General features: G+C 41.1%; 42 protein-coding genes, 1 tRNA gene, 1 other RNA gene, 2 pseudogenes and 1 riboswitch (1 of these 47 running past the window's edge). Of the genes and pseudogenes, 44 read left to right on the top strand and 2 right to left on the bottom strand.

Translation table 11 applies throughout. The features are described from left to right. The 10 genes from dapA to BM294_RS07585 form a co-directional block, all read left to right on the top strand. Positions 1–15 carry the 3' end of a 4-hydroxy-tetrahydrodipicolinate synthase gene (dapA, locus tag BM294_RS07635; protein ID WP_091206466.1) on the top strand. The gene continues 870 nt to the left of window position 1, outside the view, so only the last 15 of its 885 coding nucleotides appear in the window; the start codon falls outside the window, past its left edge; its stop codon occupies positions 13–15. A 142-nt stretch (positions 16–157) separates the two neighbouring features. Continuing rightward, positions 158–922: a 4-hydroxy-tetrahydrodipicolinate reductase gene (gene dapB, locus BM294_RS07630; protein ID WP_091206464.1), complete on the top strand. Its 765-nt coding sequence runs from the start codon at positions 158–160 to the stop codon at positions 920–922. Positions 923–1,485: 563 nt separating this feature from the next. Further along, a complete protein-coding gene (purB, locus tag BM294_RS07625; protein ID WP_091206461.1) occupies positions 1,486–2,922 on the top strand; it encodes an adenylosuccinate lyase in 1,437 nt (478 codons plus the stop codon). Between the two features lie 244 nt (positions 2,923–3,166). Then, positions 3,167–3,397 carry a type 2 periplasmic-binding domain-containing protein gene (locus BM294_RS16820; RefSeq protein ID WP_242944478.1) on the top strand — a complete coding sequence of 77 codons (231 nt, stop codon included), beginning with the start codon at positions 3,167–3,169 and terminating at the stop codon, positions 3,395–3,397. A 182-nt stretch (positions 3,398–3,579) separates the two neighbouring features. Continuing rightward, a complete protein-coding gene (gene yjeM, locus BM294_RS07615) occupies positions 3,580–5,106 on the top strand; it encodes a glutamate/gamma-aminobutyrate family transporter YjeM (RefSeq protein ID WP_091206455.1) in 1,527 nt (508 codons plus the stop codon). A gap of 838 nt (positions 5,107–5,944) precedes the next feature. Continuing rightward, on the top strand, positions 5,945–7,231 hold the full coding sequence (locus tag BM294_RS07605) for an adenylosuccinate synthase (protein ID WP_091206453.1): 1,287 nt from the start codon (positions 5,945–5,947) through the stop codon (positions 7,229–7,231). A 345-nt stretch (positions 7,232–7,576) separates the two neighbouring features. Further along, on the top strand, positions 7,577–8,212 hold the full coding sequence (locus BM294_RS07600) for a redox-sensing transcriptional repressor Rex (protein ID WP_091206451.1): 636 nt from the start codon (positions 7,577–7,579) through the stop codon (positions 8,210–8,212). A 13-nt stretch (positions 8,213–8,225) separates the two neighbouring features. Next, positions 8,226–8,585 (top strand): holo-ACP synthase, encoded by a 360-nt coding sequence (acpS, locus tag BM294_RS07595; RefSeq protein ID WP_091206449.1) that lies wholly within the window; start codon positions 8,226–8,228, stop codon positions 8,583–8,585. 157 nt (positions 8,586–8,742) lie between these two features. Then, on the top strand, positions 8,743–9,891 hold the full coding sequence (locus BM294_RS07590; protein ID WP_091206447.1) for an ADP-dependent NAD(P)H-hydrate dehydratase: 1,149 nt from the start codon (positions 8,743–8,745) through the stop codon (positions 9,889–9,891). 207 nt (positions 9,892–10,098) lie between these two features. After that, a complete protein-coding gene (locus BM294_RS07585; RefSeq protein WP_091206445.1) occupies positions 10,099–10,848 on the top strand; it encodes a YebC/PmpR family DNA-binding transcriptional regulator in 750 nt (249 codons plus the stop codon). Between the two features lie 137 nt (positions 10,849–10,985). Here the strand turns inward: BM294_RS07585 and BM294_RS07580 are convergent, their stop codons facing one another. Then, positions 10,986–12,761: an Rqc2 family fibronectin-binding protein gene (locus tag BM294_RS07580; protein WP_091206444.1), complete on the bottom strand. Its 1,776-nt coding sequence runs from the start codon at positions 12,759–12,761 to the stop codon at positions 10,986–10,988. Positions 12,762–12,929: 168 nt separating this feature from the next. Between BM294_RS07580 and BM294_RS07575 the strand changes: the two genes are divergently transcribed. From BM294_RS07575 to BM294_RS07405, 34 genes and pseudogenes are all read left to right on the top strand, one after another. After that, positions 12,930–13,811 carry a YicC/YloC family endoribonuclease gene (locus BM294_RS07575; protein ID WP_242944477.1) on the top strand — a complete coding sequence of 294 codons (882 nt, stop codon included), beginning with the start codon at positions 12,930–12,932 and terminating at the stop codon, positions 13,809–13,811. A gap of 129 nt (positions 13,812–13,940) precedes the next feature. Further along, positions 13,941–14,579, top strand: a complete 639-nt coding sequence (gmk, locus tag BM294_RS07570) for a guanylate kinase (RefSeq protein WP_091206442.1) — start codon at positions 13,941–13,943, stop codon at positions 14,577–14,579. Next, positions 14,560–14,952 carry a DNA-directed RNA polymerase subunit omega gene (gene rpoZ, locus BM294_RS07565; protein WP_091206440.1) on the top strand — a complete coding sequence of 131 codons (393 nt, stop codon included), beginning with the start codon at positions 14,560–14,562 and terminating at the stop codon, positions 14,950–14,952. Before gmk ends, rpoZ begins: the two co-directional genes overlap by 20 nt. A 2-nt stretch (positions 14,953–14,954) precedes the next feature. Then, positions 14,955–16,223, top strand: coding sequence for a 30S ribosomal protein S12 methylthiotransferase RimO (gene rimO, locus BM294_RS07560; RefSeq protein WP_091206438.1), 1,269 nt, complete (start codon positions 14,955–14,957; stop codon positions 16,221–16,223). After that, on the top strand, positions 16,223–16,765 hold the full coding sequence (gene pgsA / locus BM294_RS07555) for a CDP-diacylglycerol--glycerol-3-phosphate 3-phosphatidyltransferase (RefSeq protein ID WP_091206436.1): 543 nt from the start codon (positions 16,223–16,225) through the stop codon (positions 16,763–16,765). Before rimO ends, pgsA begins: the two co-directional genes overlap by 1 nt. A gap of 11 nt (positions 16,766–16,776) precedes the next feature. Next, positions 16,777–17,052 carry a hypothetical protein gene (locus tag BM294_RS07550; protein WP_091206435.1) on the top strand — a complete coding sequence of 92 codons (276 nt, stop codon included), beginning with the start codon at positions 16,777–16,779 and terminating at the stop codon, positions 17,050–17,052. A 426-nt stretch (positions 17,053–17,478) separates the two neighbouring features. Next, on the top strand, positions 17,479–18,768 hold the full coding sequence (locus BM294_RS07545; protein ID WP_091206433.1) for a DUF2953 domain-containing protein: 1,290 nt from the start codon (positions 17,479–17,481) through the stop codon (positions 18,766–18,768). After that, positions 18,761–19,168, top strand: coding sequence for a GerW family sporulation protein (locus BM294_RS07540; RefSeq protein WP_091206431.1), 408 nt, complete (start codon positions 18,761–18,763; stop codon positions 19,166–19,168). Before BM294_RS07545 ends, BM294_RS07540 begins: the two co-directional genes overlap by 8 nt. A gap of 120 nt (positions 19,169–19,288) precedes the next feature. Next, complete coding sequence (gene rpmB / locus BM294_RS07535) at positions 19,289–19,507, top strand: 50S ribosomal protein L28 (RefSeq protein WP_091206429.1); 219 nt, start codon at positions 19,289–19,291, stop codon at positions 19,505–19,507. 165 nt (positions 19,508–19,672) lie between these two features. After that, complete coding sequence (locus BM294_RS07530) at positions 19,673–20,032, top strand: Asp23/Gls24 family envelope stress response protein (protein ID WP_091206427.1); 360 nt, start codon at positions 19,673–19,675, stop codon at positions 20,030–20,032. Positions 20,033–20,057: 25 nt separating this feature from the next. After that, on the top strand, positions 20,058–21,761 hold the full coding sequence (locus BM294_RS07525; protein WP_091206424.1) for a DAK2 domain-containing protein: 1,704 nt from the start codon (positions 20,058–20,060) through the stop codon (positions 21,759–21,761). Positions 21,762–21,920: 159 nt separating this feature from the next. After that, complete coding sequence (gene recG / locus BM294_RS07520; protein WP_091206636.1) at positions 21,921–23,957, top strand: ATP-dependent DNA helicase RecG; 2,037 nt, start codon at positions 21,921–21,923, stop codon at positions 23,955–23,957. 113 nt (positions 23,958–24,070) lie between these two features. Beyond that, a pseudogene (rsmD, locus tag BM294_RS07515) lies at positions 24,071–24,643 on the top strand (16S rRNA (guanine(966)-N(2))-methyltransferase RsmD); the annotation flags it as partial. 58 nt (positions 24,644–24,701) lie between these two features. Continuing rightward, positions 24,702–25,187, top strand: coding sequence for a pantetheine-phosphate adenylyltransferase (gene coaD / locus BM294_RS07510; protein WP_091206419.1), 486 nt, complete (start codon positions 24,702–24,704; stop codon positions 25,185–25,187). Between the two features lie 20 nt (positions 25,188–25,207). Beyond that, entirely contained in the window at positions 25,208–25,816 is a 609-nt protein-coding gene (locus BM294_RS07505; RefSeq protein ID WP_091206416.1) for a vacuolar family H+-ATPase subunit H, read from the top strand. A 264-nt stretch (positions 25,817–26,080) separates the two neighbouring features. Continuing rightward, positions 26,081–26,154 (top strand) — tRNA-Pro (locus tag BM294_RS07500). Between the two features lie 343 nt (positions 26,155–26,497). Further along, positions 26,498–27,781, top strand: coding sequence for an O-acetylhomoserine aminocarboxypropyltransferase/cysteine synthase family protein (locus tag BM294_RS07495; RefSeq protein WP_091206413.1), 1,284 nt, complete (start codon positions 26,498–26,500; stop codon positions 27,779–27,781). 79 nt (positions 27,782–27,860) lie between these two features. After that, a riboswitch (purine riboswitch) is annotated at positions 27,861–27,959 on the top strand. Positions 27,960–27,998: 39 nt separating this feature from the next. Beyond that, entirely contained in the window at positions 27,999–29,378 is a 1,380-nt protein-coding gene (locus BM294_RS07490) for an NAD(P)/FAD-dependent oxidoreductase (RefSeq protein ID WP_091206410.1), read from the top strand. 198 nt (positions 29,379–29,576) lie between these two features. Then, positions 29,577–30,596: a ketol-acid reductoisomerase gene (ilvC, locus tag BM294_RS07485; RefSeq protein WP_091206407.1), complete on the top strand. Its 1,020-nt coding sequence runs from the start codon at positions 29,577–29,579 to the stop codon at positions 30,594–30,596. 419 nt (positions 30,597–31,015) lie between these two features. Beyond that, positions 31,016–32,323, top strand: coding sequence for an ATP-binding protein (locus BM294_RS07480; protein WP_091206405.1), 1,308 nt, complete (start codon positions 31,016–31,018; stop codon positions 32,321–32,323). Between the two features lie 920 nt (positions 32,324–33,243). After that, positions 33,244–34,902: a biosynthetic-type acetolactate synthase large subunit gene (ilvB, locus tag BM294_RS07470; RefSeq protein WP_091206398.1), complete on the top strand. Its 1,659-nt coding sequence runs from the start codon at positions 33,244–33,246 to the stop codon at positions 34,900–34,902. Positions 34,903–35,057: 155 nt separating this feature from the next. Further along, a complete protein-coding gene (ilvN, locus tag BM294_RS07465) occupies positions 35,058–35,312 on the top strand; it encodes an acetolactate synthase small subunit (RefSeq protein WP_091206395.1) in 255 nt (84 codons plus the stop codon). A 179-nt stretch (positions 35,313–35,491) separates the two neighbouring features. Then, positions 35,492–36,691: a threonine ammonia-lyase gene (gene ilvA / locus BM294_RS07460; RefSeq protein WP_091206392.1), complete on the top strand. Its 1,200-nt coding sequence runs from the start codon at positions 35,492–35,494 to the stop codon at positions 36,689–36,691. A 44-nt stretch (positions 36,692–36,735) separates the two neighbouring features. Beyond that, on the top strand, positions 36,736–38,370 hold the full coding sequence (gene ilvB / locus BM294_RS07455; RefSeq protein ID WP_091206389.1) for a biosynthetic-type acetolactate synthase large subunit: 1,635 nt from the start codon (positions 36,736–36,738) through the stop codon (positions 38,368–38,370). 10 nt (positions 38,371–38,380) lie between these two features. Continuing rightward, the gene (gene ilvN, locus BM294_RS07450; RefSeq protein ID WP_091206387.1) at positions 38,381–38,875 is read left to right on the top strand and encodes an acetolactate synthase small subunit; all 495 of its coding nucleotides are present in this window, start codon (positions 38,381–38,383) and stop codon (positions 38,873–38,875) included. Positions 38,876–38,889: 14 nt separating this feature from the next. Continuing rightward, positions 38,890–39,258, top strand: a complete 369-nt coding sequence (locus tag BM294_RS07445; RefSeq protein ID WP_091206384.1) for a RidA family protein — start codon at positions 38,890–38,892, stop codon at positions 39,256–39,258. Between the two features lie 489 nt (positions 39,259–39,747). Beyond that, positions 39,748–40,806 (top strand): deoxyguanosinetriphosphate triphosphohydrolase, encoded by a 1,059-nt coding sequence (locus BM294_RS07440; protein ID WP_091206382.1) that lies wholly within the window; start codon positions 39,748–39,750, stop codon positions 40,804–40,806. A 179-nt stretch (positions 40,807–40,985) separates the two neighbouring features. Next, entirely contained in the window at positions 40,986–42,749 is a 1,764-nt protein-coding gene (gene dnaG, locus BM294_RS07435) for a DNA primase (RefSeq protein WP_091206378.1), read from the top strand. Between the two features lie 2 nt (positions 42,750–42,751). Next, entirely contained in the window at positions 42,752–43,432 is a 681-nt protein-coding gene (locus BM294_RS07430) for a tRNA (adenine(22)-N(1))-methyltransferase (protein WP_091206375.1), read from the top strand. Positions 43,433–43,517: 85 nt separating this feature from the next. Next, positions 43,518–44,387: a Nif3-like dinuclear metal center hexameric protein gene (locus BM294_RS07425; protein WP_091206373.1), complete on the top strand. Its 870-nt coding sequence runs from the start codon at positions 43,518–43,520 to the stop codon at positions 44,385–44,387. Positions 44,388–44,505: 118 nt separating this feature from the next. Continuing rightward, entirely contained in the window at positions 44,506–46,170 is a 1,665-nt protein-coding gene (locus tag BM294_RS07420) for a nucleoside kinase (RefSeq protein ID WP_242944476.1), read from the top strand. A gap of 653 nt (positions 46,171–46,823) precedes the next feature. Beyond that, positions 46,824–53,225: an ICP22 family protein gene (locus tag BM294_RS07415; protein WP_091206370.1), complete on the top strand. Its 6,402-nt coding sequence runs from the start codon at positions 46,824–46,826 to the stop codon at positions 53,223–53,225. A 436-nt stretch (positions 53,226–53,661) separates the two neighbouring features. Continuing rightward, an RNA gene (rnpB, locus tag BM294_RS07410) (RNase P RNA component class A) lies at positions 53,662–54,009 on the top strand. 376 nt (positions 54,010–54,385) lie between these two features. Further along, positions 54,386–57,103, top strand: coding sequence for a hypothetical protein (locus BM294_RS07405; RefSeq protein WP_091206367.1), 2,718 nt, complete (start codon positions 54,386–54,388; stop codon positions 57,101–57,103). A 386-nt stretch (positions 57,104–57,489) separates the two neighbouring features. Here BM294_RS07405 and BM294_RS16120 read toward each other — a convergent pair. Further along, positions 57,490–57,671, bottom strand: a pseudogene (locus BM294_RS16120) (transposase); the annotation flags it as partial.

The following is a 57,671-nucleotide window of genomic DNA, read 5'->3' as shown; positions in this document are numbered from 1 at the left end:
TACGGTATTCTTTGATTGATTATTTAAATCAGATGTAACAGTTCAGCAGTGGCACATGTAGTCTGGAGCCTGTGGATTACATTTTCCCCTGCTGAATTGTTTTAATTAGATGCATTTATTGTGATGTAAATTCAATCATTTTTAAATAGGAGAGAAAATGACTAGAGTATTGGTTTTCGGCGCCATGGGCGTTATGTGCAGAAATGTTGCAAATTGTGCTAAGGTTATGGAGGACATCGAAGTAGTCGCCGGAGTTGATCGTGAGGATCATTTTGATGATCCGGCAGTGGGTTTTCCTGTATACAGCAGCTTTGATAAGGTGACAGAGGATTTTGATGTCATCATAGATTTTTCAGTAGCTCCTGCTATAGACGGACTCCTTGACTATGTAGAGAAGACTGGCAAGGCATGTGTTCAGTGTACTACCGGACTTTCAGAAGCCCAGCTTGCAAGAGTAGAAGAGATTTCAAAGAAGTCACCTATATTGAGAAGTGCCAACATGTCCATAGGTGTAAACCTTATTCTTTCACTTGTTAAGGAAGCAGCAAAAAAACTCTATGCGAAAGGCTTCGACATTGACATCGTTGAGCAGCACCACAGAAGAAAGCAGGATGCTCCGTCAGGAACTGCCGTTGCCATAGCTGACGCTGTCAATGAGGCTCTCGACAATAAGATGAATTATGTTTACGATCGCTCCGATCGTCGTCAGGCACGCCCTCACGATGAAATCGGTATCAGTGCTGTCCGTGGTGGCACTATTGCAGGTGTTCACGATATCATTTTTGCAGGCGAAGATGAGGTTATCACATTCAACCATACAGCTTACTCCAGAAATATTTTTGCAAACGGTGCTCTTAATGCCGCAAAGTTCCTCAATGGTAAGGCAGCCGGACTTTATTCAATGCAGGATGTACTGGCGTAAATGAGTGAATTAATACATTCGCAGATATTCAATTCTGTGATGGCTTAACATATGGATATATTGTGCAGAACCGGCAGGCATCGCTATCAAAAAACGGGACGCTTCGTAGGAAAAATATAAAAACAGCCCTATATGAACCACTATGGCCCTCACCAATGTCAGATTTTTCCTGATATAAACTCTGACTTGGTGATGGATAACAAGGAAAACATATCAAAGTGGTTCTAATGGGGCTATTTTAATTTTAAAAATAATATGACGTCAATGTCAAAAGAATTTGCCACTCACTGACTAGCGCCAACGCACACATTAGTGTGCAATATGCTGCTGAACCTTCGAACCCGGGTCCTTTTGCTGTGCAAAACGACTACATTATTCGTGTTCGGGCGGGTCATAAAGTCTCAAATCAACGCGCAAGCATGTGATATGGTACTTTTGACCTTTACATCATAATATAATAAGCATTCGACAGCGGAGAAAAAATGTTATATAGTTCTAAATGTTGCGAGTAAATAAACAACTCGAATCATCACTCATTTATGTTTTAGTAAAAGGAGATCAAGATGGCAGAACATAATCGTTATACCAGCCCACTGACAGGTCGTTACGCTTCTGAGGAGATGCAGTACATTTTCTCTCAGGACAACAAGTTCCGTACATGGAGAAAGCTTTGGATAGCTCTCGCTGAGACAGAGCATGAGCTGGGTCTTAACATTACCAGAGAACAGATTGATGAACTGAAAGCACATCAGGATGATATAAACTACGAGGTTGCCGAAGCACGTGAGAAAGAGGTTCGTCATGATGTAATGAGCCACGTTTATGCATACGGCGTTCAGTGTCCTAATGCCAAGGGCATAATTCATTTGGGAGCTACATCCTGTTATGTAGGAGATAACACAGATATCATCATCATGCGTCAGGGTCTTGAACTTGTACGTAAGAAGCTCATCAACTGTATCAATGAACTCAGCAAGTTCGCCATGAAGCATAAAGATCTCCCGACTCTTGCATATACACATTTCCAGCCGGCACAGCCAACTACAGTCGGCAAACGTTCTACTCTCTGGATCAATGATCTCGTTATGGATCTTCAGGATCTGGATTATGTTCTTGATTCTCTCAAATTACTCGGTTCCAAGGGAACTACCGGAACTCAGGCATCTTTCCTTGAGCTCTTTGACGGCGATCACAATAAGTGCCGTGAGCTTGATCAGAAGATAGCTGAGAAGATGGGCTTCAAGTCCTGCTATCCGGTTTCAGGTCAGACTTACAGTCGCAAGGTCGATTTCCGCGTATTAAGCATTCTTGCAGGTATCGCACAGTCAGCACACAAGTTCACAAATGATATTCGTATGCTTCAGCACATGAAGGAGATTGAAGAGCCTTTCGAGAAGCATCAGATCGGTTCCAGTGCTATGGCTTACAAGCGTAATCCTATGCGTTCCGAGCGTATCGCTTCTCTTGCGGATTATGTAATGTCAGACGTTATGAATCCTATGCTTGTATCCAGCACACAATGGTTCGAGCGTACCCTTGATGATTCTGCAAACAAGCGTCTTTCAGTACCTGAAGGCTTCCTCGCCATTGACGGTATCCTTGATCTTTACCTTAACGTTGTTGACGGTCTTGTTGTATATCCTAAGGTAATTCGCAAGCACCTTATGGCAGAGCTTCCTTTCATGGCAACCGAAAATATCATGATGGATGCTGTCAAGGCCGGCGGAGACCGTCAGGAGCTTCATGAGAAGATCAGACAGCTTAGCATGGAAGCCGGTAAGACAGTAAAGGAAGAAGGTAAGGACAACAATCTCCTCGAGCTTATCGCCGCTGATCCAAGCTTCCACCTTACACTTGAAGATCTCGAAGCAAGCATGCAGCCTGAGCGTTATGTTGGCCGTTCTCCAAAGCAGACAGAAGACTACATAAACGAAGTTGTTAAGCCGATCCTTGAGGAAAACAAAGAGATTCTCGGACTTACAGCAGATATCAAGGTATAAATATAAAACAAGTAACCGTACAGTCGTGGATGAGATTTGGCGTTAGCCCTCTTGCCCACGGCTGTATTTTTATGCAGAAAAAATATTAAAAATAACATTTATATTTGCTCTTTTAACTGTCTATTTTTCCTGCAATGTTTATGCCAAAACTCCTGTTACATCAAATGAACAGATAGAAAATGATGGAGAAAAATCATCATCGGATTTCAATGGTAAACGTATCGGAATTCAGACCGGAACCGTTTTGGACGAAATAGTAAAGGAAAGAATTCCTGATGCAAAGCTTGTATATCTAAACACAAGGGCAGATCTGATAAATACACTGGAAACTCATAAAATAGATGCCTATGCCACGGATGAGCCTGTTCTGAAGATTCTGATGACTCAGCATGAAAAGATAACCATGTTTCCGGAATATCTGGAAACTGATGATTCATGGTATCCTAATACATTAAAACTGAAGATAAGAGGATGAGGCATCGCTTCATCCTCTTTTTTTTGTGGAGTATATTTTTGTACAAATTGTGCAAAAGTGATATTTACATATAACTTGTAATTATGTATTATATAACCTCGCGTGTATTTTTTTGAATCCATGCGAAGCACAAAAGAAAGGAGCTGTGATGCATCTGAAGGAACGAACATCACAGAAGTAAGATGAAAGAAAAGAAACTCGGTTTAATGTCACTTATACTGATGATCTTCACATCAGTATACGGATTCAATAACATCCCAAGATCCTACTATCTTATGGGATATGCGGCGATTCCATGGTTTGTCATCGCAGGAATCCTGTTTTTTATTCCATTTGCATTTATGATTGCGGAGTTTGGTTCCGCCTTCCGTAACGAGACCGGAGGAATGTACTCATGGATGGAGAAGTCCGTAGGTCCTAAATATGCATTTATCGGAACCTTTATGTGGTATACCTCATACGTTCTCTGGATGGTCAATGTTTCTTCCGGAATCTGGGTACCTATATCAAACATTATTTTCGGAAGTGATACAACTTCCACATGGTCTCTGTTTGGCTCTGAGCTTATATCCGGTTCTAAGCTTCTGGGAATCATGGCTGTAGCATTTTTTATCGTGATAACCTACTTTGATTCCAAAGGTATTGACAAGATAAGCAAAGTAACCTCTATCGGAGGCTCGGCGGTACTTACCATCAATGTACTTGTACTTGTGGGCTCTATAGTCATGATCATCGCACGCCACGGTCAGCTGGAGCAGCCATTCCTCGGCCTTGAGTCATTAAAGACTCCTCTTAATGCTGCATATCAGGGCAATTTCATCATGATACTGTCCTTCATCGTATACGCGCTTTTTGCTTACGGCGGAATAGAAGCCGTGGGCGGTCTTGTGGATAAGACTGAAAATCCCAGGAAGAATTTCCCTAAAGGTATCGTTACAGCGGCTGTGGTCATCCTTGTGGGCTATGCACTTCTTATCATGCTGGTTGGTTCATTCACAAATTATGATGAGATACTCGGGGCTGAAAACATTACCCTTGGAAATGTATCCTATGTAATAATGTCTAACTTTGCATCAACCTTCGGCAGAGCCTTTGGCGCATCTGAAGCGCTGCAGGTAACTCTCGCCCACGGTTTCGCACGAATTTACGCACTTATTATGTTCCTTGCCCTTATGGGTGCAATGTTTACACTCGTTTACTCACCTCTTAAGCAGATGATAGAGGGAACACCTGAGGATCTCTGGCCGGGAAAGATGGGTGTTATTGAGAAGGATGGCATGCCTAAGAATGCTATGTGGATTCAGTGCGCCATCGTCTGCACCATGGTACTTCTTGTTTCCTTCGGCGGAGATACCATGCAGCAGTTCTTCCTTATCCTTACAGCCATGGTAAACGTAGGTATGACCATTCCTTACATGTTCATTTCCTACGCTTTCCCTAAGTTTAAGAAGCTTCAGGGTATAGACAGAAGCTTTGAGGTATACAAATCTCAGAAGTCAGCTTCTTTCTGGGGATATATCGTTACACTTACTTTGTTCCTTGCAAACCTTTTCGCTATTATACAGCCTGCACTTGACGGAGACTTCAAGACCACATTCTGGTCAATCATAGGTCCTGTACTTTTCGGATTTGCAGCTTATGTTATCTATACAAGATATGAGAAGCGAAAAGCTGAAGGTCCTGAAGAAAAGGCAAAAAAGATTGCCTGAGGCTGATTATTTATTCCGACATATTAAGATCAATATTGTTTAACATTATGATCAGATGCGAACCGGAATATATTCCACGTCTGGTTTTGGACCAAACGGACAGTTTTTACAGTTAAAGATTGAACTTTTACTCCGATATATGGCATCTCTCATAGATACTATATGTCGGAGTTTTCTTGTATTCAAAACTGTTATCATCTTTTTAGATTCGATACTTTATGCCCCGCATATTCAGGGAGTGGCCAATACTTCTGATACTTACATCATGTGATTATGCAATAATGAACTGATCACAAGATAATTTTTAACCAGTTGATAAAACAAGCAGGTTGATAAATGTGCACTGTGCTTTGAACACTTATGATAGAACTTGAAATATTGGTTTTTTATTTATATAATTTTTCTTGTCTGTGCAACGCAAATTATCATGGAGGTGCTGTTTTGACTATAAAGCGTATACTTGCGATATTAGCATTGATATGTATAGCCATATTGCTTATATTGCTTTTGTTTTTCGCTTTTACCGGTGCAAAAACAGAGTATCTTCTGGCTGTTTTGTTTTGCCTGATAGTGGTCCCGACGGTACTATATGTATTCATCTGGTTCACGAAACTAACAAAAAAATAATTTTTTGATGCTTCGGTCACGAATCTCTCACAGCAGTAAATCTGCGTGATCCTGATCAGAAAGATTCTATTCAAGTATTGTCGTCTATCAGATCGATAAGAAAGACATTACAACATTTAGATGTTCTTATATTACCTGGATCATTACGTGTCAAAAAGGTGAGGGGCATCAGTAGTATCCGGCCGGATACTATCTCTTTAGGAGGATTTATATGGTTCGAGCTATCGTAGGAGCAAACTGGGGAGACGAAGGAAAAGGCAAGATCACAGACATGCTTGCCGAATCTTCAGATATCGTAGTTCGTTTTCAGGGTGGTGCCAATGCAGGACATACCATCATCAACAACTACGGACGTTTTTCACTTCACCTTCTTCCAAGCGGTGTATTTTACGATCACACAACTTCAGTACTTGGCAACGGCGTTGCTCTTGATATAGAAAAGTTCTGTACTGAGTTAAAGTCTATCGTTGATGCCGGAGTTCCAAAGCCTAAGATACTTGTTTCCAATCGCGCACAGGTCATGATGCCATATCATGTACTTTTCGATTCACTTGAGGAGGCCAGACTTGCAGGAAAGAGCTATGGCTCAACCAAGTCAGGTATCGCTCCTTTCTTCTCTGACAAGTTCGCAAAGATCGGTCTTCAGGTTAATGAGCTTTTTGATGAGGAAATACTCACAGACAGACTTCACAAAGTGGTTGAGATCAAGAATGCTATGCTTCGCGAACTTTATCATGCACCTGAAATCAGCTATGATGAGCTCCTTGAAGAGATGCATAAGCAGAGAGATCTGATTGCTCCTTACGTTACAGATACTTCAAAGTTCTTAAGAGAAGCACTTAAGGCTGGAAAGACTGTTCTTCTCGAGGGTCAGCTTGGCACAATGAAGGATCCGGATCACGGAATCTACCCTATGGTTACATCAAGCTCAACTCTTGCAGCTTACGGTGCAGTAGGTGCAGGAATTCCCCCTTATGAGATAAAGGATATCATCGCTGTAACAAAGGCTTATTCTTCAGCAGTAGGTGCAGGTGATTTTGTTTCAGAACTTTTCGGTGATGAAGCAGAAGAACTCAGAAGAAGAGGCGGAGACAAGGGAGAGTACGGTGCAACTACAGGCCGCCCGAGAAGAGTCGGCTGGTATGATGCAGTTGCTTCCAAGTATGGCTGTCAGCTTCAGGGAGCTACAGAAGCTGTTCTTACAGTACTCGATGTTCTCGGATATCTTAAGGAACTAAAAGTATGTACAGGTTACGAAATCGATGGCAAAGTAACCACAGATTTCCCTGTTACACCACTTCTTAACAAGGCAAAGCCTGTTTATGAGACACTTCCGGGCTGGAACTGTGATATCCGCGGCATCAATAATTATGACGAGCTTCCTAAGGAGTGCAAGGACTATATCGACTTCATTGAGAAGCAGATTGAGACTCCAATCACCATGGTTTCAAACGGTCCTGAGAGACACGAGATACTTAAGCGTACACCGAAGATTTGACATTATATAAAGTGAATGCAAAGTGTTTATCACACACTTGACAGATCCGGGTACACTTTGTACCAAAAGTTCTACATAACGTAAACCAAAAAAGAACTTTCAAACTCATGTTTGAAAGTTCTTTTTTACTTCAGGCATTTAATTTCCTATAAGCACTGGTTACTGAAAACAGTAATCATCATTTTCACAAAATCTTCTTATATATTTGTTAAATATTTTTCGAACTTTGTTAAGAATTCTACCATTTCTTTTTGACATATAATTAACAGAAATGTATACTATTAACGTGATAAATAATATGAATAAAATTTACCAAAAATCTTTAATAATAGAGGAATTGTAATCATGGCAAAAAAAGAGATTTCACAGGCTGTCATTCAGAGACTTCCAAGATACTATCGTTATCTTGAGGATCTTATGGATCAGGGAATCGAGCGTATTTCCTCAAGCGAACTCAGTAAACGTATGAAACTTACCGCATCTCAGATCAGACAGGATCTGAACAACTTCGGAGGTTTCGGTCAGCAGGGATATGGCTACAATATTAAGAATCTTCATGATGAGATAGCAAAGATTCTGAACATTGACAACGAACATGAGATGATTATCGTTGGAGCAGGACATCTGGGACAGGCTCTTGCAAATTACACCAATTTCCGTAAGAGAGGCTTCATAGTTAAAGCTATATTTGATAAAGATCCAAGCCTTGTGGGTGTAAAGGTAGGAGATATTGAGATTCAGTCCATGGATACACTCGATGAGACAATCAAGGGCTCTACCATCAAAATGGCTGCGGTTTGTATCCCAAAAGAGGCTGCCGTAAAGGTTGTCGAGCAGCTTATCGAAGACGGAATCGTAGGCATTTGGAATTTCGCTCACGTTGACCTTGAAGTTCCTGAAAATATCGTGATTGAAAATGTTCATCTTTCTGAGTCACTTATGAGACTTAGCTACAGAATGGGCGAAGCTCTCGAAGATTGATAGTGAGGCAGCTATGATAATCGGTATCGGAACTGACCTTCTTGAAATTAAGCGTATTGCTAATACCCGTAAAAATCATACTGCAGAACGTATTTTCTCTGAAAAAGAACTCCGGCAGGCATCTGACAAAGACTCGATGCTTGCCGGTGATTTTGCATGTAAAGAATGTGTGGTCAAATGCTTTGGAACAGGATTCGCAGAAGGAATCCGTCCTATTGAAATCGAGATTCTGAGAGAGGATTCTGGCAAGCCCTACGTGGTTCTTCATGGGAATGCTCTAAAAAAGTTCGAAGAGCTCGGAGGAAAAATGATTCACGTTTCCATCACCGATACCGGGGAACTGGTTTCGGCATTTGCAGTGATAGAAGGGTAAAAAACCTGTTTATTCAGTCAGTAATTGAACAACATATAAAATAAACTCACTTTTTAAACCACACTAAAAAAAACGGAGTCGTTTATATATAATGACGTGAGTGTTGATATTTTAGACCCTCATATTTTTTTATTTTACAAAATATACGGAGTTCAAAATGCAAATAGAAACAGATGCCTCAACCTATCTTGAATCAATTCCCAAACGCCTTGAAAACAGCAATAAAGGCACCTATGGAAAAATTCTTATAGTTGCAGGCTGCAAAGGAATGAGCGGTGCAGCTTATCTTTCTGCTCTGGCAGCCTATCGCAGTGGCGCAGGACTTGTCAAAATCCTGACTCACGAAGAGAACAGGATCATCCTTCAGACTCTGCTTCCGGAAGCCATCTTTCAAGGATACGACAGTACTTCGGATATAGAAAACATTATAAGAATAAACATAAGCTGGAGTGATATCGTAATTGCCGGTCCGGGACTTGGAATATCAGAACAAAGTGCAAAAATACTGGATTCAGTGCTATCTGAGATAAACCATTTGTGGTGTACTAATGTTGATTCCCGTGCAGCATCTTCACAAAACTCATTTGACACCACTGAAGCTTCTCAAACATCCATACCAAAGTCATCGGACTCAGGAATTTCAAGATCATTGAGTACTTCTTCATTAAACAGGAATCATATAAAGAAGATGCCAATGCTTCTTATAGATGCAGACGGTATTAATCTTCTCAGTAAAAGCACGTCAATGTTGACTGGACTAAAAAGCATCGCACTTCAAATTCCTGTTGTCATCACACCACATCCGATGGAAATGAGCAGATTGACCGGACTTGATATATCTGAAATTCTGAAGGAACCTGAACACATTGCATCTTCATTTGCCAAAGAACACCATATAGTAACGCTTCTCAAAGGAAGTAAATCAGTAATCTCTGATACACAGGGAGAACATCTTTTCAGGAATCCGGTTCCGAGTCCGGCACTCAGTAAAGGCGGATCAGGTGATGTGCTGAGCGGTGCTGTTGCAGGTATATATGCATTAATGAGAGCTGCTGGCAAACATGATAATGCTGTCAAAACAAGGCCCCATGACTGTGAATGTGATACCCAGACTGAAAGCAAGCCATCATACAGTTCTTCAGATTCTTTCGAACTCCTGTACAAGGCACTGGTGATTGCCGTACTTATACATGCGGAATCAGGTAGAAAAGCAGCAAATATTCATGGAATCAACGGAGTTCTTGCGAGAGAAACTGCCGATACATTAGGACTGATTCTCGATAGTATCAAGGAAAGCAATTCATAATAAAGTGATTATGAAAAAATTCTATGCAATGACCTGTTCTGAAAGACATCAGATTCCGGTGGGCGTATATCATCTGATGAAGGAATCTGAATCATTAACAGTTTTAGACTAAATATTGGGCGTCAGATCAGGAAACTCTTGATTTGACGCTTTTTTTACGTTATAGTACTAGAGTTTGATTTTTATTTATGATATGAGGAGTAAGATATGTCAGGACATTCAAAGTTTTCTAATATTCGAGCAAAGAAAGAAAAGAATGATGCTGCTAAGGGCAAAATATTCACAATGATCGGCCATGAGATTGCGCTTGCTGTTAAAGCCGGCGGTCCTGACCCTTCCAACAACTCTAAGCTTGCTGCCGTTATCGCAAAGGCTAAGGCAAACAACATGCCTAACGACACTATCAACAATGGCATCAAGAAGGCTGCCGGATCAATGGAGGCGGACAACTTCGAAGAGCTTCAGTATGAGGGCTATGGTCCTAACGGTGTTGCTCTTATCGTAAAGGTACTTACAGATAACAAGAACCGTGCTGCAGCTGATATTCGTTCAGCTTTCACAAAGGGTAAGGGCTCACTTGCAACACAGGGTGCAGTTTCTTTCATGTTTGATGAGAAGGGACAGATCATTCTTGATAAGGAAGCTATGGATGATCTCGATAAGGATTTCGATACTCTTATGGATATGGCTATCGAGGCAGGTGCCGAGGATATTCAGGACGAGGAAGATTCATATGTAATCTATACAGCTCCTTCGGATTTTGACGAGGTTCGTGCAAATATCGAGAAGCAGGGCATTCCTATGGCTGAGGCTGATGTTGTCATGGTTCCGCAGAATTATGTTTCTGTCACAGATCCTGAGGCAGTTAAGAGCCTTCGCAGAACTCTTGATCTTCTTGATGCATCAGAAGATGTTCAGAATGTTTACACAAACTGGGCAGAAGAGAACGATGATTGATTCTCTGTATGAATATTTATCAATACATGATTATATATTAGTGTATTGATTCTGTTTAAGTAGAGTTCAGATACTTACAGACAAAACGAGGTGGTTCCGTATTATGATGGAACCACCTTTTTTATAATTAATCAGTCTTATACCTCAGTCATATTCTTTGGCTCCACAGTTACAGACCAGTTCTGATGATAGATGACAAATCCGGGCGCAGCATTAGGAACCTTTTTCAGATTCTTACGTGGAGTATAATCAACATCCACCTTCTTATCATTTCTGTGAGAAGAGTAGTAGGCGGCAAGACCGGCAGCTTCTATAAACAGACTGTCAGGAATCTCATCCATAGGCTGACCACCGGTCTTCACTATAACATGCGATCCGGCAACATTCTTGGCATGGAACCACATATCTCCGCCATCACCGATCTTAAAGGTAACCTCTTCGTTCTGGTAGTTATTCTTTCCGACGAAAATCTCATAACCATCCTTTGAGACAAAATGATATGGCTTTGATTTTCTCTGAAGCTTACCCTTGTCCTTGCCCTGAATCTTATGAATAAATCCGAAATCTCCCATCTCTCTTCTGATATCCTGAAGATCTTCTTCACTCTCTGCTATATCAAGTGCAGTCTGAATCGACTCAAGGTGTTCCAGCTCCTGTCTGGTATCACGAAGTTGTATAATAACATTTTCCTTGGTTCGCTTTAATTTATCATACTTTTCAAGATAATGTTTCGCATTCTCTGATGCTGTCAGATCTTTCTTGAGAGGAATGCTGATTTCTTCATTGGTATAAAAATTCTCACATATGAGATGATCCTCGCCACCTTGAAGCGAATAACCATAGGTATGAAGAAGTTCTCCGTAAACTCTGAACTTGTCCATACCCTCTGTGTCCTTCAACTGCTTTTCCTGAATGTTCAGTTTCTTGGAAGCTCGTTCCATAAGTGTATTAAGCACTTTTCTAAGATCTGTTGATCTCTGTCTGATTCTGGAACTTTTATCCTTTTCACTGTAGAATCGCTCGATGACATCACTCATGGAATCGAAATGTCTGATTTCATACTGCGAATCATTCTCATAGATAGATAGTGAAAATGCCGAGAAATCCGTCGGGATTCCATCCTTATATATGATGACAGGATCAGGTTTCGATTCTACAGTGACCATGGAAACTATTCCTCTGAATCCCTGATAGAGCTTTGCAAATGCTTCAACCGGAAGACAATTGGCTGATATATCAGGATCCACATCACTTCTGTGACACATCTCAGATGCTGTCAAGGGACTAATCCCTGTTATGCTATGGAATAATGCCTTAAATACAGGTTCGGGTTTCACCCTGAGTAGTTCCGTAAAACCGGCTTCATCAAGTTCCAGCGGATTCTTTTTGTCACCACTGTCCGGAATGAAATAGGGTCTGTTGGGAAGAACTTCTCTGACAGAAGACTGTGAAACTGAAATTCTCTTTACGGCATCAATGATACTTAAATCTTCTCTATATAATATAATATTCGAATACTTACCCATGAGTTCTATGGAAAGATATCTCTTGCCAAGGTCACCCATCTCATCAAGATGCTCTATTTCAAATATGATTACTCTCTCAAGACCTGAAGACTTTAGAGACTGTTCCGGCTGTATCACATCAAGTATCGCACCGTTTCCGATATGTTTTCTTAACGCCATACAAAAAGTTGGCACAGCAATAGGAGAAAGTTTCTTCTCCTCAGTAAGAATACAAAGAGGAAGAGAAGGATTTACAGAAATCTTCAAACGGAAATTATCCTTCTGGTTTCTTATGACAAAATCTATCTCATCCTTTTCCGGCTGAGTTATCTTTGATATCTTTCCGCCGATAAGACGTTCACGAAATTCTTTAACTGTAGCTGATACAACAAGTCCGTCATATGCCATAAATGTGTCGCCTTTCTTCTATAATAATATAATGTACATTAATACATGCCATTTCGCTTTAACTTTACTTATTTTTTTAGGTAGACTATAATTTATAACAAATGTTCGGAAAAGACAAGCTGTAGACTAAGCAACATTTCCGACAAACACTATATAAAGAGGTATGCTATGGATTTAAAAAGCATGACCGGATTTGGCAGATGTGAGGTATCTAACGACATATATCGTCTTTCAGTTGAGGTCAAGTCTGTAAACTCCCGTTTCCTTGATCTCAATATAAAGATGCCCAAAAAGTTCAATGCTTTGGAAGCCAACATCCGAAATACCATTAAAGAGTTTATTTCACGAGGAAAAGTGGATCTCTTTATCACTTACGACGAGTTTGGTGAAGGTTCCAAATCATTACGCTTAAATATGGATCTTGCCAGGGAGTATCTCGACTCCATGAGAAAGATATGTTTAGAATTAGGCGTAGATGACAATATAAAAGTCACTAACATTGCCAGCCTTCCTGATGTCCTGGTGCTTTCGGAAGAGTCAGAAGATGAGGACGAACTTTGGAACAGACTTGAACCTGCACTTCGTGATGCCCTTACACATTTCGTGGATACAAGGATTTCCGAAGGTATCAATCTTCAGAAGGATCTCCTGGAGAAACTGTCAGAGATGGAAGAAATAGTCAAACGTATAGATGAACGTTCACCTGAGATCACAGCTGTATATGAGCAGAAACTTCGTGCGAAAGTCACAGAACTTCTCGGAACAGCAAGCATAGATGAATCGCGGATCGTTCAGGAAGTAACCATTTATTCTGATAAGATATGCACCGATGAAGAGAGAGTTCGTCTCCACAGTCATATAAAGAATATGCGCAGTAAGCTTACAAACGGCGGATCTGTAGGAAGAGAACTTGATTTCCTTGCTCAGGAGATGAATCGTGAAGCCAACACGACTCTTAGTAAGGCCAATGACCTCATTATCTCTGATGATGCTATCGGATTAAAGACATTGATAGAGAAAATCCGGGAACAGATTCAGAACCTGGAGTAAAAGCATCAATTATTTTTAAATATTAAACCATTATATGAAGTAGCACATTACACACGAATGTGTGCGTCAGAGATAATCAGTGAGTGGTAAATAATTTTGACACTCACGTCATTATATAACCGAGGTAATATGAATAAAGGATCTTTAGTGGTTGTATCGGGTTTCTCCGGTGCCGGCAAGGGCACTCTCATGAAGAGTCTGCTAAGCAAATATGACAATTACGCACTTTCTATCTCATGTACAACACGTTCTCCGAGAGTGGGAGAAGTTGATGGACGTGAGTATTTCTTCAAAACAAAGGAAGAGTTTGAAGAGATGATAGAGAAGGATGAACTTATCGAGTACGCTCAGTATGTAGAGCATTACTACGGAACACCGAAAGCATTTGTCGAATCAAAGCTTCAGGAGGGCAAGGATGTTCTTCTGGAGATAGAGATTCAGGGAGCTCTCAAAATCAAATCCAAGTTCCCTGACTCAGTACTTGTTTTCATCACACCTCCTTCAGGTGAGGAACTCAAAAAGCGTCTCATCGGAAGAGGAACAGAAGCTTTGGATGTAGTAGAAAAAAGGCTTAAAAGAGCCATTCAGGAGTCGGAAGGCGTTGAAGCCTATGATTATATTTTAATAAACGATGATATTGACACATGCACCGAAAAATTGCATAATCTCATTCGTGCTCAACACGAAAAAGCACATCAACACATTGATATTATTGAAAATGTAAGAAGAGATCTTAGGAGGATAGAAGATGTCACAGCAAACATATAATGACCTGATCGATGCAGCTAACAATACCAATGCGATTCAGGATGATACAGATAAACTCGTAGAAAGCAGATATTCAGTTGTTATCGCAAGCGCTAAGCGTGCAAGACAGCTGATCGATGGTGCAGCTCCGGTTCTTCCTGTAGACCCAAGCAGAAAGCCACTTTCAATCGCTGTAGAAGAGCTTGCAAAGAATGCCATAACAATCAAGCGTGGTTCAGAGATCGAGGATGAGTTCAGAACCAATGCCGTTGAGAAGCGTTTTGATTTTGCAACAGAAGAGTTTGATGACGAGGATGACGGAACAGCTGAGCTTATCGACAACAGCCCTTCTGCTTCTTCTGAAGATGACTACAACTCAGACAGTGAAGCATAAGCATGAAGATTCACATGATATCACTTGGCTGCGACAAGAACAGAGTAGATAGTGAGAAGATGCTCAGCAATCTTCTCGAGAAGTATCCGGGTTCAGAGCTTACAGATGATCCCGCTGATGCCGACATTGCAGTCATCAATACCTGTTCTTTCATAGGTGATGCCAAGGAAGAAAGTATCAATACCATCCTTGAGATGGGCGAATATAAAGAAAACGGTAAACTTCAGAAACTAATCGTGGCAGGATGTCTGGTTGAACGTTATAAAGACCAGATCAGAAAAGAGATGCCGGAAGTTGATGAAGTCATGGGTGTAAAGGATTACGTTGAAAAACTGGATGTTCAGCTTGCAAGAGTTGCTGATTCCGACAATTATACTTCATACCTGAAGATCGCCGAGGGATGTGACAAGTATTGTACTTATTGCATTATTCCAAGCCTCAGAGGTCATTATCGTTCTGTTCCCATGGAACATCTTCTCGACGAGGCAAAACAGCTTGCAGAAAACGGCACTAAAGAACTGATTCTTGTTGCACAGGAGACCACTCTTTATGGAGTGGATCTTTATCACAAGAAGGCTCTTCCGGAACTTCTCAATAAGCTTTCTGAAATAGACGGTATCGAATGGATACGTATTCTGTATTGTTATCCAGAAGAAATCACAGATGAGCTCATAGAGACCATCCGTGATAACAAGAAGGTAGTTAATTACCTTGATATACCTATCCAGCATGCTTCAGACAATATTCTCAAGAACATGCACAGACGTACCAGACAGGCCGAACTCAAAGAGCGTATCGCAGCACTCAGAAAGGCTATTCCTGATATTGCGTTACGTACAACTCTCATAACCGGTTTCCCGGGCGAGACAGATGAAGATTTTGAGATATTGAAGGATTTCGTCAAAGAAATGCGATTTGACCGTCTTGGAGCATTCCCTTACTCTCAGGAAGAGGGTACAGCTGCATCTGAAATGGATGGACAGGTACCTGAAAAGATCAAGCTTCAGCGTCAGGACGAGATCATGAGAATCCAGCAGACTATCGCTTTTGAAAAGGCAAAAGAGCAGATAGGCAGGGATCTGAGAGTTATCGTCATGGGCTATGATCCGGAAAATAATATGTATATCACCCGTTCATATATGGACAATCCCGACATTGACAGCGTGGTATATGTAGATGCAGGAGAATATAACAACAAATTATCCGGTGATATGATTGATTGTCATATCGTTGATACAGATGGATATGATCTGATTGGAGAACGTATCTGATGAACTTACCTAACAAACTGACACTGCTTCGTGTCGTCATGATTCCGATATTTGTAGTTTTATTACTATATAAAGGTGGTCAGGATCAGACATTGCGTATAGCTGCGCTGATAGTTTTCTGTCTCGCATCTTTTACGGATTTTTTGGATGGTCAGATTGCCCGCAAACAGCAGCTTGTAACTGATTTTGGAAAGTTTATGGATCCTTTGGCAGACAAGCTTCTTGTTTGCTCTGCACTTATATGTCTTATAGAACTGGATCAGCTCCCTGCATGGTATGTTATCATCATCATTGCAAGAGAGTTTATCATCTCAGGATTCAGACTTGTGGCAGCAGACAACGGAATAGTTATAGCGGCATCCTGGTGGGGTAAATTCAAAACAACCTTCCAGATGTTAACTGTTATACTTTTGATCATCAATATACCGGTATTAAGTACTGTCACTGCTATCATTGCACTTATAGCGCTGGTACTCACCATAGTATCGCTGGTAGATTACATGGCAAAGAACATCCGCGTCATAACTGAAGGCGGTATGTAAAGGGTTCGCACATGATTTTCTCAAAAAATCTGTATTGGGGCAGACATGCCGGAAAACGAAAGCAATATATACTTGAAAATCTTCGCAAGAGACATTTTCAGCCCGGTGCCTATGTCATCATAGAAGCAAAGAGCCCTAATCTTTACGAAATCTATAATCAGGCCATGTTTTTGAATCCACGGCTCGATACAGATGACGTAGAAGTACTAGGAATAGGATACGGTTATAAAGATGCTGTAGAGTGTGTCACAAGGATGATACTTTCAAGAAGTGATTTGCAGCCATAAGTGCTGTAAATGTGAATTGTTTCTTTTGAGTTTCATTGGTATATCCGTATAATATACCCAGATTTTCATCAGATAATTCAACTTGACTGGTTGTATAAATCTGTCAAAAGGAATTTAATAATATGATGTAAGGGCCAAAAGAACCAAATCACTTGCTTGCACGTTGATTTGAGACTTTATGACCCGCCCGAACACAAATAACGTAGTCGTTTTTCATAGCAAAAGGACTCAAGTTTGAGTATTCAGCAGACAACTGCCTTCGATTTTTAATCGAAGGAGCCACGCGGCTTTGAGTGCTTCAAAGGAATCTGAAAGGATTCCTGCTCTATGCACACGATTGTGTGCGTTGGCACTAATCAGTGAGTGGTAAACACCTTTGACACTCACGTCATTTAATTATAATAATCACTAAACGAGGAGGCATGAATGATTGTCCTGACAATACTAAAGGTCATAGGCATTGTACTCCTCGTTTTTTTATTGCTTATTTTTATTATTTTAGGCGCAATACTATTAGTCCCGATACGTTATCAGTCAAAAAGCTACAAAAAGGAAACACCTGAAGATTATCGCCTGACATTCACAGCCGGTTGGCTGTTTAAAGCACTTAGATTTAATGCACTGTATGACCCTGAAGGATTCAAAATGAGCCTTGATTTTCTATGGTTAAAGCTCATAGATTCAAATGATAACGAAAATGATGATATATCTTCCGATTCCGATGAATCTTATGACGTATCGGAAGATGATGCCAAAACAGCAGATAAAAAAGATGATTCAATTGAAAATAATAAAATTTCAACCGAATCAGACGGTATCAGTACTATAGAAGAATCAAAAAAAATAAATCGGCAGGTATCTACTATAGTTTCCAAGCAGGATGATAATTCCTCACAGAGTATTAATCAGAGTCCAGCCAATGAATACAATACCACCAAAGATATCATGGATTCCGGCCAGACAGTCAAATCAAAATCTGAGGGCGATGTTTCAAAAGATTCAGCATCAGATACCTTAACTGAATCAACTGCAGATATAAAAGCTGAATCGTCAGGAGATGCATCGATAAAATTATCTACGGACGGATTAACGGAATACTGCAAAAACGAACCGGATAATGCATCCGGAGATGCAGCAAGCGGACTATCCTGCAAAGAATCAACTGCTGATACATTAACAGAGTATTCTAAAGAATCTACAGTAAAATCATCCTCGAATCCATCAGCAGAATTTTCTAATGATACATCAGCTCAAGCATCTGAAGATACCTCGGCTGAAACATCATTTTCGGAAAAAATAAACGGGAAATTTAATTCTTTAATTGATAAAATAGATAGAGTTTCCAAGAAGATAAAAGTTTTCAAAGCCCATATAAATGATGAAGAAAATCAGAAAGCTGTAAGGCTTATACTTAAGGATACCAAATATATGCTTAAGCATTATCGCTTCAGAAAACTAAACGGTAACATCACATATGGTTCGGATGATCCGGCTTCTACAGGAAGTGCCTTGATGTATATAAGTCTTCTGTATCCTTTATATGGAGAGAATTTAACAATTGAACCTGTGTTTGACAGATCTGTACTCACCGGAGATGTATATTTCAAAGGTCATATAAGGCTTATTCATCTTTTGATAGCTCTTATAGACATGTTTTTAAATAAAAGAATACGACAAGTTGTCATAAATCATTTTAAGGAGGACACCGATGGCTGACCAAAACAATGTTAAAGATATTCTCGATTCTCTGTTTCAGGGAATGGATGGATTTGTCAATTCAAAAACAGTAGTAGGTGAACCTGTTAAAGTCGGGGATGCCACTTTGATTCCACTCATTGAAGTAAGCTGTGGAATGGGTGCGGGCGGTTTTGCCAAGCCTCAGAACGGAGGAAAGGGCGACGGTGGGGCCGGTGCTCTTAGTTCAAAAATCACCCCAACAGCAGTTCTGATTTTACAAAATGGAAACTGCAAGCTTATTAATATTAAGAATCAGGATGCATTTACCAAAATTCTTGATATGCTGCCTGATACCATTGACAAAATAACCGGTGGTAGCAGAGTTTCCAAAAAGGCAGAAATCGTTGCACAGGATATGGCAAAAAAATCTGAATTTTAATAAAATAAAAATCTCATTTTTAATCAAATAAGACTTGCATTATTTGTTGTTTTTTGCTAGGATATTTGAGTCGCGAATTCAGGAAAACTGATTCGATTATTGTGAAAGGGAGGTGCAACCATGGCAAAATGCGCAGTTTGTGAGAAGGCAGTTCACTTCGGAAATAAGGTAAGCCATTCACATAGAAGATCAAACAAGGTCTGGAAGGCTAACATCAAGTCTGTTAGAGTTATGGTAAATGGCGGTACAAAGAAGATGTATGTATGTACTTCCTGCTTAAGATCAGGCAAAGTACAGCGTGCAATCGGTACATCTAAGACTGTAGAAGCAAACGCTTGATGCAGGATCGTCTAATTGATGTATGACAGGGTATTACGATCATTTCGTAATACCCTTTTTTCATGCATACCAGCAAAGCCAAAGATAGAGTGCATCGTTACAGTTTATATGCTATAATGAGGCTTGCTTTATTATGATATATAAAATTTTTTCTGGAGGTACTATATGAAAGGAACAATTGCATCCAAACTGGGTGAAATTCAGATCGATCCTGATGTTATTGCTACCTATGCAGGAACTACCGCTATAGAGTGTTTTGGTATCGTTGGTATGGCTAAGGTTTCTTACCAGTCTGGCGGACTCGTTAAGCTTCTTAAGCGTGAGAGCCTTACCAAGGGCATCAAGGTAAATATTGAGAATAACGAAATATCTCTTGATTTCCACATTATCGTTGCATACGGGGTCAGCATCAGAGCTGTTGCTGACAATCTAATTGAAAATGTCAGATTCAAAGTTGAAGAATACACCGGCATGAAGGTTAAAGATGTTCATATCTTCGTTGAAGGTGTAAGAGTGATCGACTGACAGTAGTTTAAAGGAGGAATTACCTGTGGGTAATCAAATTGATGCAAAAGCATTGCAAAATGCTTTTCTTGCCGGCGCCAGCAATCTTAACGCCAATAAAGATTACATCAACGAACTCAATGTATTCCCTGTACCGGATGGCGATACAGGAACTAATATGACTATGACAATCATGTCAGCTGCACGTGAAGTGGCTGCTATTTCCGAGCCAACCATCGATAATGTTGCCAAGGCTATGGCCAGCGGATCATTACGTGGCGCCAGAGGAAATTCAGGCGTTATCCTGAGTCAGCTGATTCGTGGTTTCACAAAAGAAATCCGTGAAAATGCTTCTGCAGGCACAATCGACAATCTTGTACTTGCAAGAGCATTCAATCGAGCTATTGAAACTGCTTATAAGGCTGTTATGAAGCCGAAAGAGGGTACCATACTTACTGTTGCCAAGGGAATGGCAGATCGTATCACAGAGTTGTCTGTTTCTGACGATGATACCATTACAATGCTTGAGAAAGTCATCGCATATGGTGATGAAGTACTTGCAAAAACACCTGATATGCTTCCTGTACTTAAAGAAGCCGGGGTTGTGGATTCAGGCGGACAGGGTCTTATGACTGTAGTTAAAGGTGCACTTGCTTCTGTCAAGGGCGAAAAGATCGATATCGATCTTTCTGAAGTTGATCCATCTTCTGCAGCAGTTCCTGTAACTGAGCGAAAATCACGTGGAGAGATTTCCACTGCTGACATAAAGTTTGGTTATTGTACCGAATTCATGGTTAACGGAGATCATGAATTTACCGACGAAGAAGTTGACAGTCTCAGAGAGTGGCTAAACGGTGTTGGTGATTCCATTGTATGTTTCTCAGATGAAAACATCATCAAGGTTCATGTACACACAAATCATCCGGGTAACGCTTTTGAAAAAGGCCTCAGCATGGGCTTCCTTTCCAAGATGAAAGTAGACAATATGCGTCTCGAACACAATGAAGTTCTTATTAAGGACGCATCAAAGATTGCCGAGAAGGAAAAGGCCGAAGAAAAAGAAGAGGCACCTAAGGATCTTGGTCCCGCAAAGGACTTTGGATTCATCTCTGTTTCAGCAGGAGAGGGTCTCACTGAAATCTTTAAGGGTGTAGGTGTGGACTATGTCATCGAAGGCGGACAGACCATGAACCCTTCTACTGAAGATATATTAAATGCATGTAATCTGGTAAATGCCAAGACTGTATTTGTTCTTCCAAACAACAAGAACATCATTCTTGCAGCAAATCAGGCCAAGGATATCATTGAGGATAAGACCATCATCGTTGTTCCTACAAAAACTATACCTCAAGGCATATCGGCCATGATCAGTTTCAGCCCTGATATGACAGCAGAAGAGAATTACGAAGCCATGAAGGATGCATCAGAGTGCGTCAATTCAGCAGAGGTTACATATGCAGTACGTAATACCACCATCGATGGACATCCTATAGAGGAAAACGACATCATGGTTATCGGTGATGACGGACTTCTTTCTGTACAGAAGAGTATCGATCATGCTATTTCCGAAGCAGTTTCAAAGATGGTAAACAGTGAATCCGAGATAGTTACCATCTATTACGGAAAAGATGTAAAGGAAGAGGACGCTGAAAAGATTGCATCCACTATCAGAAACAAGTATCCTTCAGTAGAAACTGAGCTTCAGTACGGTGGACAGCCTATTTACTATTACTTCATATCCGTTGAATAAATCTATGGAATAAAAGCAGATAACACTGATATGATCAGTGTGTCCTTAGTTTTGAACTGTTTTTATCACTTTTATTTATTTGAAGCATTCGCTCCTGAGACTTCTCAGGAGCGTTTTTATACTCTTGACCTGAATTTCAAGCATTGGTGTTTAAAAAATATGACATTGACCGATTTAAAGGGCATAGGCCCTAAAACAGAAAAGCTTTTTAATAAGCTTGGGATATTCACAATACAGGATCTCCTGTATTTTTTTCCAAACACTTATCTGAATTACGATCAGCCCGTTCCCATCGAAGCTATCAATGAAGGTGAGATTCAGGCTGTAAAAGGTATAGTGGAAAAGGATGCCTCCGTCATCAATCTTCATGGTCTTAACATGACAACTGTATATATACATGACATCAGCGGCAAAATGAAGCTCACCTGGTTCAATGCACCTTTTCTAAGGAATACTCTGAAATCCGGATCTGTATTTGTATTTATGGGTAAAACAGGAACCTACAAAGGGCAGAAGACCATGAATCAGCCGAAGATCTTTACACCACAGGATTATTCCGGAAAAACCGGTACTCTTGAGCCTGTGTACAGTCAGGTTAAAGGACTTTCCAATACTGCAATACTAAAAGCTGTCAGACAGGTTCTTGAAATTGCCGAGTATCGCCCCGATTTCATTCCTTCTGCCATAAGGTACAATCGGGGACTACTTGATATGAAGGCGGCCATATCAGGTATACATCTGCCAAAGTCCATGGATGACTTCAGGAAGGCCCGCGAGAGGCTGGCCTACAATGAACTGTTCCTTTTTTCTCTTGCTTTGGTAAAGAAAAAAAACAGTACAGAAGAACTGAAGTCAGCATTTCTTATAAAAAAATCAAAACGTATAGACGAATTCATCAAAGCCCTGCCATTTTCATTGACAGAAGGGCAGAAACAGGCCGTGTCTGACATCCGTAGTGACATGTCATCAGGCTTTATCATGAATCGTCTGCTTCAGGGAGATGTCGGTTCCGGCAAAACCATCGTCTCCTTCATAGCTTGCCTTGAAGCAGCTTTAAATGGTCACCAGGCAGCAATCATGGCTCCTACAGAGATATTGGCTTCACAACACTATGACAAGCTCAAAAAGATCATCGATGACAATGTCTTTGGTCTTAATGTTGTCCTCATAACAGGTTCACTAAAGGCCTCAGAAAAAAAGCAGGCTTATCTAAAGATAAAGAGTCATGAAGCCGATATTATCATCGGAACACATGCTCTTTTTCAGGATGCTGTAGAATACGATGATCTTGCTCTTGTTGTTACAGACGAACAGCACAGATTCGGTGTAAACCAGCGAAAGACACTCAGCGGGAAAGGTAAAAATCCTCATACACTGGTGATGTCGGCTACTCCTATACCAAGGACACTGGCCATACTTTTGTATGCGGATATGCAAGTCAGTCAGATCAAAGAGCTTCCGTCCAACAGACTTCCGATCAAAAATGCTGTTGTAAATACCGATTATAGGAAAAATGCCTATAAATTCATTTACGATGAGATAAAAAAAGGAAGACAGGCCTATATTATCTGTCCAATGGTCGAAGAAAATGATATGTTGGATCTTGAGAATGTCACAGATTATGTTACGAAACTTAGAAAAGTATTCCCAAAGGAAGTATCTATCGAAAAGCTTCACGGAAAGATGAAGCCGAAAGAAAAAGATGCAGTCATGGACAGATTTCTGCATAAAGAGATAGACATTCTGGTTTCGACAACCGTTGTGGAAGTCGGTGTAGATGTTCCCAATTCAACTGTCATGATGGTTGAAAATGCAGAACGCTTCGGACTGGCACAGCTGCATCAGCTGAGAGGCCGTGTAGGACGATCCGGATATCAGAGCTACTGCATCTTCGTAGATTCGGCAGATTCAAAGAAATCCAAGGAACGACTTCAGATACTTGCTTCTTCGAACGATGGCTTCCATATCGCGGAAGAGGATCTGAAGTTAAGAGGTCCCGGTGATATCTTTGGTATAAGACAGTCCGGAGCACTGGACTTTAACATTGCCGATATATATCAGGACAAGGAGCTTCTTAAGAAAGCATCTGAAGATGCAGTCTATGTTTTGAGGTCAGATCCAGAACTAAATGAAGAAGAAAATCAGGTTTTGAGATCAAGACTTGAGCTTTATCTTGAAGAAAGTTATGTACTCTGATACATTATTACATCGTACCGGTGTTCATGGAGAGCGAACAAGGACGCATTTTATGACCCCGGGATGCGGAATAATTTGATATCGTCTTTTGACAATAACACCATAAAAGGAGAAATAACATGAGAGTAATCGCAGGAAGTGCAAGAAGACTTCTTTTGAAGACTATTGATTCTATAGACACACGCCCTACGACTGATCGTATAAAGGAAACACTTTTCAACATGCTTCAGTTCGAAGTTCCGGGAATAGATTTTCTGGATCTTTTTGCAGGATCAGGAGCCATAGGCATAGAAGCATTATCCAGAGGCTCAAGACGAGCTGTTTTTGTAGAAAACAATCCAAAAGCAGTCAAGTGTATTCAGGAAAATGTTGACCACTGCCATTTTAACGAACAGTCACTTATTCTTTCAACCGACTATATGTCTGCCATCAACAGAATCAACGGTAAGGGATATCATTTTGGCGTTATTTTCATGGATCCTCCATACAATAAGGGATTCGAACGTAAGGCCATGCAGCTTATGCATGATATGGACTATGTTGACGAGAACACTTTGTTTGTTATCGAGGCTGATCTGAATGATGATCTCACAGATGAGATTGAGGCAATGGGCTACGATCTCCAGCGAGAGAAAACATATAAAACCAATAAACACGTATTCTTCAAAAAAAGAATTATGGCATAAGTGTTTACACAGTCTTATTTAACATGCTATAAATATAAGCCTAAAAGGAAGATTTATTATGATAACAGGTATTTATCCGGGTTCTTTTGATCCGGTCACATATGGTCATCTGGATATTATCGAAAGAGCGTCCAAGATGGTGGACAGACTCATCGTAGGAGTACTCGTCAATAGTACAAAAACTCCATTGTTTTCGATGGAAGAACGTGTTAGAATGATTGAAGATTTGACCAGAAATCATGGAAATGTGGAGGTGAAATCTTTCGGAGGTCTGACTGTTAACTTTGCGCGTGAGTGCGATGCAACGATAATAGTCAGAGGTTTGCGTGCAGTAACGGATTTTGAATACGAACTGCAGCTTGCACAAACCAACAAAGTCATCGCTCCTGATATCGATACGATCTTTCTTACAACTAATCTCAAGTATTCATATCTCAGCTCCAGTACAGTCAAGGAAATCGCAAGCTACGGGGGAGCCATCCATGAATTCGTGCCCGAAGAGGTAGAGAAGCAAATCAAATTAAAATATAAAAATATAAAGTAGATATAAGGTGGATTAAATATATGAGCAGAATTGAACAGTTAATCGGTGAGATTGAAGAGTACATTGACAGCTGCAAATATCAGCCTCTTTCAAATTCAAAGATTCTTGTTAACAAAGAGGAGATGGAAGAGCTTTTAGTAGAACTTCGTCTCAGAGTACCTGATGAGATAAAGAAGTATCAGAAAATCATTTCACAGCAGGATGCCATCCTTGCAGATGCCAAGAATCAGGCAGAAAGCATGATTCAGGATGCCAAGCAGCAGACTGAAGAGATGGTATCAGAGAACGAGATCATGCAGCAGGCATACAGCAAGGCTAATGAACTTGTTCAGCAGGCACAGGTACAGGCAGATCAGATCCTTGCCAATGCTACTGCAGAAGCCAACAGCATCAAGACAAACGCAATCTCATATACTGATTCCATACTTGCTTCCATCGAAGCACTTATGAGCAATTCTATCGCTGAACAGCAGTCAAGATTCCACGCGCTTCAGGACAGCATGCAGAACACTTACAATGTTGTGGTAAACAACAGAAGAGAGCTCAATAATGCTATCCAGGCTCCACAGTCACAGATGGATGCCTCATATCAGGATGATTATTCTGCACAGGATGAGTATCAGCAGTAATCATCGATCAATATTTTAATTCATCTAAAACAGAGTACTTCATACATAATGAGGTGCTCTGTTAATTTATGCAGTGGAATGAATACAGATGCCATGTGTAATAATGTCATTTCATCACAATCGCCCGAATTTGACAGAGCCTTACATTGTATTATCCATACCCGGACGTACTCTTCTTAATTAAATCCGGATATTAAATTCATGATTTTTTACATTGAACTTGACATGTACTAACTGGTCTGCTAAGATTTCACTTGCAAAAAACGATGCGTGGCTCAGCTTGGTAGAGCGCTGCGTTCGGGACGCAGAGGTCGCAAGTTCGAATCTTGTCGCATCGACTAAGCAAAAGAGTTTTGGATTTTTTCCAAAGCTCTTTTTTTGTGCCCGGCTCTAACTTTTATTAAATTATTTATTTTCATTCATTTGTACTAGCCTCTCACTATTACCCGTTATAGTTATTATCTAATTAAAATTATGCTTTATATGAGTTATCATTAAATCCGTAGCGGTCTCAAAGACCATAACTCAAATTGATAGTATAAAAGATTATCATGAAGATAGTTTAATTACTTTCGATCAAATGCAGTACGTGAGAATCAATGTACCTGTATCTTCGGTAACAATGTTAAACATATTCTCAATGCTGCCAACTACTCATAAATTCAAAGGAGCTTCAAGCAAATGAAAAAGGAAACAAAATGTATCGAAGCCGGCTACACACCCAAGAACGGTGAGCCACGTATGATTCCAATCATCCAGAGCACAACCTTCAAGTACGATACCAGCGCTGACATGGGAAAGCTTTTTGACCTCGAAGCAGAAGGTTACTTCTACACAAGACTTCAGAATCCAACCAATGACATGGTTGCTTCGAAGATTGCTGCCCTTGAAGGCGGTACCGCAGCCATGCTCACATCCTCCGGTCAGGCAGCAACATTTATTTCTGTATTCAACCTTGCGAATGCAGGAGATCACGTTGTAGCCTCATCAAGCATCTACGGCGGCAGCTTCAATCTCTTTAATGTGACCATGCGTAAGATGGGTATCGATTTCACTTTTGTTGATCCTGATTGCAGCGATGAAGAACTGGAAGCGGCATTCAAGCCAAACACAAAGGCTGTCTTTGGAGAAACAATTGCCAACCCGGCACTTATAGTTCTTGACATTGAGCGCTTTGCTGTGGCGGCTCACAAGCACGGAGTTCCTCTGATCATAGACAATACATTTGCAACTCCCATAAATTGCAGACCTTTCGAGTGGGGTGCCGATATCGTAACTCACTCAACCACAAAGTACATGGATGGTCACGATGCCACAGTAGGCGGAGTTATCGTTGATTCCGGAAAGTTTGACTGGATGGCCCACGCTGATAAGTTCCCGGGACTTTGCACACCGGATGATTCATATCATGGCATCACATATGCCGAGAAGTTCGGAAAGGAAAAAGCATTTATCACAAAGGCAACAGCACAGCTTATGCGTGATTTCGGAGCTATACCATCACCTATGAACTGCTATATCCTGAATCTCGGTCTTGAGTCACTTGCAGTCAGAATGCAGAGACACTGCGAGAATGCTCAGAAGGTGGCTGAGTTCCTTCAGTCCAATCCAAATGTTTCGTATGTTACATATCCGGGTCTTCCGGGAGATAAATATTACGAGAGAGCCAGGAAGTACATGCCTGACGGCACCTGCGGAGTTATCTCTTTCGGTGTAAAGGGTGGACGTAAAACTGCGGAAGAGTTCATGAAGCATTTAAAGCTTGCCATTATCGCAACTCATGTAGCTGATGCACACACCTGCGTTCTCCATCCTGCATCATCAACACACAGACAGATGACTGATGAAGAACTTCTTGCAGGAGGCGTAAGACCTGATATGGTTCGACTTTCTGTCGGAATAGAGAATGCAGATGATATCATGGATGATCTCAGACAGGCACTTGAGGCTTCACAGAAAGCTTAACATACATCAATATTGCACTAATTTTACTTTTGTATTTTGTGACAAATAACCTTTAAGTCATCCTTGACGATAAGTCGCAAACAACGTAAAATTTCATCGTCATAATATGCCCATTATATGGTTGGGCGTTTCCACAAGCTGCCGTTAACAGCACCTTATGACTTTTTTTGTCGTAAGGTATTGTCAACGGCAGCTTGTTTTTTTGAGGGGAGAGAAAATGAACACTAAATTTGATGTCATAATTATAGGAGCAGGACCGGGAGGTATATTTGCAGCTTATGAACTCATGAAGCTTCAGCCTGAACTCGAAATAGCAGTATTTGAATCAGGTAATCCTCTGGAGAAGAGAAAATGTCCTATAGACGGAGACAAGATCAAATCCTGTATCAATTGTCCGACATGTTCTATCATGAGCGGTTTTGGCGGCGCAGGAGCATTTTCTGACGGTAAATACAACATTACCAATGCATTCGGCGGAACACTTTATGAATATCTGGGCAAAGAGAAGGCCATCGACCTTATGAAGTATGTTGATACCATTAACATGACTCATGGTGGAGAGGGCACTAAGCTATACAGCACAGCAGGTTCTGAATTCAAAAAGAAGTGTATCCAGAATAAGCTTAATCTCCTGGATGCATCCGTAAGACATCTTGGAACAGACAAGAACTATATCGTTCTTGAGAATCTGTATAAAGAGATGAAGGATAAGATTCATTTCTTCTTCAGAACTCCGATTGAAAAAGTAAGAAAACTCGATGACGGCTATGAGGTTGAGTTCAAGGACGGAAAGGCATCGTGCAAATACTGTGTCATTTCAGTAGGTCGAAGCGGAAGCAAGTGGATGCAGACTGTTTGTGATGACATGAATATCCCGACCAGATCCAACCGTGTAGATATCGGTGTACGTGTTGAGCTTCCTGCAGTTGTATTTGAAGACATCACAGACGTACTTTACGAAGGAAAGATAGTATATAAGACTCAGAAGTTTGAAGATTCGGTTCGTACTTTCTGTATGAATCCTCACGGAGCTGTTGTTAACGAGAATACCAACGGAATCATCACCGTAAACGGTCACAGCTATGAGGATCCGGCTATGCAGACAGAGAATACCAACTTCGCACTTCTCGTAAGCAAGCATTTCTCTGAGCCGTTTAAGGACAGTAACGGATATGGAGAAAGCATCGCCCGTCTCTCCAACATGCTTGGCGGAGGCGTTATCGTTCAGCGTTTCGGAGACCTTGAAAGAGGCCGCAGAAGTAATGCAAAGAGAATCGAAGAGGGAACAGTCCGCCCGACTCTGAAAGCAACACCGGGTGACCTTAGCCTTGTTCTCCCGAAGAGAATACTCGACGGTATCGTGGAAATGATCTACGCTCTTGATAAGATCGCGCCCGGTACTGCCAATGATGATACACTGCTTTATGGCGTAGAAGTTAAGTTCTACAATATGGAGGTATCTGTGGATGAGCACCTTGAAACCATCTATCCTGAACTCTTCGTTATAGGTGACGGAAGCGGTGTTACCCACTCACTGTCACATGCTTCGGCAAGCGGTGTATTTGTCGCAAGAGAGATTTCGGAAAGAATAAGCTGACCGGTTATACATAATATGAAGTTATACTATAACAGTTTTTCATAATTTATATTGCATTTTTATTTTATGAAATTTATAATTTTTTTATCTGTAACGTATTAACTTGCAGAAGCGCATCAGGATGCAACTGATACGAAATATGAGATAAGCATATATGCATTATCATCATTAAATTATATTTTATCGGAGGATTTAAAAATGGCAGAACCAAGATTATTTTATGAAAAAGACTGTGATATATCTTTCCTTAAGGGCAAGAAGATCTGCATTATCGGTTACGGTTCTCAGGGACATGCTCACGCACTTAACCTGAAGGAATCCGGATGTGATGTAGTAGTCGGCCTCTATGAAGGTTCTAAGTCAAAGGCAAAGGCTGAGTCCCAGGGACTTACAGTTCTTCCTACAGCAGAGGCGGTTAAGCAGTCGGATGTCATCATGATCCTCATCAATGATGAGCTTCAGGCAGGTATGTACAAGAAGGATGTTGAGCCTAACTTAAAGGCCGGCGATATGCTTATGTTCGCTCACGGTTTCAATATCAACTACAAGCTTATCGTTCCTCCTGCAGATGTTGATGTTGCCATGATTGCACCTAAGGCACCGGGACACACAGTTCGTTCAGAGTATCAGGCTGGTAAGGGAACTCCTTGTCTCGTGGCTATCCATCAGGATGCAACTGGACATGCTCTTGATATGGCACTTGCTTACGGTGCCGGTATCGGCGGCGCTCGTGCAGGTATCCTTGAAACAACATTCAAGACCGAGACCGAGACTGACCTCTTCGGTGAGCAGGCAGTTCTTTGCGGCGGTGTTTGCGCACTTATGCAGGCCGGCTTTGAAACACTTGTTGAGGCAGGATATGATCCACGTAATGCATACTTCGAGTGTGTACATGAGATGAAGCTTATCGTTGACCTTATTTATCAGTCAGGCTTCGCAGGCATGAGATATTCCATCTCCAATACTGCTGAGTTCGGTGACTATGTAACAGGTCCAAAGATCGTTACAGAAGACACAAAGAAGGCAATGAAGAAGATCCTTTCAGATATTCAGGACGGAACATTTGCATCTGAGTTCCTTCAGGACATGAATAACGGTAAGGTTCACTTCCAGGCTATGAGAGCAAAGGCTGCTCAGCACCCTACAGAGACAGTAGGTGAAGAGATCAGAAAGCTTTACAGCTGGAACAACGAGTCTGATAAGCTTGTTAATAACTAATACACGCTGATTTGGTCAGAGTATATATTTGATCATCCGGCGAAGTTCCGGATTTTCAGAGTCTGTAAAAATGACTCAATGAAGATCCGGTTATACAAACGCTATAATCAGTGTTTACAATTTAAGTGAAACCCAAACTTATAAGTGTTTCACGATAGCAAGAAAGACTATCTATGTTTTTCAGACCGGCTGTTATGCATAGCATAGCGCCGGTTTTTTTATTTATTAAGCCCGGCAGCAGATAAAAACTAAGGAGCCACTGATTATATCAGTGGTTCCTCAGCGCCTCCGGCGTCGGTGCAAGGATTTTCAAAGGAAGTTGATGCTTCGCATTGAAAATCCGTCCAGAAAACGCTTTAATCAGCGTTTCCCATATCTCCGGGTTTTATTTATCCGGCGGTTTTACAATGGAGAATGCCATGAAAGAATATTTATCAAATCTCATCGTTTATAACAAAGTGAAACATGATGAAACTCTTAATCTCATCGCCGATATAACTGATTCAGCTGAAGCGGGTGATGAAGTAAGGGTTAAAAGTCTGCTTTCATCCTGTTTTGACCAGGTTCACAGAATCATGGAGACCGCTACGGAATATGGTTTCACCGATAATCTGTGGGCCGGTTATATCACATTTCTTCTTATGATGGATGAAAATCCGCTTGCTATGGTGTCTGAAAAAACAGTTCTGCCAGAAGGATCGGCAGCAGATTTTGCCGAGCGTGACTTCAGTTTCATCATCAGGCTTCTGCACTATGATTTTTCGACCCTTGAAAGACTTCTTGGCATCAATTGTCTTTCAGCACTGCAGGATTACAACGCAGTCAAAAAACATGAAAGAATGTATTTCAGCTACATTTCAAAGGCCGTTAACGGTCTGAGAAGTAAACTCATGGACATAAAAGATCCCAGTACATTCTACGATGCCATGGCATCCTTCTATGAGAATTACGGTGTGGGAATGTTTGGTCTGAATAAAGCATTCCGAATCAGAAATGACGAGAATGATGCCCCGGAACTGATTCCTATAAACAATCTTGATGCTGTGAACTTCGATGATCTTGTCGGATATGAGATCCAGAAGAAGCAGGTATATGATAATACTATGGCATTTCTTGAGGGAAAAGCAGCCAACAATGTTCTACTGTATGGTGATGCCGGAACCGGCAAGTCAACCACCATCAAGGCTACTCTCAATGAATTCTATCCTAAAGGTCTTAGACTAATTGAGATTTATAAACATCAGTTTAAGGATCTTTCCTACGTCATCTCTCAGGTAAAGACACGTAACTATAAGTTCATCATTTATATGGATGATCTGTCTTTTGAGGATTTCGAGATAGAATACAAGTACCTGAAAGCAGTTATCGAGGGCGGTTTTGAAACGAAACCGGACAACATTCTCATCTATGCCACTTCCAATCGCAGGCATCTGATAAAGGAAAGTACATCTGACCGTGATGACATGGGGCATGGCGGTGATGTACACCATTCAGATACACTGGAAGAAAAGCTTTCGCTGGTTGACCGCTTTGGTCTCAATATCCTCTACACAAAGCCGACCTTCCAGGAATTCCAGCAGATAGTCATTAGCCTTGCCAAAAAGCACGGCATCGATATGCCGGAAAAGGAGCTTCTGGCTGCAGCCAATGTCTGGTCCGTGAGAAAAGGCGGACACACCGGAAGAGTTGCCCAACAGTTCATAAACTCACTTAATCCGGAGCGATAAACATATCAGTATTGTGGAAACGCTGATTTTATCAGTGTTTCCACAGAGCCTCCACGTCGGGACACGGATTTTCAAAAGAAGTTGATGCTTCGCATCGATAATCCGCTCAGAGAAACGCTTTAATCAGCTTTTTCCTATGTTTATAATCGATTGTATGAAGAGCCCTGCAGTAATTCGATACGTTGATTAATGCTGCTATGTTAAAACATTAACCGGACAAGCATATCTCTTATAACTTATTGTTTATTGACTTAGGCATGTGTCAATCGCATAATTTATATATATATTTCGATGAAAGGAAACGCAAAGAAGCATGAATAATTACAGTGTGATTCTATCTGTCATTATTATTCTCGTGAACATTATTGTGATTCGCAATAGTGCCTTTTTTGTGTAAAGCTTTTCAAGAGATATAAAGACGGATATGTTTTTAAAACCTTGCAGCTTTACCACTGCAAGGTTTTTTTTCGCGATAAAGCTGTCATGCGGACGCTGTGCTTGCACAGGCGGACATATGACAGTCAACGCGAAATCGACCATTGAATATGGGAGATTCGCGATAAAGCTGTCATGCGGACGCTGTGCTTGCACAGGCGGACATATGACAGTCAACGCGAAATCGACCATTGAATATGGGAGATTCGCGATAAAGCTGTCATGCGGACGCTGTGCTTGCACAGGCGGACATATGACAGCCAACGTGAAATCGACCATTGAATATGGGAGATTGAAGATAAGCGGGGGATTCTTTTAGAACCTCTATTGTGGTATAGTTATATTTATGATTTATACTAAATATTTTTATCATTTCACTACGTTTTAGCTGTTATTGATGATGTATGTACCGGCCGGATACCGGTTGCATTTCACATAATGAGTTCTTTTACTCGCATCATAAATCACTTATAAAGGAGTCAGGTATGAGATTAAAAGGAGCACAGATTCTGATAGAAGAACTTGTAAAGCAGGGCGTCGATACCGTATTCGGTTATCCCGGAGGCGCAGTTCTCGACATCTATGACGAGCTGTATAAAAACAGCGACAGAATCAACCATATCATAACCGCTCACGAACAGGGCGCATGCCACGCTGCTGACGGCTATGCAAGAGCTTCCGGGAAGACCGGAGTTGTTATCGCAACATCAGGTCCGGGTGCAACCAATCTTGTAACAGGTATTGCAAATGCAAACCTTGATTCAGTGCCACTGGTTGCCATTACAGGTAATGTTTCCGTTAACGCTCTCGGACGCGACAGTTTCCAGGAGGTGGATATCGTTGGTATCACCCAGCCGGTAGTCAAGCATAATTTCATGGTTCGTTCTGTTCAGGAACTTGAGCAGACCATAAAGGAAGCATTTCTCATAGCAAACTCCGGCAGAAAGGGACCTGTACTCATAGATATTCCAAAGAATGTACAGACCGACATGTGCGAGTACGGAATAGCAGTTGTTCCGAGAATGCCTGACAAGCCCAAAGTACCTTACGTTAAGTCAGAGGTTCTTGAAGCCATTAAAAACTGTCACAGACCATTTATCTACTGTGGCGGAGGTGTGATTGCATCAGGTGCGGAAAAGGAAGTTTTGGAGCTTTCACATCGTCTGGATGCCCCTGTGGGACTCAGTATGATGGGAAGAACAGCTCTTCCCGATTCCTACGAATACAATCTCGGAATGTGCGGAATGCATGGGCAGTACGCAGCCACAAAGGCACAGGCAGAATGTGATCTTATGCTTGCAATCGGTGTGCGTTTCTCAGACCGTGCAACAGGCGACATAGGTGAGTACACAAGAAAATGTACCGTCATTCACATTGATATAGACAAGGCAGAGTTTGGAAAAAATGTAAGTCCGGATTTTTGTCTGCAGGGTGACATAAAGGGCATACTTCAGGATCTTCTCAAAGACATTCAGGGTGTTCGACACAAAGAGTGGAGAGACGAAGTGGAAGAGTTCAAGAAGACCCGCATACCTGACCGTCCCGGTGAGTTCTGTCCAAAGAACATCATAGAAACAGTCAGAAAGCATACCAAAGATGATACTGTTGTTGCAACCGATGTAGGTCAGCACCAGATGTGGACAGTACAGTTTTATGATTTTGAGCAGCCTAAGACATTACTCACATCAGGCGGACTTGGCACTATGGGTTACGGTCTCGGTGCTGCCATCGGAGGATGCATTGGTTCAGGACGAAAAAGAACTGTTCTTTTCACTTCAGAGGGTTCCTTCGGAATGAATCTCAACGAGCTTTGCACAGTAGTAAGCCAGGAACTCCCTATAACGGTAGTTATCCTTGATAACACTGTTCTCGGCATGGTACGCCAGTGGCAGGGTATCTTCTACGAAGGCAGGTATTCACAGACATCACTAGGAAGAAAAACAAACTTCTCGGCACTTGCTGATGCATTCGGTTCTAAGGGATACTCAGTATCAACTCTGGAAGAACTTGAAAAGGTACTTGAAGAAACCGATGCGGATCCTGCGGGATCATTCGTCATCGACTGTCATATAAGTGAGGACGAAAAGGTTCTTCCTATGATTCCGCCAGGAAAGTCCATAAAGAGTATCATTCTGAGAGACTGATAGTCATACATTCATTTATACAAACTGAGCAAATGTCTGCGGATTGCTTATACAGCAGGTAAGAATGCATATCAGATATATGCATTCCTGCCAAGTGAACATAGAGTCTTCACTGCCGCCTGATTTTGATCTTATACAGTAGAACGGAGTTAATCATGGAAGAGAGATTTATCATTGATCTTTGGGTAAATAACCGTTTTGGTGTGCTTAACAGAATCACCGGTCTTTACTCAAAAAGAGGCTACAATATCGAAACCATACACGCCGGCCCGACAGATGTTCCCGGTGTGACGAAGATAGAAATCGTTTCCACAGGAGACGATTACATGAGAACTCAGGTTATCTCACAGCTTGAAAAGCTCTATGACATCAGAAAAGTTGATCTGAGAACAGAATTCAAAGAAGACTAAACCATATTGCAGGAGGATTTCTTCCTCATGCACACCCGCAGGGTGCAGGGAAAATATCTGTTATTCCTTACAGGTCTCTGCGATAATATCAATTATTCTACGATTTTCGAGGCTTTCTCACAGAAGATTATTCTTCAGGAAAACACCCAAAAACCGAAACAAAAGATTGGGGAGGAATTATGAACGAATTAACATTGGACAGGGTCTATCAGGCAGCACATGTACTTAAGCCTGTCATCAACAAAACCGAGCTTGTACATGCCACCAGAATCGATGCAGGCTGCGATCTCTACTTAAAGGCTGAGAATCTTCAAAACACCGGATCATTTAAGATCAGAGGCGCATACTACAAGATTTCAACCCTAACTGATGAAGAGAAGGCCAAGGGAGTTGTTGCATGCTCAGCTGGAAACCACGCACAGGGCGTTGCACTCGCAGCACAGCGTGCAGGTATCAAATCAACCATTTTCCTTCCGGCCATCGCACCTATCTCAAAGGTAGAAGCCACAAAGAGCTATGGTGCAGAGATCCGTCTTATCGATGGTGTGTATGATGATGCATACGCAGCTTCTGTTGAGTATCAAAAGGAATCAGGCGCAGTATTCATCCATCCGTTCAATGATGTTGATGTCATAGCAGGTCAGGGAACCATCGGTATGGAGATCTGCGATCAGCTTGCAGATGCCGATGCAGTAGTAGTTCCTGTAGGCGGAGGCGGACTCATCTCAGGCGTAAGCTTCGTAGTAAAGAAACTCAATCCAAACTGCAAGGTATATGGTGTTCAGGCAGCAGGTGCAGCCAGCATGGTAGGTGCGCTCAAGAGCAAGAAGGTAGAGGCTCTCAGTGAAGTTCATACATTCGCAGACGGTATCTCCGTAAAGTGCCCCGGTGATGTGACATATGACATGGTTTCAAAGTATGTTGATGAAGTTGTTACTGTCACAGATGACGAAACAGCAGCAGCCATCCTCACTCTTATGGAGAAGCAGAAGGTTGTTTCAGAGGGTGCCGGTGCAGTATCAGTTGCTGCGGTTCTCTTTAACAAGATCCCTGTAAAGGACAAAAAGGTTGTCTGCGTAGTATCAGGCGGAAACATTGACGTAAATATCCTTTCAAGAGTTATAAACAGAGGTCTCATCAAGACCGGAAGAAAGGCAACTCTTACCATCGAACTTCTGGATAAACCGGGTCAGCTTGAGGAAGTATCACATATCGTTGCATCCATGGGTGCCAATGTCACTAAGGTTGACCATAACACCATCTCGATGGATACAGATATCAACGGATGCTATCTGACACTTCAGATGGAAACCAGAAACTTCGAACACATTGAGGCTATCAGAAACAAGTTTGTCGAAGAGGGATTTAAACTGGTTTGACAGTTACCTGATTCTGAATAATACGAAAAAGGAGATTTCATTTTATGACAGGTGCAGATGCTTTAGTTAAATGTCTCCAGAATGAAAAGGTAGAATATGTCTTCGGTTATCCGGGAGTTGCTATTGCTCCTTTTTTTAACAGCATCCTGGATACAGAGATAAAAACCGTTCTGGTCCGTCAGGAACAGAATGCGGCACATTCAGCAAACGGATACGCGAGAACTACCGGAAAAGTCGGCGTAGCTGCGGTCACTTCCGGACCGGGTGCCACCAATATCATCACAGGAATAGCAACTGCATTTGCAGACAGCATTCCTATCGTAGTGATAACAGGACAGGTAGACAGCAATCTGGTAGGCTCTGATGTTTTTCAGGAGGCTGACATCTCCGGAGCCTGCGAATCCTTCGTTAAGTATTCATATATAGTTCGTGATGCAAAGGAAATTCCTCGCATCATGAAGGAAGCATTTTACATAGCCAATTCAGGCAGAAAAGGACCTGTTCTCATCGATATCCCTATCGATATCCAAAAGTCACAGATAAAGGACTTCCGTTATCCTGATGAGGTTAAACTTCGTACATATCGTCCAACAGTAAACGGAAACACAGTTCAGATCAAAAAGGTATTTGCAAGACTTAAGGATGCCAAAAGACCTATCATCTGTGTAGGCGGCGGCGTTCATCTTGCCCATGCCGAAGAGGCAGTAAGAAAGTTTGCAGAAAACAATCGCATACCGGTTGTCTGTACCATGATGGGCATCGGTGTAATGAAAACAACTGATCCCATGTTCTTCGGGATGGTAGGAAACAACGGTAACTCTTACGGAAATCGTGCCATGAATGAAGCTGATATGATTATTATGGCAGGTGCAAGAGTGGCGGACAGAAGCATTAGCCAGCCGGATCTCATCACGGAGAACAAGACACTGGTTCACATTGATGTAGACCCTGCAGAAATCGGTAAGAATGCAGGCCCTGAGATTCCCCTGGTCGGAGACATCGGCAGTGTATTTGAAGTATTTAACCAGCAGGAATGTGACTCCGAGTATTCGGACTGGGTTGACCGTCTCAGAGCCTACAAAAAGGAGACAGAAGACAAAAAACTTCAGAAGCTTTTGGAAAGAGTCAGAAAGGCTTCAACAGTAACTCCGGAAGAATTTGTCATAGAACTCAGTCAGAAGCTTAAAGATGATGCCATATACGTTGCAGACGTTGGACAGAATCAGATGTGGAGCTGCGGTAACTACATCATGAGAAACGGTAAGTTCTTCACATCAGGCGGTATGGGAACCATGGGATATTCTATTCCTGCGGCACTCGGAGCAAAGCTTGCAGCTCCTGATAAACAGGTAGTTGCTGTTATAGGAGACGGAGCATTTCAGATGTGTCTCATGGAACTTGCAACCATGCGACAGTACAGAGTGCCTGTAAAGATCGCCGTCATCAAAAACGGCTGGCTGGGACTTGTGAGACAGTATCAGCATTTTACATATAATGACCGATTCTCGGTAACGGATCTTTCCGGAAGTCCCGAGCTTGATAAGATTTCAGATGCTTACGGGATGAAGTACCTGAAGCTTTCGAACAACAGCGAGATGGATGAAAAGCTGACAGAGTTCCTTGCAAATGACGAGTCTGTACTTATGGAAGTTACTGTTGATCCATCAGAGATAGCATAAGGAGGAGCGGATGAAACGAATATATTCCTGTCTTGTAGAAAACCGTTCCGGTGTTCTGGCGAAAGTCGCCGGTCTTTTCTGGAGAAGATGCTTTAATATCGATTCCCTGACTGTTGGTGAAACAGAAGATAAGTCAGTTTCAAACATGGTTATCGTTTCAAGCGGTGACGAAAGAACCCTTGAGCAGATAGAAAAACAGCTTAACAAAAAGCTTGATATAATCAAGGTCAAGACCTTCGATGAAAGTGAAGGCATCAGTCAGGAACTGGTACTTGTAAAGATACGTTATAATCGTGATAACCGTAAGGATATCATGGAAAACTGCCAGATCATGGGAGCACGTATCGTCGATCTGTCAAAGTCTATGATGACTATAAAGATGTGCGATACCCCGGAGAGAGTTCAGATGTTTCTAGATACACTTAAATCCATAAGAATCGTGGAACTTGCCAGGACCGGAACGCTGGCTATAACAAAAATCAAAGAACAAAATGATGAAAAATAAGAATAGGAGATATCATGGAAAAAGTTGTAACAACTAATGCACCCGCAGCAATCGGCCCATACTCACAGGCTATGAAGGTTGGAAATCTTGTTTTCTGTTCAGGTCAGATACCTGTTGATCCTGCAACAGGAAATGTTGCAGAGACAGTAGCTGAGCAGGCAGAGCAGAGCTGCAAGAACGTTAAGGCTCTTGTTGAGGCTGCCGGAAGCTCAATGGATAAGGTTGTAAAGACCACTTGCTTCCTTAGCGATATCAATGATTTCGCAGCATTTAATGAGGTTTACGCAAAGTACTTCACATCAAATCCTGCAAGATCATGTGTTGCAGTAAAAGACATCCCAAAGGGTGTTAAATGTGAAATCGAGGCAATTGCAGAGCTGTAAGAAGTTCATTTTTCCGGTGAAAATGCTGGTTTAGTCAGCGTTACCCTGGTACAGTTTACCTCACACAAGTTCAGAGATACATTTCAGAGGCAATCACATACATTGTGATGCCTCTTTTTATGTTCATTAGATGTACAAACGTTCGTAAATTATTGCGGAGCAGGCCTCAAAATGCTATGCTATATTTATAAAATATTTATAATATGATGTAAGTGTCAACAGTACCAAATCACGTGCTTGCACGTTGATTTGAGACTTTATGACCCGCCTGAACACGAATAACGCAGTCGTTTTGCACAGCAAAAGAACCCAGGTTTGAGTGTTCAGCAGCACATCTGCCTTCGATTTTTAATCAAAGGAGCCACGCGGCTTTGAGCGCTTCAAAGGAATCTGTAAGGATTCCTGCTCTATGCACACGAATGTGTGCGTTAGCGCTAATCAGTGAGTGGCAAATACTTTTGACACTCACGTCATAATATGGGAGGAAATATGAGCTGTATACGAGAAGAACTTGAAGATCTGGAACGTCTGACATTGTCTCCTTATGCAGCCTTGTCGGTTCGTTCAAAAGGCCGTGACAGATATGAAGAACCAGATGACATTCGCCCATGCTATGAACGTGACAGAGACCGCATACTTCATTGCAAATCATTCCGAAGACTGAAACACAAGACACAGGTTTTTATCGCACCTGAGGGAGATCACTACAGGACGAGACTTACTCATACTCTTGAGGTAAGCCAGATTGCCCGTACCTTTGGAAAGGCACTTCGTCTCAATGAAGACCTCATTGAAGCTATAGCACTGGGACACGATCTTGGTCATACTCCATTCGGACACAGTGGTGAAAGAGTTCTCAATACACTTTGCCATAACGGCTTCTCCCACGTAGAACAGAGTGTAAGAGTGGTAGAGGTTCTCGAAAAGGGCGGAAGAGGTCTTAATCTGACCAAGGAAGTTCGTGATGGTATACTGAATCACCGCACATCAGGCCATCCTCAGACTCTTGAAGGTCAGGCTGTGCGATTTGCAGATAAGATCGCCTATATCAATCACGACACAGATGATTCTCTCCGGGCCGGACTTATATGTGAATCTGAGATACCAAAGGAAATCACCGATGTCCTTGGACATTCTGTAAAAGAGCGTCTTAACAACCTTATACATGACGTGATATACAGTTCAAACGGCAGAAATGAACTCCGTATGTCCCCAACTACAGAAAAGGCGATGCAGTCCCTCAGACAGTGGATGTTTGATCATGTGTATATCGGTGGCGAAGCGAAAAAAGAAGAAGTAAAAGTCAATCGCATGATCAGACTTCTTTTTAACTACTACATGGAGAATCCGTATTCCATGACAGGCGAATACGTAACCATGCTTGAAAACAATCTGGCAAGTATCGCCACGGATGATCCCGACAAGGAACGGAAGACCCTGCTGGCCCACGAAAGAAGTGTATGCGACTACATAGCGGGTATGACTGACGATTACTGCATTTATAAGTTTAAAGAGTATTTTGTCCCTATAGGGTGGCAGAAGTATTGACCGGATTTTTCCGTAGGTGAATACTGATTAAAGTGTTTCTCCGGCAGGATTATCAATATAAGGCAACATTTTTTTGAAATCCGTACCACGGGTACCGAAAGCTCTGAGATAGCACTTAAGTAATCAGCATTTACTTATTGAAATTTTAGTTTAATCAGATTAGACAGGAGCGTATTTATTTGTTTTATCCTGAAGAAATAGTTCAAGAAGTCAGATCCCGGGCGGATATAGTTGACGTCATAGGGCAGTATGTAAATCTAAAGAAAAAAGGCGCCAACTACTTTGGACTCTGCCCGTTTCACGGTGAAAAAACCGCATCATTTTCTGTAAATCCCAGAATGCAGATTTTTCACTGCTTCGGATGCGGAAAGGGCGGAGACGTTATCAAGTTCACCATGGAATACGAGAATCTGACGTTTCCTGAAGCAGTTCGTAAAATTGCCGAAGAGACAGGTTACAAGCTTCCTGAGATGGCACAAACTGCAGAACAGAAAAAAGAAAGTGATATAAGAACCAGACTTCTTGAGATAAACAGAACTGCCGCAGTCTATTTTTTCAATGCATTAAGAGCTCCGCAGGGGCAGACCGGTATGAACTACTTCAAAAAGCGTGAGCTTATGGATGAGACCCTCAGAATCTGGGGTCTCGGATATGCCGACCAGACTCGAGACGGGCTTTATCAGTACCTTAAGTCCTCAGGTTTTGATGACGACATACTCCACGAATCAGGACTTATCACATTCTCTGAAAAGGGAGTTTATGACAAGTTTTTTAACCGCGTTATGTTTCCTATCATGGATGCAAACAACAGAGTCATAGGTTTCGGAGGACGTGTTCTCGGTGACGGAGAACCAAAGTACTTAAACAGTCCTGAAACAAAGCTTTTTGACAAGTCAAGAAACCTTTTCGGACTATGCTATGCCAAAAAGTCACGAAAGAAATCCTTCATTCTATGCGAAGGGTATATGGATGTCATACAGCTTCACCAGGCAGGCTTCACCAATGCAGTGGCGTCACTCGGAACAGCTTTGACCGAGCAGCAGTGCCGGCTTATCAAAAGATATGTCAATGAAGTTCTTCTGACATATGATTCAGACGGTGCAGGCATCAATGCAGCGAAACGTGCCATGCCTATGCTGAAAGCAGTAGGCATCAATACGAAAGTCATCAATATGAAGCCCTACAAAGACCCTGATGAGTTCATAAAGGCCATGGGGCTTGAAGCATTTCAGGAACACATAGACAACGCCAGAAACAGCTTCCTGTGGCTCATAGATGTGATGAAGATGGACTATGATCTGTCGGATCCTGCCGGCATGACACAGTATACCAATGACGTTGCCGAAAAGCTCAGTGAGATAACAGAGCCTATAGAAAGAGAGAACTATATAAAGGCTGTTGCCAGAGAGCAGATGATAGACTACGACAGTCTTAGAAAACTTGTTAATCACATGGGAGATCTGCGTGAAAGAAAGCAGTCACCTCTCAACGAGAAAATATATAAACATACTGATTTCATTTCAAAGGCTGATAAAAAGACGAAAAAGGAAACAGCTCTTCAGAAGTCAGAGAAGCAGCTTGTGACCTGGCTTCAGGAGAAACCGGAGCTTATCCCAAGTGTAAGAAATTATATTCTCCCGGAGGATCTCAGTGATGAGACCATGCAGAAGGTCATCTCAATGGTATATCAGCAAACACCTGCCAATGAAATACTTGATACTTTCAGAGACTCTGATGACGAGTATGAAAAGGTTGCAGCTATGTTCAACGGCAATCTCCTATCCGATGATTCCGACGAATATGAGTTTAAGAGAGGGCTTGAGGATATCATCAGAAACATTAAGATGACTTCTCTTAACACCAAGATAGAAAATGAAACCGATCCGCACCGTCTCACAGATCTTTTCAAGCAGCAGTCGGATCTTATGAACCTGAAACTATAAAGATGAATTTACCATACAGACTAAAAAAAATAACAGAACTTGTTCCACCATCTGATACTGTCGCAGACATCGGTTGCGACCATGCATACGTTGCCATCGAACTGGTCAAATCCGGCAAGGCAAAACATGCACTGGCATGCGATGTAAATGAAGGACCCCTGAAGAGTGCCGGACAGAATGTCCTTTCTGAGGGGTTAACCGATAAAGTGGAACTGCGACTAAGTGACGGTCTCGCCAGGGTTAAAGCTCATGAGGCTGACACAGTCATCATAGCAGGCATGGGGGGGCTTCTGATGGAAAGGATACTCACCGGACATCTCAAGGACTTTGATACATTTGTTCTTTCACCTCAATCGGATATAGAACATTTCCGTCATTTCCTTATAGACAATGGAATGAAGATCGTTTCCGAAAATATGCTTATAGATGACAAAAAATATTACACTATCCTTACAGTATCGGCAAATATTCTGTCAGATAGTGAAAGCACTAATGATTATTATAAAAATGACGAGGATTTCATATATGGCGGTTTACTCTTGAAAGAGAAGGACGAAACTCTTTTAAGTTTTTTACAAAAAGAAAAGCTTCGCTATGAGAACATCCTTTCAAAGACTCAGAATGATGAACTGAAAAAAAGCTACGAGATATGTAAAAGGGCGATAGAAAAGCACTATCAGTAATCACTGACTTATTTAAATCAGAACCAGGATTACAGCGCATACAACCCTTTACTAAAGACCTGCAGAAGGGGATGGAGGTATACATATGTTGACAGTATCTAATATCATGGAAAAACTTGATCAGTTGGCTCCGCGTGCCGCTGCCTGTGACTGGGATAACCCAGGTCTTCTGGTCGGCAGAAGCAACAAGGAAGTTGCCAGAGTCTATGTGGCACTTGATGCCACTTACGATGTTGTGTCCAGGGCTATCGAATCGGACTGTGATCTCATAATCACACATCATCCCGTCATATTCAAAGGTATAAAGGCTATCAATGACAACTCCGCTCTTGGATCAAAACTTCTTGACCTTATACAGAATGATGTTTCGGCTTTTTCCATGCATACCAACTATGACAGCTGTCCCGGCGGAATGGGGGATATGGTATGTGATACATTGGGACTTAAGAAATTATGTTCCATGGAACCTACAGGTTATACTCCTTTGGATAAAGAAAACGGTTCTCCAAACGGAATCAAGCCACATACAGCTGAACCTGACACAGTAAACGGCATCAAAGCTGATATGACCGAATACGGTATCGGTTTCATTGCAAAGCTGCCTCATGCCATGAGCTGTAAAGAGCTTTCTGAGATGATAAAGGATAAGTTCGACCTTCCTTTTATCAGATTCTATGATGCAGGAACTCCCATAACAACTATCGCATGCTGTCCCGGTTCAGGCAGAGGTGAACTCAGGGAAGTCATGAATCATCATGTAGATGCATTTATCAGCGGCGATATGGGACATCATGAGGGATTGGATCTCAATGAAGAAGGTATCAGTCTCATAGACGCAGGACACTATGGACTTGAGCACATCTTCGTAAACCATGTCAGTGATTTTATTGAGGAACATTTCCCGGATGTTGAGATAATTAAAGATCAGATACATTACCCTGTAAGAGCGCTTTAGAAGTAAACACCACGGTATACACCTATGACATGTATGTTCGACCATAAACGTAGGCATCCTATACACAGTGCCTCAAGATGGATTTACACTAAAGCGGTTTGCCATCCCGGATGGCAGAATGGAGAACATCATGACTGTTACTATCAAGGGACAAAACTATGAATTTCCCGAGGGGACAACATTTTTAGAAATAGCAGAAAAGGTTCAACCTGAATTTGACCACGAGATTCTTCTTGCACGTTTCAATGATATGCTTTTTGAACTGTACCACACATGTACAGGAGACGGTGAGATTCATTTCATCACAGGCACTGAGAAGATAGGTCAGTCAACCTATGAACGTTCAGCCATATTCATGATGCTGAAAGCCTTCTACAATGTATGTGATGATGTAAAGGATTTCGGTGTAGTCGTAGATTACACACTGGGAGGCGGGTACTATTGCCATTTGAAGGGTGATGTAAAGGTCACACCTGAACTCCTTAAGAAAGTAAAGGACAAGATGGATGAATACCACCAAAAGGCTATTCCTATTCACAAAAAGTCTATCAGTACCAGAAATGCCATAAAGCTTTTCCGTGAAAACGGAATGCACAGCAAAGAGCGTCTTTTCCATTTCCGTATGACAGGAAGCGTCAATGTCTATTACATGGGGAATTTCGCAGATTATTTCTATGGCTATATGGTACTTAACACAAGCTATATAAAGTACTACGACCTCATCCCTTACGAAGAAGGCTTTGTATTAATGCTTCCCACTCGAAGCAATCCTGAAAAGGTGGCTTCTTTCGTACCGCTGAATAAGCTGTATGAGGTTGAGCACGCATCTTCAAAGTGGGCAGAAAAGATAGGCTGCTCAAGTATAGGATCTTTAAATGAGATGATCATGAACGGATATTCCGACGACCTGATTCTCATGCAGGAGGCTCTTTTCGAGAAGACTATCGGGAATATCGCCATGGATATCGCAAAAACAAGTAAGAAGATCGTGATGATAGCCGGACCTTCAAGTTCAGGAAAAACAACATTTTCAAGACGTTTGAGCATTCAGCTCAAGGCTCTCGGTTTTAATCCTCATCCGATTTCTGTGGACAATTACTTCAGAAATCGTGATGAAGCCCCTCTCGACGAAAACGGTAACAAAGATTTTGAATCCATCAAATGTGTGGACGTTCAGCAGTTCAACGAGGATATGCTGAAGCTTCTTAACGGTGAGACTGTACAGCTTCCGAGATATAACTTTTTCACCGGTGAAAGAGAGTATAAAGGAGATTTCTGTAAACTTGGTGCCAATGACGTTTTGGTCATCGAAGGTATACACTGTCTTAACGATGAGATGTCTTATGCACTTTCAAGTGATGAGAAGTACCGCATATATATTTCATCACTTACGCAGATCAATGTTGATGCCCACAACCGCATTGCCACCACTGATGGCAGACTTCTTCGCCGTATAGTGCGTGATAACAGAACCCGCGGCTACAGCGCAAAGGCCACTATCGCCATGTGGGATAATGTCAGAAAAGGAGAAGACAAGAATATCTTCCCGTATCAGGAAAGCGCAGATGTGATGGTTAACTCCAGCATGATCTACGAACTTCCGGTGCTTAAGATCTTTGCAGCGCCGCTCCTTTTCCAGATACAAAGAAGCGATCCTGAGCATGCAGAGGCAAAGCGCCTCCTTAAGTTCCTGGACTATATTCTTCCAATAAGCCCTGAACTTATTCCGCAGAACTCAATCGTCAGAGAATTCATCGGCGGAAGCTGTCTTGATGTAGGATAACGATTTTTATCAAAAAATCGTTATCCGTATATGCAGTATTTTGCTTTTGCAAAATGCTGTCCCACTTGGTGGGATTATCGAACGCTCTCCATGTGCGTTCGATAACCTGATGACGGGTTTTATCAAAAAATCGTTATCCGTATATGCAGTATTTTGCCTTTGCAAAATGCTGTCCCACCTGGTGGGATTATCGAACGCTCTCCTTGTGCGTTCGATAACCTGATGACGGGTTTTATCAAAAAATCGTTATCCGTATATGCAGTATTTTGCTTTTGCAAAATGCTGTCCCACTTAGTGGGATTATCGAACGCTCTCCTTGTGCGTTCGATAACCTGATGACGGGTTTTATCAAAAAATCGTTATCCGTATATGCAGTATTTTGCTTTTGCAAAATGCTGTCCCACCTGGTGGGATTATCGAACGCTCTCCTTGTGCGTTCGATAACCTGATAACGGGTTTTATCAAAAAATCGTTATAACAGTTTTATAAGAAGGCTTAATACTTAAAGCCTTCTTTTTATGTGCATAAATTTATACGTATTATTACAAAATATAATGGTATTTACCCTTTATTTTTAATCTGTAAATGATATACTTCAAGTCCTGTGTTTTTAAATTAACAAGACATAATCATTATCAACCAGAGGTAAAAACATGAAGGGTAGTTTGTCAAAACAATTATTATCGCTGCTGCTAAGCATCATTTTGGTCATCGATACCGGATTTGCTCCGGGTATGACAGGATATGCCTCAGAACATATTGAAGAATCTCAATATGGAATGTATGCAGTAAAAGCCATCGCATCTCTGCCCAAAGAAATATCAAAGCAGAGAGTAACAGTCGGAACAAAGAAATCCAAGCTTCGCTTTCCCAAATTTATATATGCTCTTGCAACAAAAGAAACAGAAACTGATTCAGATGATTCCGAGTCATCAGATTCAGAAGAAAACACTGTTTCAAACCTTAAAAGAAAAGCAACTGACAGCGAAACCTCTACAGCTGCATCCATAGCATCCAATAGCGAAACAGACTATAAACTTTCCAGTCAATCAATTCTTAACAGAAGTATCGATTATATGACTGATGAACAAAAGAGTATAATCGAAAAACTTCTTTCAAGTGATAAAGTGCCTGTTATTTCCGAAATAGAAGAAAAAACAAATCTTGATCTTTCAGGATACAGAATCATAAAGTTAAATCTTGACTGGGAGAATAACCTCACTTTAGGAGGAGAGTATGATCCTGATGTTCCTGGAGTTTATACATTTGACTCATATCTTCAGGATGAATCTCAATTTGAACTGTATTCTGTAACTCTTCCAACCATAACTGTTGAAGTCACAAAAGATATCATTTCCACTGCGTCCAATATCTATCCTGTTTATGTGAAAACAGAAAATGTAAATGCTGACGGAAATCTCAACTTTGTGATGCAGGATCTTGAAAATCCGGATGATGTAACGGTTCTGAATTTTAATTCAGATAATCCGGATGGAGAAGAAATCCCTGTTGAAAACGGAACTTTTTCTATTCCTTTAAGGGATACCGATTCTGCATACTTCTTTGATATCATTGCATCTGACAGTGAGATAAAGCTCCGCATAAATACAGAAGGAACAGAATATCAGAGTCATGCAGGAACCGGTACTGCACCCATAACTCTTACCGCAGAAAAAGCAGGTTCTGAAACATTTGATAATGAGAACTGCTTCATGGTCATAGGGAAAAGTCCTCTTATCACCGTAAAGAGCAGTTGGGAAGATGGCGGCAAAAGTGAGTCTTCAAAGAACAATCTGGTCGGACAGAATATAAACGACTTACTATATCTTGAATACTTCATAGAAAACAAAAGTGATGAATGGAAACGACTTGACAGCAAAGCTCTGACAGCTGTCCTCGGTCATCCGGATAAAGACGCTGATACAGTTCCTTCACCTTCAAAATGCAGTTCATCTTACACTGTACCTACCAGATATACTTATTCTTTTGCCGATGCATTATACGATACATACGTGGAGAGGGATGAAATAACGGGAGAACTATCCGCTCATAAAATAAAGTATCGTCTTGCCGCTGAAGATACATTAAATGAACATTATTACAGTGCCTATGAAGACGAAAACGGAAATATACTTCGAAATTATGAGATAACCAACTTCACAGCTAAAATAAAGTGGAACGACACAGGTGCAATAAGAGAAAACGGAAATAATGTTGACAGACCTTCCATAGAAGAGTGGCTTAACAATATCTCCCTGTATAAGATTCTAAAAGGTGACACATCGAATCCGAAAAAAGTTGCTCTTATCTCTGATTCCGCAAAAAATGAAGGTTCGTTTACTGTAAGTGATGATGGAAACAACGAATGGTCCATCAATATAAAAGGATATGGTTACGATAAAGATAACTATCCTGTTCACTATTACATAACCGAAGGAAATCTTGAACTTTCGGATGCCTCAGGATCAGAAGGCAATGTCATAACAGACCGTCACTACGAAGTAACCTATGAAAATGTACACAATGCTTCCGACAAAACCAATGGTCTCTATGACGGCGGAACTCTCATAAATACTCTATCCGGTAAAACAAACTATGTAGTTTACTGCAAATGGATGGATGAGGCCGATACGGAAACCGTAAAAGGACGTCCTGTAATCTCCATCATTCTGTACAGATATGCCAATGATCAAAATACTTCCAGAAATTTCAGATGGTCCGGTCTGTCACCGATACAGAATTCAAAGTATGTAGAAATCAAGAAAAACATCGGAACAGAAAAAGATGGAAACATTAACAGACTATATCGTTTGACCCTGCCTGAAAATGATTCTCTTGATGCTTATAATACAGACGGTGCTGAATTGATATATGCAGGAAAAGTAAAAAAGAAAGGCAGCTCTGCAACATACGAAACAAGCTTAAACACAAAATCCGGAGAAAACCGAAGTCTTTACGAGAACCACTTCATACTTAACGGCGAAACACTCCAAAACCTTATAAAGGACAGTGTCTCTGTAAAAGCCACAAAAACCTGGAAGGCAGCCGCGAGACAGGATGTAGACTCGGAGGTTACATTATCCCTGTATAAGACCACTCAGGATCCTGTTAAATATCCTGATACCTATGATGATGAACGATATGCTACCAGACTTTCCAATCCTGTAACGCTTAATGGTTTCACGTCGGAACGTCAAAGCAGGAGTACCGAATCTGTGCTTGAAAAGTATGACGAAAACGGAAACAGACTGTACTACTTCTCAAGAGAAGAAAAAGTAACAACCAGAAACAAAGAAAATGGTCTCATGGAAGATGCTGTTATATTCCGGGACAATGATACTGACTGTTTCCTGACAAAGGATGGTTATCGTTACATTCATAGCTATAATTCTGAGAGCGCATCAGATAATCAGAAAATAACCATCACCAATACACTGGTTGGAAATGCTCAAATTCTCATAACAAAAACCTTTCCAACGGGTCTTTCTGATTCTGATAAAGAAAGGGGTTTTGCAGAAGTCACCTTTGATATCTATCAAAACTCAAAGAAAATCGGAACTGTGACAAGAACTTACAAAAAAGGAGCAACTCTTCATACAGTTGGTCCGGAAGGAGATGAATCAGAAACAGCTATAAACCGCATCGAGGACCTTTATGATTCCTTCACTGATCAGATTCTCATAGACTCCTATGAAGATATGGATAGAGAAGGAATCACCGGAGCTGAAAAGTACCATGGACAGCTTCCGAGATACGATGAAAACGGAGCCGAATATACATATACCGCCTATGAACACGGTAATATAAAAAACAGTGGATATTTTCCTACTGTTCGTACCAAAACAAAAGAAAAGGATCGTAGGTACACCTTGAAAGATTCCGGTACCGAGGTTACAGAAAAGTATCTGCAAACCGATGTGAACATTATCAATAGTATAGGCGGAGGAAACTATATTTCGGTATATAAGGAATGGAATGACGGCTCTGATTCCGAAGCCAGAGAACCTGTACATTTTGTTCTTGAGTACAATGCAAACGGAAAGTGGGAGCAGATCGGAACTGAATATACCATCAACCCGTCTTCAGAGAACTGCATATATATACCTGTTCCGGACGAATATACTGAGGAATATCTCAAATGGAAAAAGACGAAAAGTTCCGACATCTTCAGAGTTAGAGAAACTCATATCGGTAATGTCAAAACAGTAGAAAATGAGGTTCACTATTATGAAGGTTCAGATTCTACTATTGCGAAAGACTATCCTTCATCCGGCGAAAATACTCTGTACCTCGGACATGAATGGGAGAAATACAATGGTGATCCCGAAGCATTTTCCAAACTCACCAGGGAAGATGATGAGTTTGGATTTGTAAAAGGAAGTAAGTATGTTTACGACGTGCTCATCAGAGATAACATTTCAGCTGGTCAGAAAAATGACTCTGCTGATAATGTTTCAGATCAGAATACGCTTGGCTCATCCTTTGATTTTACGATATCCAATATGCGAGTCGGAGTGGTATATATTGATATCAATGCAGAGCAATGGCTTGACGGCGTACTGAAGGCTAAAGCCCGTCCTGATGAAATTATTCTTGATATGAAAATCGGTGATAAGGTAGAACCAGTAACATTAAACGAGAAAAACGGATGGAAGAAAAGACTGGGACCTTTCAGAAAATATGATACGTCCGGAAATGTAATTAATTATAATCCGGGCTTCATACATAAAAACGGAAAACTCATAAACTACGTTTATAATAACAGAAAAAATGATGAAGAGCTTTACTCCGGCGCCTATATTTTGCAGACTCAGGAAGCAGTGACTCTTGGAGATCATCATACAGGCGATATCTATTCATTTACACTAAGACATGAGTTAAAGGATAGTATCGTTCCTACTGTCAATAAGTTCTGGGAAGACAGTGATTCAGCAGACGGAAGGTCAAATAAACGACCGGACATCGTTGTAAATCTGTACCGCACATATACCGATAAAGATAATAACTATCATATCGAGCAGCTCGATAAGGACAAATATATCAATTTCGAATGGGATACAACCAAAGATTCATTGAATAACTGGTGGCAGGTCAGTTATGATCCACAGCCGCGATTCAGTTCCGGAGACTACTATGAGTACACATACTATATAAAGGAATCCATGCCTTCCAAAAATACTAATGAGTACGTTGAAATCGGTGCATTTCCGGATTCTCCGAAGGATACCGGAAACGGTGCGGAATACAGCTATGCTGAAACGAAGCCCGGTCTTATGAAGCTTCAGGACGGAACCATGGTCTCAGCGGCGTTGGTTACTCTGAACCCGGATAAAGCATGGACTATCGTTAACAGAAAGAGGAATAAACGTACTGTCAGCGGAGTTAAGATCTATAAGAATCTCCCTGATGGATTCCGTGCCGGAGATCTGCCTAAGATCAAGATCGAACTTTGGAGAAAGACATCAGACGGTAAAACAGAAGAACCTGTATATGAATATGTACAGGGGAAGGATTCACTTTTGCATGAGACTCTGATAAAGAATGACGCAAACAGGCAGCTTACGGCATATCTTGGAAATGCTGATGAAAACGGTATAACTTCATTTACTTTCTATAACAAAAACGGAAAAACAGCCTATGTTCCAAAGTACGATGATAAAGGCCGTCTATACACTTATTTTATAAAGGAGGTTAACGATAAGGATACCGCTGAAGGATCCGAGGATTCGAAATTGTTGCATCATCTTTTTGAACTCACAACAGATGACACTCTGACTAATGGTATAGTTGCTGTAAATGGTTATAAACCGGATACCGGATATGAAATAACATTTTACAAGAATTGGACAGCTGATAAGTCAGAGAAATCCGAAGCTGAATGGAATACTGTAAAGAATAAGGATAATCCGTACATCAAGGTACGTTTATATCGTTATCTCCAGAACGATTCAGGAATCATATCCGGAAGTCAGGAACTTATTAAGACTAATGATTCCGATATTTCAGACAGCAATACAGACATTACACTGATGTATGATCCTGATCATCCTGAGTACACTTCATATACATGGAAGAAGCTTCCGTACTATGCACCGAATCTTAAGCCTTATGTATATGTTGTTTCAGAAAGAGCCGGCGATGAAAATAAGGAATTCTGCAAGGTGTTCGAAGGCTCGGTATCCGGGTCTGAAGGAAACATCAGCCTCATCGGATCAGGAAAGAACCTCTATGATCTTAAGACTGAAAGCTACACCCATTTGACATCCGAAGGTGGTAAAAAAATATCTCACGATAGCGGCTGGACCGGATACGATACTGTAGTCAAAGGAAGTTATGTCATCGATGCTTCCGATAATTACAAAGGAAGCGGAACCGGCACAGCAGGTATCATAAATGTTTACACAGGTGTTCCTGAGGATAAACATAAGCCGTCTGAGACGCCCGAAAAGGAGCCTGAAAAGAATAAGCCCACAAATGGTACAGATGTACCGAAAGAGGCCGATAAAAAGCCTGCAAATGAGGTTCCTGAGGATCCGAACGGGGATCATAAAAATGAATCTCAGGAAAATCCGGACAAAGAGCCTGAAAAGGAGCTTCCGGCTAATGGTGAAAAACCTGACTCTACAGATGAAATAGATACAAAGCCTGAAAATAATGAAGATTCCGGTACAAAAACTTCTGAAAATTCTACCGGTGAAAACACTACTTCTCAAAAGCATAATACAGTTCACAGTGAAGGTAACTCATCTTCAGATGATGCAATTAAAAAGTCAGCTTTAGATGAAGGTCATGAAATAACTTTCATACAATTGTTACCAAATGACAAGTACAATTCTTCTGAAACAGAAAAAAGCGAAGCTTATCCCGGATCAATCCTCAATGCTTCAAGACAGTCAGGTGGTAATGAAGATTCAGATACCCGTGGAATCGGAAAGAAACGTTCACCCAAAACAGGTGACAGCTCACGAATGAGCATGTACGGATTCGGAACATTTGTTGCAATTATAGTAATGATCAAGTGGTATATAATCTTTAAAAGAAGAAAGAAACAGTAATACATAGTTCTACGTGTACTTTCTTTAGAACTGTAAACCTCTCTGCGGTTATGAACCGTAGGGAGGTTTTTTGTAAAGTAACTACATAGCCGAAGATAGATTTCTGTGTAGCCGACAAGTCTCCATATAAAAACGGGGCGCTTCGACGGAAAAATCAAAAATCAGCCCCTAAGAGACACTTAGGTCCTCGGCAGTTTCTGAGTTTTCCTGATGAAAACTCAGAATTGCCGAGGAATCCAAGGAAAAATACCTAGTGTCTCTAAGTGAACAGATTTTGATTTTTCACGACTCAGCTTAACGTTTTTTATGGATACCCGTCGGCTAATACCACATATATTTTAAATAACAATAGTGCAGTTTCTACCAGGCTGGTATTATTTCACATTATCTGTTTTTATACTTGTAATATCTCTGATTTGATAGTACAATCTAGGCTCGAGTATCGGATGTGGTCGCTGCCAGTATAAGGGAAACCGGCTGGGAGAGGAAAGTCCGGGCTTCACAGAGCGGGATGCCTGCTAACGGCAGGTTGCGGTGACGCACAGGAAAGTGTAACAGAGAACAGACCGCCGGCATTTGCCGGTAAGGGTGAAACGGCAGTGTAAGAGACTACCGCGCATCTGGTAACAGATGTGGCAGTATAAACCCCATCTGAAGAAAGACCAAATAGGAAACGTATGGCTGCTCGTCAGTTTCCGGGTAGGTTGATTGAGACGTATGGCAACATACGCCCTAGATAGATGACCACTTGATACATAACCCGGCTTATTACGATGCTCGATCTTTTAATCTATGATACTGTTCCGGAATTATATACCGGGACAGTTTTTTCATATCATTCTATACTCAATGATAATTTTTCAAAACAGTATATACCATCAATCTGATTTAATCTCTATTCCAATCGACATTAGGCCGGGTGGGAATATCTGTTAGTGCGGTCACTTTTCGTATAATCTTTCCGTTCATATCAAATTATATTCCTGATCAAATCGCCGAGGTAAAAAACAGTGAGAGAGCTGTTTTGTGACCATTTTTCTGTATTCACAGAATAATGCAGCAACCGGTACGTGAAATGCTTTTATAAAGCAAATACATGAATCTTTAATTGCATAACTCTGCCTTTATAAAATGCACTTATCAGAAAGGAAAGTAATAGCATGAGAAGAAAGTTTAAACAGACAGTGACGTTACTTACTGCGGTGACTATCACGGTCGGACAGGTGCAGCTGCCGGCCATGGCGACAGAATATAAAACAATCAGCGGTGATCAGAGTACCGAAACAAACACTGAAGATGTGAATGAAGTTGTATCTGATGCAACATTAGGAGCAAATGAAGGCACAATCGAGATAAACAACGGTACTGTAATCGATAATGGTACTGACGAGGCTGAAGGAACCATTGAAATAAACAACGAGGAAGTTACAAACAATAATGAAACTGGTGCAGTAACTTTCAACAACGGCTCCATCGGTACAAATGACGGTTCCGTCGGCATAAACCTCGGAAGCATCACAGATAACAATGGAGATATAGGCTCCGAGGAAGGATTCATCAGCGAAGGGGATGAATATCCAAATGGTGAAGGAACATTTGAAAACACATCAGTAAACCACGGATATATAGAAAACAATAATTCTGACCTTGGAAAAAATGCAGGTATTGATGACTATGATGACATTTACGATTTTTTCGATAGTCATAGTGATATGGGTTATGAACAAGGTGAAGTCCGCTCAATGGTAAATGAATATACAGGCGCAACCATCGAAAACAATAACGCTACCATAGAAGTAAACAACGGCAAGGTAAACAATAATACAGAAAAAGGAACCATCAGCGAAAACGGAGGCTCTGTTATAAATAATAACGGAACCGTAGAATATAATGATGGTGACGGTGCAATATACAATAATTACGAAACTGTTGATCAGAATGATGGAAGAATCCTCAACAATACAAAAGAAAACGGCAACATAAATATAAATACAGGTGACATCAAGAATAACTACGGAAGTATAAATAAAAACTACGGCTCTGTAGATTTTAATGTTGGAACCATAAAAGAAAACTCTGTAGATGAAGATGAAGGCTATGAAGGTTCCATATTGTTAAATTCAGGTAAAGTCACTCAAAACGACAGTTATATAGAACAAAATGATACTAATGGTGACATACAATTTAATGCAGGAACTGTCGAAGTAAACACCGGAACAATCGAGAATAATAACCCTAATTTTTCTGATAACTGTGGAGTCACTATCAATCTTGGCTTCATAACGAATAACAATAAGGGTGCCACAGTTGGTTACGAAGATGATGAATGTTCCGGCAACTTCGGAACAATCGAGAATAATAATTCTGAACTATACTTTAATGCAGGTAAGAATGATCTCGGAAATCTCGAAGATAGTCTGGAAGAAGACGTTATGATTATTTCTGACAGCTTTTCCGGAGCCGTTGTATACACAAATAACAGTACCATCGTAATAAACAACGGAACCATCCATGAAAACAGCAAGGCTACTCTTAACGACAAAGGTAAGGTTGATTCTAAAGGTATCGTAGAAAACAATAACGGTACAATCAGAAAAAACGAAGGTTATATAGATGATAACAATGGTACAGTTGTTAAAAATACAGGCGAAATCAATAATAATACATCAACAGGTTTAGTTGCCAATTATGAAAATGGCGTTATACAGAAAAATACCGGTACTGTTTACAATTATGGCGGTACAGTAGTGGACAAATCTACCGGAACAGAGTATTTTTCAATCTCCATAAAAACCGGTGAAAACATTACAGCAGATAAAAGCAATAGCGGATTAACGACATACAAGGGTGCAGAGTGGTTAGGCCAAAAGGGTACGGAAATAACTTATACGGAGATCATCATTTCTCCGATCAGCAATTATGAGATCACATCGATCAATACCCCGGAAGGCGTTACCGCAACAAAAAAGCAGGATGGGACATGGTCTATAAAGATAGCTTCAGGAACCAATATCAGCATAGATATCCCTGCTGCTACACTCATACAGTCCGTCCCCGATAACAACAATAATAATATCAACAATAATAACAGCGATGATGTTAACAATAATGATGATAACACTAACAAGAACGGTAATAACATCATCAATAATAACAACCGTATTATTAACAAAGACATCACCAATTACAGCAATGATTCAGGCTCTGATAAAGATTCCTCAGGCAGCGACAGTCAGAAGATAAATAACGTAACAATAAATCTCGGGCAAAAAACGAATGGGGAAATTCTTTCTATATACAATGCTGTCAGTCAACAGTTAACAGACAGTTCAGGAAATCCTATCGAGGCAAACCTTAATGAAGTACTTAAACCTATAGATAATCTGTCAACAGCCATGAATTATTTTTCTTCCCAGGAGGGATTAGGTCTTAGTTCAGATAATGTTATCGTGTACGGTGAGATCAACCTTGATGCTTTGTTCCATAATACAACTTCATCAAATGCCAATGTTCCTGTAAAGGCAAATGTTTTAGCAGGTAAATCTTACGAGATTCTCCTGAATAACAATCAGATTGTCACTGTACAGTGTCTTGCTGATGGAGAGCTTCTTATACCGGTAGGAACCGGTACCGGAAACCTGGTATTCATTGTTCTGGGTAGTAAGTTGGCTCCAGAGGTTCAAAAAGAAGCACCTATACAAGAGCAAACACATAATACTGTAATGGGTGCCGAAGTCGGAATGGCATCATTATCTGCAGGAAATGATTTTGTGGGATCCGCCACAGATGGATTAGCAATGGCACCTAATGCAGGAGCTGACGGGATAGCTACATTTGCCCAAATGGGAGGTGGCTCAATGAGGCAGGAAACGGGCTGATTTTGGATACCCACCAGTATTACAAGGATCAATATAAATGCAGCAGAAATGCCGACATTGTACTAAAAAAGCGTAAATTAAATCATATGACAAATGGACTATTTCACCGGTAAACATTGAACATACATCAGCGATAAATCTATTCGGAATCTACGATAGCGAAAAACTCCCCTGTGATGGCCTCAAACGGAGGTTTATCACAGGGGAGTTTCTTTTATTCTGATTCTATCATATGAGTCGCCCGACAAATGGACGTTTATATCACATCCATTTTCGATATATTGTTCCTTGAAAACTTAATACACTATCTTTTTTATAAAAAATACGATTTCAGATGCACATGCGTACCTAAAATCAGAGGATTATTAGCATCCTATTTCCATTCCTTATGCTAATTGGACACACTTATCCAAGCTAACCATATATTTGATTAGCTTAATCGTATTTAGTGCTGCAACTTTAAAACCGAAGAAATGCCTATTCCTTATCAGACCTCTTACAGGCATTTTATCAGCATTATGCCTTTTCCTTAATGATGCCGGAATCGTTTCTACACCATTCCTGAATC

It is taken from the genome of Oribacterium sp. WCC10 (assembly GCF_900113415.1).
Classification (GTDB): domain Bacteria; phylum Bacillota; class Clostridia; order Lachnospirales; family Lachnospiraceae; genus Oribacterium.
This window is presented reverse-complemented; position numbering and strand designations above follow the sequence as displayed.

Coding starts and splice junctions, on each gene's coding strand:
- BM294_RS07605 (WP_091206453.1), top strand. CDS start 5,945: ATGGTTCGAGCTATCGTAGGAGCAAACTGGGGAGACGAAGGAAAAGGC.
- ilvN (WP_091206387.1), top strand. CDS start 38,381: ATGAAACGAATATATTCCTGTCTTGTAGAAAACCGTTCCGGTGTTCTG.
- rpmB (WP_091206429.1), top strand. CDS start 19,289: ATGGCAAAATGCGCAGTTTGTGAGAAGGCAGTTCACTTCGGAAATAAG.
- BM294_RS07415 (WP_091206370.1), top strand. CDS start 46,824: ATGAAGGGTAGTTTGTCAAAACAATTATTATCGCTGCTGCTAAGCATC.
- gmk (WP_091206442.1), top strand. CDS start 13,941: ATGAATAAAGGATCTTTAGTGGTTGTATCGGGTTTCTCCGGTGCCGGC.
- BM294_RS07585 (WP_091206445.1), top strand. CDS start 10,099: ATGTCAGGACATTCAAAGTTTTCTAATATTCGAGCAAAGAAAGAAAAG.
- coaD (WP_091206419.1), top strand. CDS start 24,702: ATGATAACAGGTATTTATCCGGGTTCTTTTGATCCGGTCACATATGGT.
- BM294_RS07480 (WP_091206405.1), top strand. CDS start 31,016: ATGAAAGAATATTTATCAAATCTCATCGTTTATAACAAAGTGAAACAT.
- ilvB (WP_091206398.1), top strand. CDS start 33,244: ATGAGATTAAAAGGAGCACAGATTCTGATAGAAGAACTTGTAAAGCAG.
- BM294_RS07495 (WP_091206413.1), top strand. CDS start 26,498: ATGAAAAAGGAAACAAAATGTATCGAAGCCGGCTACACACCCAAGAAC.
- ilvA (WP_091206392.1), top strand. CDS start 35,492: ATGAACGAATTAACATTGGACAGGGTCTATCAGGCAGCACATGTACTT.
- BM294_RS07530 (WP_091206427.1), top strand. CDS start 19,673: ATGAAAGGAACAATTGCATCCAAACTGGGTGAAATTCAGATCGATCCT.
- BM294_RS07580 (WP_091206444.1), bottom strand. CDS start 12,761: ATGGCATATGACGGACTTGTTGTATCAGCTACAGTTAAAGAATTTCGT.
- BM294_RS07545 (WP_091206433.1), top strand. CDS start 17,479: ATGATTGTCCTGACAATACTAAAGGTCATAGGCATTGTACTCCTCGTT.
- BM294_RS07600 (WP_091206451.1), top strand. CDS start 7,577: ATGGCAAAAAAAGAGATTTCACAGGCTGTCATTCAGAGACTTCCAAGA.
- rimO (WP_091206438.1), top strand. CDS start 14,955: ATGAAGATTCACATGATATCACTTGGCTGCGACAAGAACAGAGTAGAT.
- purB (WP_091206461.1), top strand. CDS start 1,486: ATGGCAGAACATAATCGTTATACCAGCCCACTGACAGGTCGTTACGCT.
- acpS (WP_091206449.1), top strand. CDS start 8,226: ATGATAATCGGTATCGGAACTGACCTTCTTGAAATTAAGCGTATTGCT.
- BM294_RS07445 (WP_091206384.1), top strand. CDS start 38,890: ATGGAAAAAGTTGTAACAACTAATGCACCCGCAGCAATCGGCCCATAC.
- rpoZ (WP_091206440.1), top strand. CDS start 14,560: ATGTCACAGCAAACATATAATGACCTGATCGATGCAGCTAACAATACC.
- BM294_RS07440 (WP_091206382.1), top strand. CDS start 39,748: ATGAGCTGTATACGAGAAGAACTTGAAGATCTGGAACGTCTGACATTG.
- ilvB (WP_091206389.1), top strand. CDS start 36,736: ATGACAGGTGCAGATGCTTTAGTTAAATGTCTCCAGAATGAAAAGGTA.
- BM294_RS07505 (WP_091206416.1), top strand. CDS start 25,208: ATGAGCAGAATTGAACAGTTAATCGGTGAGATTGAAGAGTACATTGAC.
- BM294_RS07575 (WP_242944477.1), top strand. CDS start 12,930: ATGGATTTAAAAAGCATGACCGGATTTGGCAGATGTGAGGTATCTAAC.
- BM294_RS07590 (WP_091206447.1), top strand. CDS start 8,743: ATGCAAATAGAAACAGATGCCTCAACCTATCTTGAATCAATTCCCAAA.
- ilvN (WP_091206395.1), top strand. CDS start 35,058: ATGGAAGAGAGATTTATCATTGATCTTTGGGTAAATAACCGTTTTGGT.
- recG (WP_091206636.1), top strand. CDS start 21,921: ATGACATTGACCGATTTAAAGGGCATAGGCCCTAAAACAGAAAAGCTT.
- yjeM (WP_091206455.1), top strand. CDS start 3,580: ATGAAAGAAAAGAAACTCGGTTTAATGTCACTTATACTGATGATCTTC.
- BM294_RS07420 (WP_242944476.1), top strand. CDS start 44,506: ATGGAGAACATCATGACTGTTACTATCAAGGGACAAAACTATGAATTT.
- BM294_RS07490 (WP_091206410.1), top strand. CDS start 27,999: ATGAACACTAAATTTGATGTCATAATTATAGGAGCAGGACCGGGAGGT.
- BM294_RS07540 (WP_091206431.1), top strand. CDS start 18,761: ATGGCTGACCAAAACAATGTTAAAGATATTCTCGATTCTCTGTTTCAG.
- BM294_RS07430 (WP_091206375.1), top strand. CDS start 42,752: ATGAATTTACCATACAGACTAAAAAAAATAACAGAACTTGTTCCACCA.
- BM294_RS07550 (WP_091206435.1), top strand. CDS start 16,777: ATGATTTTCTCAAAAAATCTGTATTGGGGCAGACATGCCGGAAAACGA.
- pgsA (WP_091206436.1), top strand. CDS start 16,223: ATGAACTTACCTAACAAACTGACACTGCTTCGTGTCGTCATGATTCCG.
- dapB (WP_091206464.1), top strand. CDS start 158: ATGACTAGAGTATTGGTTTTCGGCGCCATGGGCGTTATGTGCAGAAAT.
- ilvC (WP_091206407.1), top strand. CDS start 29,577: ATGGCAGAACCAAGATTATTTTATGAAAAAGACTGTGATATATCTTTC.
- BM294_RS07405 (WP_091206367.1), top strand. CDS start 54,386: ATGAGAAGAAAGTTTAAACAGACAGTGACGTTACTTACTGCGGTGACT.
- BM294_RS07425 (WP_091206373.1), top strand. CDS start 43,518: ATGTTGACAGTATCTAATATCATGGAAAAACTTGATCAGTTGGCTCCG.